This is a genomic window from Actinomycetospora aurantiaca (assembly GCF_037401875.1).
Classification (GTDB): Bacteria; Actinomycetota; Actinomycetes; order Mycobacteriales; family Pseudonocardiaceae; genus Actinomycetospora; species Actinomycetospora aurantiaca.
Window position 1 is genome coordinate 56,160 of the sequence record NZ_JBBEGN010000017.1, and the last position, 55,850, is coordinate 112,009.

Consider the following 55,850-nt stretch of genomic DNA (forward strand, 5'->3'; position numbering starts at 1 on the left):
GTCCGCGCCGGTCAGGTACCGCACCTCGTTGGTCGACACGACCATCGCGACCTGGTGTTCCACGATGAACCGCACGTAGGCGCGAACCGCCTCGCGCATCCGGGAGGCGGCGTCGTCGCCGGCGTCGTCGACCGCGGCGCGCAGGCGGGCGGTGAGCTCGTCGTTGGCGCGGCGGAGTACCTCGGCGAGCAGGCGCGACTTCGACGGCACGTAGTTGTAGAGGTTCGACAGACTCGTCCCCGCCCGCTTCGCGACGTCGCGCATCGAGGCGCCGTGGAAGCCCGCGGCGCCGAACGCGTCGAGGGCGGCGTTGAGGATCGCGGCCTCGTTCCCGCGGCCGGTGTCCGCCACCAGCGACGTCACGGCGGCCGGGGAACGGGCGTTCATGACGGCGAGGCTAGCGTCCTTGACGGCCGGGAGGGCCGATGGTTCTCTGATGAACGATCGTTCGTATCTTCCAGCGACGGAGGTCCCGCGTGACGGGTGTGCTGATGTCCCGGACCGACCGCTGGTTCGAGGACTTCGCCGTGGGGGAGCACTTCACCAGCGGTCCCCGCGCCGTCACGGCCGAGGATCTCGCGGCGTTCACCCGCCTCTCCGGCGACGACCACCCGCTGCACGCCGGCCCGGACGCGATGCTGCAGGGTCCGTTCGGGATCGCCGTCGCCATGGGGCTCATGCAGTCGCTGGACATCCACGGTGATGCGGTGCAAGGGCTGCTCGACACTCGCTGGACCTACCGCGCCCCGATCCGGGTGGGGGACGTCCTGCGGCTGGAGCTGACGATCGTGCGGACGCGGCGTACCCGCGGCGGCACCCGCGGGGTGGTCACCCGGCTCATGCGCCTCGTCGGCGATGACGGGGCCACCCGCCAGGAGGGCACGACCGCCGCACTGGTCGCCGCCCGCACCGACGGCCCCGACGACGCCCGCCGTGCCTTCGGCACGCCCGGGTGGGCCCGACTCGTCGTCGCGGACCTCGACCCGGCGTTCGCGGAGACCCTCGCGACGTGGGACGGCACGATCGGCCTGCGCTGCGACGACGACGAGGTCCACCTGCGGGTCTACCGCGGCCAGGTGATCGACGTGAGCCCGCGCGTTCCGCACGGCGCCACGTTCACCGTGGCCGCCGACGCCCGGACCTGGCTCGAGCTCGTCGAGTCCGCGGACAACCCGTTCATGCGGCTCGCGATGATTGGCCGGTTCACCGTCTCCGGCGACGGCTACGAGTACCTCCGCCTCACCTCCGCCCTGCACCAGCTCGTCGACGCCGCCCGGAGGGCCTCGTGACCGGCTACCTGACCGTCGGCGGCGCCCTCGCGTTCGTCGAGGACCACCGCGTTCCCGGGGCGCCGGACGCACCCGCCGTGCTCTGCCTGCACACCGCCGGGCAGTCCGGCGCGCAATGGCGCCACGTCGCGCCGGAACTCGCGGCGGCCGGGTACCGGGTGGTGGTCCCCGACCTGCCGGGGCACGGCCGCTCCGAGCCGGCGCCCAGCGGTCCGGTCGACGACCTCGGGGCCTACGCCGCCTGGCTCCTCGCCCTCGTCGACACGATGGGCCTCGAGCGGTTCTCCGTCGCCGGCTGCTCGATCGGCGGGAAGATCGCCCTGGACCTCGCCGTGCGCGCCTCCGCCCGCCTGGACGCCGTCGTCGCGATGGCCGCGGACGCGTGGACGGGTGGGCGGCCGTCGGTGAAGGGACTCCGCCGCGAGCTGGCCGACGTCGCCGCACCCAGCCGCTCGGACCGCACCGAGCTGGGCACGTACGCCGTCCTGGGCCGCGCGGTCGACCCGGCGCGCGCCGCCCTGATCGCGACGATGCACCGCCGGGAGGACCCCGTCGTCTCGAACTCCGACCTGATCGGCTGGGCGTCGCACGACCTGCGCGAGCAGCTCGGCGCGATCACCTGCCCGCTGCACCTCGTGGTCGGCGCGGACGACCTGTGGCTCGACGCCGAGCGGGTGCGGTGGACGGCCTCGCGCGTCGCCGGCGCACGATGCACGGTGCTGGACGGGGTGGGGCACTACCCCATGGAGGAGATGCCGGGGTTCGCGGCCGTGCTCGACGGCTGGTTGCGGGAACTGACGGCGGACCGGGAGGCAGCGTGAGCGAGCCCGTGGTGACCCCGCACCGGGTCGCTCCGTTCCCGACGCCGGGCGAGCGCCCGGCCGACCTGCCCGACCTGGTCGGCCGGCTCGCCCGCCGCGACCCCGAGGTCGCCGCGGTGCACGAGCGGACCCCGGACGGCCTCGTCACCGTCACCCGCGGCGAGCTCTGGCAGCGCGTGCGCGCGCTCGCCGAGGACCTGCGCGAGCACGGGATCGTCCCGGGTGACGCGGTCGCGGTCTGGCTGCCCAACTGGACCGAGGCGCTCGTGTGGCAGTGCGCGGTCGCCGCGCGCGGCGGGCACGTCGTCGGGATCAACACGCGCTACGGGATCGAGGAGGCCACCCACGTCCTGGCGCGGGCCCGTCCCCGGCTGGTCGCGCTCGCGCCGGACTTCCACGGGCTCGACCTCGTCGGCCGGCTCCGGGCGGCGATCGAGGGCTCCGGCGTGCTGCCCGAGGTCGCGCTGGTGCGCGGGGAGGGGTCCACACCCGACGTCGGAAAGGCCGTCTGGACCCCGGCGCGGACCGACGGCCCGGAGCCGGAGCGTTCCGACCCGGCGGCGCTCGCGGTCGCCTTCACGACGTCCGGCTCGACCGGCCTGCCCAAGCTCGCCGCGCACACCACCGCGGGCGTGCTGTCCCACGGGGTCGCCGGCGCGGCGGCGCTCGGCCTGCGCGAGGGCGACGTGGTGCTCGGGGCGCTACCGCTCTCGGGGGTGTTCGGGTACAACGCGGTCGTCGCCGGGCTCGCCGCCGGCGCCGCGGTGCTGCTCGAGCCGGTGTTCGACGCCGACGACGTCCTCGACGACATGGCCGCGGTCGGCGTCACCCACCTCGCGAGCGGCGACGACCTGGTGCTGCGGCTGGTGCAGGCGTGCCGCGCCCGCCGTCGGGACCTCTCGGCCTGGCGGTGGTGGGGCGTGGCGGACTTCCAGGGGCGCTCGCGCGAGCTCGCGGCGTGGCTGGCCGAGGAGTTCGGGGTCGTGACGGCGGGGGTGTACGGCTCGTCCGAGGTGTTCGCCCTGACGTCCACGTGGCCGGACTCCGAGCCGGCGCCCGCGCGCTGGGCCGGCGGCGGACGCGTGGTGCACCCGGGCATCGAGGTGCGCGCGGCCGACCCGGTCACCGACGAGGTCCGCGAACCCGGCGTCGAGGGGGAGCTGCAGTTCCGCGGGCCGAACGTGGTCGACGGCTACCTGGGCTCGGAGCCGCGGGACGCGCAGCGCAGCGGAGCCGGACCCGTGCCGGACGTGTGGACCGCGGACGGCTGGTTCCGCTCCGGCGACCTCGGCGTGACCGTCGACGAGGGCGCCTTCGTCTACGTCTGCCGGATGGGCGACGCCCTGCGTCTGCGCGGGTTCCTCGTCGACCCGGCCGAGATCGAGGTGCGGCTCGCGGCGCACCCGGCGGTGCACACGGCGAAGGTCGTCGGGGTCGAGGGTCCCGACGGCGGGACGGTGGCGGTCGGGTTCGTGACGCTCGACGGCGCCGGGCAGCCGGGGGACCTCCGCGCCTGGTGCGCGGAGGTGCTCGCCCCGTTCAAGGTGCCGGCGGCGGTCCACGTGCTGGACGCGATGCCGACGACCTCCGGGACGAACGGCCTCAAGATCCGGGCGGAGGAACTGCGTCGGATGGCGAGGGAGGCGGAGCCACGTTCTGCACGTGCTGGAACCCGAACCGCCCCTTGATGCACAGGTGGCCGTGGGTCACCGAGTGGTCCGACGGTGAGGTCACGTTGACGATGGTGTTGTCCTGCACGTGCAGCTCCAGCGAGCAGCCGACGCCGCAGAACGAGCAGATCGTCGTCGTGACCGTCTCGTGGTCGGAGTCCCACACCCCGGCCTCGCGGCGCTCGTGCTCGGCGACCGACTTGAGCGCGCCAGTGGGGCACACGCCGATGCAGTTGCCGCAGTACACGCAGGCCGAGTCGGGCAGCGGGACCGCGAACTCCGTCGAGATCGTGGCGTCGAACCCACGCCCGGCGACGGCGATCGCGAACGTGTTCTGCGCGTCCGTCCCGCACGCCTCGACGCACTTGTAGCAGAGGATGCAGCGGGCGTAGTCGCGCACGTAGAGGTCGTTGTCGACGGTGACCGGCTGGGCGACCGTCGCCCGCGTCTCGCCGTCCGGGGTCGCGTGGTGCCCGGCGTGGCGGTTCCCGCGCTCGCCGGCCTCCGCGGGCGGGCCGGGCGGACCGTAGCGCTCCGGGTCGGCGCCGTACTCGATCGACCAGCGCGCGACGTCGTCGCCGGCCTGGGACAGGTCGTTGGCGCTCGCCAGCAGCTCCAGCACCATGCGCCGCGAGTGCGCCACGCGCTCGGTGCCGGTGCGCACCACCATGCCGTCCTCGACCTTGCGGGCGCAGCTCGGCACGAGCGGCCGGGACCCCTCGACCTCGACGACGCACACGCGGCACGCGTTCACCGGCGTCAGGTTCGGCGCCTGGCAGAGCCGCGGCGTGTCGCAGCCCGCGTCGTCCAGGACGTCCATGATCGTCGCGCCCTCGGGGACGCGGTGCTCGACGTCGTCGACGGTGACGCTCACCAGCCGGCGGATCGTGCCGAGGTCCACGGTGGTCACGGGGCAGCTCCGATCAGTCCCAGGGACAGGGCCGAGCGCACCGCGGACGCCGCGGTCTGCCCGAGCCCGCAGATCGACGCGTCGGTCATGACCCGGTCGACGTCGGTCAGCAACTGCAGTTCGACGGTGCGCCCGCCGATCTCGCGGCCGCGGACGATGCGCGCGAGCGCCTCCTCCTGCCGGACCGTCCCGACACGGCACGGCACGCACTGCCCGCACGACTCGTCGCGGAAGAACCCCGCGATCCGTCGGAGCACCGCGGCGAAGTCGGTCGAGTCGTCGAAGCACAGCACCACGCCGGAGCCGAGCGTCGCGCCGATCTCGCGCGTGCCCTCCAGGGTGAGCGGGACGTCGAGCTGGTCGGGCGTGACGAACGAGCCGGCCGCGCCACCCAGCAGGATGGCCTTCAGGCGTGGCGGCACCCCGCCGGCGAGCTCGAGCAGCTCGCGCAGCGTCGTCCCCATCGGGACCTCGTAGACGCCGGGTCGGGCGACCACCCCGGACAGGCAGAACAGCTTCGTCCCGGTCGAGCGCCCGGAGCCGACGGACGCGAATGCGGGCCCGCCCTCGGTGACGATGCGCAGGACGTTGACCAGCGTCTCGACGTTGTTGATGACCGTGGGCTTGCCGAACAGCCCGGCCACCGTCGGGAACGGCGGCTTGGCCCGGGGCTCCCCACGGCGGCCCTCGAGCGAGTTCATCAGGGCGGTCTCCTCGCCGCAGATGTACGCGCCCGCCCCCCGCCGGACCTCGAGGTCGAACGCGCGGCCGGAGCCCATGACGTCGGGGCCGAGGTAGCCGTGGCGCCGGGCCTCGTCGACCGCCGTCAGGATCGCCGTCTCGGCGGCCGGGTACTCGCCGCGCACGTAGAGGTAGCCGGTCCGGGCGCCGACCGCGATCCCGGCCACCGTCATGGCCTCGACCAGCGCGAACGGATCGGCCTCCATGAGCACGCGGTCCTTGAAGGTGCCCGGCTCGGACTCGTCGGCGTTGCAGACCAGGTACTTGACCGGGTCCGGGGAGCCGGCGACCGCGGACCACTTCGTGCCGGTCGGGAAAGCCGCGCCACCGCGCCCGGTCAGCGACGCGACGGTGATCTCGTCGACCACCCGCGCGGGCCCGACGGCGAGCGCCCGGCGCAGCCCGGCGTAGCCGCCGGCGGCACGGTAGGAGTCCAGGTCCGCCGGGTCGACGACCCCGACCCGGGACAGCAGCTCCAGGTCCGGCGACCCGGCCTGCGGGGTGCTGACGACGGGATCCGGGCCGGCCACGTCCTCCCCGTCGAGGGCGTGGACCACCGCGTCGGCGTCGGCCGGCGCGATCTGGCCGTGCCCGTCCGTCTTCTGCAGGAACACCGCCGGCGCCCGCTCGCACAGGCCGAGGCACGGGCTGCGGGTCCAGGTGACCTCCTCGCCGGTGCCCGCCGGGCCGAGGCGTTCCTCGATCGCGCGGCACAGGTCCTCGCCGCCGAACGCGGCGCACCCGACGTCGTCGCACACGTGCGCCACCCGCGGCGCGCGGGGGTTCACCGAGAACAGGGCGTAGAAGGTCGCGACCCCGTACGCCTCGGCCGGCGGCACGTGCAGCGTCTCGCAGACGTAGGACAGGGCGCCGCGGCTGATCCAGCCCACGGCGTCCATCACCGCGTGGAACGCGGGCAGCAGGAGGTCCCGCCGGCCCTCGTCCGCCGCGCCGGTGCCGAGGTCCGGGCCGGCCGGCGTCCTGGGTGCCGTCCCCGCGTTCCCGACGACCGCGTCGACCGCCGCGCGCTCCGCCGTGGTGGGGGCGTCGGTGAGCAGGGTCAGATCCACGCGAGTACCTCCTAGGAACCGGCGACCGGGACGCGGGTCTCGGCGGCCGCGGTGCGGGCGCCGACGTCGAGCTTCTCGAGGCGGATCGCGGTCGCCTTGAACTCCGAGGTGCCGGACTGCGGGTCCCACGCCTCGTTGGTGATCAGGTTGACGTCGACCTGCTCGGAGAAGTGCGGCGTGATGAACGCCAGCCCCGGGCGGGCGGCCGGGTCGAAGCGCACCGGCGCCTCGACGGCACCGCGGCGCGAGACCACCCGCACCCGCTCGCCGTCCGCGATCCCGAGCGCGTGCGCGTCCGCGGGGTCGACGCACAGCGCCTCGTCGCGGCGCAGCGGGGAGGCGTAGCCGCCGGTCTGGACCCCCGAGTTGTAGGAGTCGAGCGTCCGCACCGTGGTCAGGCGCAGCGGGAACTCCGCCGAGAGCTCGTCGAGCGGCCCGGCGTGCTCCACCGGCGCGAACGGGGCCGGCGCGCCGCGCCTCGCCGGGTCGCGCTCCCACAGCCGGGTGTGCATCGTCGGGGTCCCCGGGTGGTCGAGTGAGGGGCACGGCCACTGCAGCCCGCCCTCGGCCTCGAGCCGCGCGTAGGACATCCCGGCGTGCCACTGCAGCGACAGCGACCGCAGCTCGTCCCAGACCTCCTCGGCGGAGGGCTGGCCCCAGTCGTGCCCCAGCCGGCGGGCCATCTCGTGGAGGATCCAGGTGTCCGGGCGGGCCTCGCCCGGCGGGTCGAGCGCCTTGCGCACCCGTTGCACCCGCCGCTCCGACGAGGTGACCGTGCCCTCGTACTCGCACCAGTCCGCGCACGACGGGAACACGACGTCGGCCAGCTCCGCCGTCGCCGTCCGGAAGATGTCCTGGACGACGAGGTGGTCCAGCCCGGAGAGCATCGCGCGGGCGTGGGCGACGTCGGCCTCGGACTCGGCCGGGTTCTCGCCCACGACGTACACCGCGCGGACCTCGCGGCGCTCCATCGCCTCGAACATCTGCGACAGGTGCAGGCCCTTGACGGCCGGGACCGTCGAGCCCCAGGCGGCCTCGAACCGGGCCCGGTGCTCGTCGTCGGCGACGTCGTAGCCGCCGGGCAGCTTGTTGGGGATGGCGCCCATGTCGCCACCGCCCTGCACGTTGTTCTGCCCGCGCAGCGGCACCAGCCCGGACCCCCAGCGGCCGACGTGCCCGGTGAGCAGGGCGAGGTCGATCAGGGCGCGGACGTTGTCGACGGCGTTGTGGTGCTCGGTGATCCCGAGGGTCCAGCACAGCTGCGCCCGGTCGGCGCGGGCGTAGGCGAGCGCGGTCTCGCGGATCAGGCCGGCGTCGACCCCGGTGACCTGCTGTGCCCGCTCGAGGGTCCACGGCTCGACGGCCCGGACGTACTCCTCGAACCCGGTGGTGGCGCGCTCGATGAACGCCCGGTTCTCCAGCCCGGCGTCGAGGATCACCTTGCCCATGGCGTGGGCCAGCGCGATGTCGGTGCCGACGTCGAGCGGCAGGTGCCCGCGCGCCCAGCGGGCCGTGGAGGTGCGGCGCGGGTCCACGACGTAGAGCTCCGCGCCCCGGCGCAGGCCCTGCAGGACGTGGTGGAAGTAGATCGGGTGGGTCTCGCGCGCGTTGGAGCCCCACAGGATCACCAGGTCGGTCTCCTCGACCTCCTGGTAGGCGCTGGTGCCACCACCGGCGCCGAACACCGCCGTCAGACCGACGACGCTGGGAGCGTGTCAAGTGCGGTTGCAGGAGTCCACGTTGTTGGACCCCATCACCACCCGCGCGAACTTCTGGGCGACGAAGTTCATCTCGTTGGTCGCCTTGGAGCAGGAGAACATCCCGTACGCGTCGCCCGGCACGCCCCGGAACCCGGCTGCGGCCCGCTCCAGGGCCTCGTCCCACGAGGCCTCGCGCAGCTCGCCATGGGCGTCGCGGACGAGCGGGGTGGTCAGACGGACGTGGCGCGGTGCGCGCATCGCGGATCTCCCGACGGGAACGACTGCGGGACGGGTTGTGCTGCCCGTCACGCTAACCGCGCGTGCGACCCACGTCACGCGTCAGGGGAGCTCCGGCACCGTCAGGCCGCCGAGCAGGCCGCCGAGGCCCTCGACGTCGGGGTCCAGCCGGACCGCGATCACCCGCTCCGCCACCACGATCAACGGCACCGCGGCGACGTTCGCGAGGTGCGCGAGCAGGGCGGTCGCCGCGTCGTGCGGGAGCTCGGTGACCTCGGCGAGGACGTCGACCGCGCGGGCGAGCAGGCGGTCGTGCTCGCGGGCGGCCTCCGTCGGCCAGATCGTGCCGCGCGGGTCCGGGATCGCGATCGGCACCGTCGGGGGAGCGAAGGGGCCCGTCGAACCGGGCGGGCGACCTGCGGCGTGGGCGGCGCGGGCCGCGGCGGGCGTGGGCCGGTGCGTGGCGAGGTGCACCAGGTAGCCGCGCAGGACGAGCGACGCCGCGTCGGGGACCGGGAAGCCGAGGGCGGTCACCTCGTGGACCTCGCCCGTCACCGACACGATGCGGTGCCGGTGGGTGTAGGGCAGCCGGTTGCTGCACGCGTCCGCCATGACGCTCTCGACCTGGGCCCGGTCCGCCGGGTGCTTGTGCGCGATCACCAGCGCCCGGCTCGGCCGGACCTGCCCGGGGGAGTAGCCGAGCAGGTGGAACATGGTGTCGTTCCAGTCCCAGCGGTCGCTGCTCGGATGCCAGGTGTACTCGCCGATCCTGTCCATCCCGCCCCCGAGGTCGCTGGGTCCGGACATCACCGGAAGGTAACGGCGTGGGCACGAAAGGGGTAGGTGGCTTTTCACACAGTGGGAGGAACGGCGGACCGGAGCGTGACGACGAGATCCGATCCGGACCCGTCGGCGGCCGCCCGGTAGACCACGTCACCCCCGTGGGCGCGCGCCAGCGCGCGGGCGATCGACAGGCCCAGGCCGGCGCCCCCGGCGTCGCGGGCCCGGGCGGAGTCGAGCCGGACGAGCCGGTCGAAGATGCGGTCCCGGTCGGTCTCGGCGACGACCTCGCCGTCGTTGTGCACCACGACCTCCCCGTCCCGCACCCGGACCCGCACCGACCCGCCGTCGGGAACGTGGCGACGGGCGTTGTCGAGCAGGTTGACCAGGATGCGCCGCACCCGCCCGACGTCGACGCGGGCCGGGACCGGGCCGGTGGCATCGACCGCGACGTCGAGCCCGGGGTCGAGCAGCCGCAGCCGGTCGACCTGCTCGGCCGCGAGCGCTGCCAGGTCGACCTCGGTGCGCTCGAGCTCCTGGCCGCCCTCGATGCGGGCCAGGTCGAGCATGTCGGTGACCAGCGAGGCCGCCCGCGAGGTCTCGCGCACGAGCGCGATCGCCAGCTCCTCCCGGACCTCGCGGTCGTCGTCGGAGTCGCGCACGAGGGTCTCGGCGAGGGTCTGCATCCCGGCGAGCGGGGTGCGCAGCTCGTGGGCGGCGTCGGAGAGGAAGCGCCGGGTGGTCGCCTCGGACTCGCGGGCCTCGCGGGCGGAGGACTCGGAGCGGTCCTGCGCGGCGTCGAGGGCGTCGAGCATCTCGTCGAACGCCGCGGCCGTGCGCCCGATCTCGGTCCGGTCGGTGCGCGGGCGCAGCCGCCGGCCGCGCTCCCCGCCCGCGATCGCTCGCGCCACGCGGGTCATCGCGTCCAGCGGACGCAGCGCGATCGTCACCCCCGTGAGCAGCACGAGCGCCGACACCACCAGGCCGACGACCCCGACCCCCACCATCACCCCGCGCAGCCGCGACAGCACCGCCTCGACCTCGCCGGGGTCGGACGAGAGCCGCAGCACGCTTCCGTCGTCCAGGGGCTTCTCGACGGCGAGCGGGGCGCGGGGGCCGCGGGGTCCGTCCTCCCGCGGCGGGCCGCCGCGCGGACCGCGGGGGCCCGGCGGACCGGGGGCGCCCTGCAGGACGGCGCCGGTGGCCGCCAGCCGGGTCGCCCGCACTCCCTGGCCGTCGAGCAGGGCCACGAGCTGGTCCGGGGGCACCTGCCGGGCGACGAGCGCGTCGGCCCGCGCGGCGCGGTCGGCGAGACCGGAGCGCTGGTCGCGCCCCAGGGCGGCGGTCAGCCCCAGGTCGACCACGACCCCGGCCACGAACAGGGTGACGGCGAGGATCGCGACGACGGTCGCCGTCACGCGGGCCCGCAACGACCACGCGGGGACGATCCGGTTCATCCGTCGGCCCGCAGGGTGTAGCCCAGGCCGCGGGCGGTGTGCACGATCCGCGGCCCGTGCGCCTCCAGCTTGCGGCGCAGCGCCGAGAGGTGGACCTCGACGAGGTTGGGGTCGTAGGCGTCGTAGCCCCAGACCTGGGTGAGGATCTGGTTCTTGCTCACGGTGCGGCCGCGCTGCTCGGCGAGGTAGCGCAGGAGCCGGAGCTCGGTGGCCGTGAGCCTCAGCGGGGCGCCCGCGCGGGTGGCGACGCCGGCCGCCTCGTCGATCACCAGGTCCCCGACGGTCAGCGCCGTCGGCGCCCGGCCGCGCCGGCGCAGCACCGCGCGGATCCGGCTGGTGAGCTCCTCGAGCAGGAACGGCTTGACGACGTAGTCGTCCGCACCGGTGTCGAGGCCGCGGAGCCGGTCGTCCAGGGCGTCGCGGGCGGTGACCATGACGATGCCCGCGTCGGTGCGGTCGCGGACGACGCCGAGCAGGGCGAACCCGTCGCGCCCGGGCAGCATCACGTCGAGCACGACCAGGTCGGGGCGGAACCCGTCAAGGGTGTCCTCGATCCCGGTGCCGTCGGGCAGGCCCTCGGCGGTGAAGCCGGCGCGGTCGAGCGCGCGCACGATCGCGGTGCGCATCGTCGCCTCGTCCTCCACGACGAGCACGCGCGGGCTGTTCATCGGCTCCATCAGACCAGTCGGGAACGCGCCCGGAGCTGAAGCCGCGCTGAGGGTCGTGTGCGCCTCAGGGTGGCTTCAGCTCCGGGCGCCAGGGTCGGTGAGGTCCGAGCGGTGCTGCGAGACGGAGGAGAACGATGACCGAGAACGACCCGCCCACCCAGCCGGCGGCGCCCACTCCCACGCCCACGCGCTGGCAGCGGATGCGCCCGCGGGGCCGGGGCGTGACGGTGCTGGTCGGCGTCGGCGCGTTCGTGCTGGGGCTGCTCGTGGCCGGAGTGGTGCTGCTGGCGACCCCGCTGGGCGGTGGCCACGACGGGCCCGGGCGCGGCGAGCGGGCGGTCGCGGGGCAGGGTCCCGGTCGCGACGGCGGGCCGGGGCCGGGTGGTCCGGGGCGCGGCGGCCCGGAGCGGGGTGGTCCGGCCGCACGGGGTGGTGACGGCGGCCCGGTGATCCAGGTGCAGCCGGGCGGCACCGTGATCGTCCAGCCCGGGGCGACGGTGCAGCAGCCGGGCGCCGCGGGCGCGCCGGGCACCCCCCAGGCGCCGGCGGCCGTGCCGGCACCTGCCGCTCCGGCGGCACCCGCCGTGCCGACGCCGGCCGGCTGACCGGTTCGAGCGAAGGGGCCCATCGGTCGGTAGAGCCGGCGGTGGGCGCCCTTCGCCGGCCGGCGCCGTCGGCGATCTGCACTGGCGGTGGGCGCCCATGGCCCGTCTACCCGACCGAGGGGGCCCTTCGCTCGACCTCGGCGACGGCACCACCACTACCCGGTGCCCTCAGCCCGACTCCAGCACGCCCTTCAACGTCGCCAGGTCCGTCGCCACCGCCGCGGCGTCGGCCTGGACGTCGGCGTCGGTCATCCCCTCGCGCGGGCGCACCGAGAACACCACCTCGGCGGCGCCGTCCCACTCGACGACGCGCATCGGGTTGAGCACCTCGGTGCCGTCGGGCAGGCGCACCACGTGGTCGAGCACCCCGAACTCGTTGCGCTCGCAGAAGCGCACACCGACCGTCCCGAGGGGGCCCGTCGCGGTCCACCACCCGTCCCCGGCCGGGCGGAGCTCCGCGGTCGACAGGCCCGCCGCCCACTGCGGGAGGTTCGCGGGATCGGCGGCGTACGCGTAGACCTCGCGCCAGGGACGGGCGATCACCGTGGAGACGTGCGGCACGGAGTCATCCTGGCAGCGCGTCACCCGATGCGGCGAGAAGCGTCCGGAAACCGTGTCCCGTGCCGGGAGGGGGAGTTGACGACACGTCTGTCGAACGTCCCCCCGAAAGGAACACCCGACTCCCATGTCGATGCTCCGCACGACCGTCCTCGCCACCGCCGTGATCTCCACCGGCCTGCTCTCGAGCGCCGGGATGGCCTTCGCCGGCGACAACCCCCACGGTGACCACCACGGCCACCACGGCGGCGCCACCGTGCAGAAGGGCCTGATCAACTCCAGCGACTTCGCGCCGAACACCCCCGTGAACGTGTGCGGCAACAACGTGCCCGTGAACGCGGCCGGCGTGCAGGTGCCGGTGCAGGACAACGTCGGCTCCGTGCCGCTGCTCTCCGACGCGGGCCACGGCAACTCGGCCTCGAGCTCGAAGACCTGCTCCTCGCCGATCCACGCGATCAACTGAGGTCCGGACGGGGGGACGCCCGGTCCCAGGACGGGCGCTCCCCTCGCACGGCCCCCCGACGCGGGGGAGGCTGGTGCCATGTCCATCACGACGGAGCTCCCGGGCGGCACCTTCCACCTCGGTGACCTCGAGGTCACCCGCGTCGGCTACGGGGCGATGCAGCTCGCGGGCCCGCATGTCTTCGGTCCGCCCGCCGACCGGGACGCGGCGGTCGTCGTCCTGCGCGAGGTGGTCGCACTCGGCGTCAACCACATCGACACGTCGGACTTCTACGGCCCGCACGTGACGAACGAGATCCTCCGCGAGGCGCTCGCGCCCTACCCGGACGACCTGCGCATCGTCACGAAGGTCGGCGCCTTCCGCGACGAGCAGGGTGGGTGGCCGACGGCGCTCGAGCCGCAACAGCTGCGCCAGGCCGTCGACGACAACCTGCAGCGCCTGGGCCTGGACACCCTCGACGTCGTCAACCTGCGCATGCCCGGCGGCGCCGACACGATGACCCCGCAGCCGCAGGAGCCGATCGAGGAGCGCTTCGGCACGCTCGCCGAGCTCCAGCAGCAGGGCAAGATCCGCCACCTCGGGCTGTCCACGGTGAACGCCGAGCAGATCGCGGCGGCGCAGGCGATCGCCCCGGTGGTGTGCGTGCAGAACCCGTACAACCTCGCCCGCCGCGACGACGACGCCCTGATCGCCTCGCTGGCCGAGCAGGGCATCGCCTACGTGCCCTACTTCCCGCTCGGCGGCTTCTCGCCGCTGCAGTCCTCGGAGCTGGACGCGGTGGCCGGTCGTCTCGGGGCGTCGCGGATGGCGGTGGCGCTCGCCTGGCTGCTGCAGCGCTCGCCGAACATCCTGCTCATCCCCGGCACGTCGTCGGTGGAGCACCTGCGCGAGAACGTCGCCGGGGCGGGCCTGCACCTCCCCGACGACGCCGTGGCCGAGCTGGACGCCATCGGGGCGTGATTGCATCGCGGTGATGCGCATCAGGGTGGAGCTGCCGGAACAGTCGGACGTCGACGCGCACGCGGCCGCGAACGCGCGGGGCGAGGTGCCCGACCGCACGCCCTACGGCCTGCACCACCTCGCCGACGACGATGACATCGAGCTGGAGTTCCGGGCGCCCCTGTCCGGGCGGTCCGCCTGGGTCGCCCGCAAGGTCCGCAACCGGCTCGACGGCTACGAGCCCGTCGCGGAGCTGCTCGGCGCGGGCGGGCGACGGCACGCGGACGTCGTGTTCTGCATGGACGAGCGCACCGGGTTCCCGGCGGCCCTGCTCCCGGGCGGGCCGCCGGTGGTCTCCGGGCTCGTGTGGGTGCAGGGGCCGGAGACCTACTCGCGGGCCGAGCGGCCCGTCGTCCGGAAGGCCCTGGAGTCCCTCGCCGGGATCGTCACGCTGGCGCCGGGGCTCTACACCGACCTCGTCGACGGTTGGGGGCTGGACCCCGCGACGGTCCACCCGTGCCGCTTCGGGATCGACCTCGAGTTCTTCGGGGTGCGGCCGTGGTCGGAGGCGACACCGCTCGTGGCCGGGGTGGGCGACGACGCGGACCGGGACCACCCGCTGCTCGTCGAGGCCGTCTCCCGGCTGGCCGCCCGCCGGGAGGTCCGGCTGGAGATCGGCACGACGATGGACGGCGTGGAGATCCCGGAGCACCTCGGCGTGGTGCACCGCCGCCGGATGGAGGGGGCGGTACGGGCGATGTACGGGCGCTCGACGGTGGTCGCGCTCGCGCTGCACCCGACGAGCCGCGGCAGCGGGTCGACCGTGGTGCTGGAGGCGGCCGCGAGTGGCCGGCCCGTCGTCGCCACCCGGACCACGGCCATGGAGGCACTCGTCGAACCGTCGCGCGGGGTCCTCGTCGAGCCGGACGACCCGGACGCCCTGGCCGACGCGATCGGCGCGCTGCTCGACGACCCCGACCGGGCGCGGGCGATGGGGGAGAACGCCCGCGCGTGGGTCACCGAGCACCACAGCAGCGCGCGGATGGCCGCGGACTTCCGGGACGTGATGCGGGACGTGGTTCGCCGCCGCCGCTGATGGTCATCCGTGTGGGTGACAGATCCCCTGGCGCCCGGTTCGGCACTGATCACCGGCGCGTCGTCGGGCATCGGCGCCGCGTTCGCCCGGGCGCTCGCCGCGCGCGGGTACTCCGTGGTGCTGGTCGCGCGGGACGGTGAGGCGCTGGACGAGGTGGCGGGGTCGTTGGGGGTCCCGGTCCGCGTGGTGGTCGCCGACCTGACCACCCACGAGGGGCTCGACCGGGTCGAGGCGGAGCTCGACGGGGTCGACCTGCTCGTGAACAACGCCGGCGCCACCACCTACGGCGAGCTCGGCGAGCAGGACCCGGACGACCTGGAGCAGTCGGTGCTGCTCAACGTCCTCGCCCCGACGCGGCTGACGGCGGCGGCGCTGCGCGCCCTGCCCGATGGCGGCGGCATCGTCAACGTCTCCAGCACGGCGGCGGGGCGCGACGACCCCGCCATCGCCACCTACGCCGCCGGCAAGGCATACCTGGAGACGCTGTCGCGGGCGGCACGCCAGGAGGGCGTGGAGCACCGCATCCGGGTCACCGTCGTGCGGCCGGGCCGGACGTGCACCGCGTTCCACGAGCGGTCCGGCGAGGAGTCCGGGCACCTGCCGGCGTGGCGCTGGCAGTCCCCGGACACCGTGGCCGAGACGGCCCTCGCCGCCTTCGAGCGCGGCGAGGACGAGGTCACGGTCGCCCCGGGCTGACCGGCCCGGTCAGCGCCGACGACGCACCCCGCGACACAGACCGCCGAGGACGGAGCGCGCCGCGCTCCCGGGCGGGCGGCGGTAGCGCTCCGGCATGCCGAGCAGGACGCAGCGGCGCAGCAGGTCGGCCGTGCGGTCGGTCGGGCGGCCCGCGACGAGGGCCTCGAACGTCGCGGCGTCGACCCGCTCGCCGGCCGAGGTGTAGCGCAGCATCGCCGCGTTCTCGAAGGCGAACCACGTGGACGGGAACGCGAAGGCGAGGTGCACCCCGTCGTCGTGGTGGGCCACCTCGAACACCGGGTTCAGCGTCGGGGTGCCGGCCGCGTGGGGGAGCGCGGTGAAGGAGCCGTGGTCGGCGAGGACCCGCTCGTCGCGCGAGGTCACGAGCATCAGCCACTTCGCCCCGTCGAGCTCGGAGGGGTGCCGCGGCGCCGCGAGCTGCGGCCCGTACCCGGCCCGGTAGCCCTCGAGCAGCTCGTCCTCGCAGGTCAGCCGCCAGGGCGCGCCGCGCAGCAGGGCGACGTATCCCGCGGCTTCGCGCTCGGCGGGCCCGTCCGCGGGGGCGAGCCGGGCGTTGCCGAGGCGGTCCAGCAGCACCGTGTCCGACGCCGCGACCCGGCGCAGCTCGTCGAGGCAGCCCTGCTGGGCCTCGAAGTAGTGGAAGGCGTCCGAGCACACCGCGGCGGCGAACGCGTCGTCGTCGAAGGGCAGCGCGTCGACGCGGTCGGCGCACACGAACGACTGCGTCGGCGCCACGTAGCGCCGTGCCACCCACAGCTGCAGGAAGTTCCGGTCCACCCCGACGACCGGGCGGGGGTCCTCCCGGGCCGCGAGGTGGTGCGCGACGTGCCCGAAGCCGCAGGCCAGGTCGAGGACCGCGCCCGACCCGTCGTCGGGAAGAGCACGCAGCAGCGCGGTGGTGGCGAGGAACCGCGGCTGGCCGAACCGGCCGAGGAAGTAGGGCAGCAGCTCGTCGTCGATGCGGTCGCTGGAGCGGTCGTACGCGAGCTCCATCCAGTCCTGCGCGGTGAGCGCCCCGAGGTCGGCCAGCATCGCGCGCACCTCCCGACGGCGGGCGGCGAGCGCCAGCCGCGGCCACGGCCCGCGGGTGAACGGCAGGCGCAGCCCCGCCCGGTGGGACAGCGGCGCGGGCGGCGGGAACGCGAGCAGGGCCACGAGCGCGTCCAGCGGGCGGTCCGCGCGCAGGAGGGCGACGAGCTCGTCGGCCGTCGGCCCCTCGACCTCGCAGCGCCCGGTGAGGTGGTCCTGCGAGTCGATGCGGCCGCGGCGCAGGACCGGGATGTCGTCGATCACCGGGTACGTGGCGCAGGGGCAGCACAGCAGGCCGAAGGTGCCGCCCGGCAGGGGCTGCGTGCGGGTGGGGGTGAGGACGGGCCGGGCGCCGCAGTCCGGGCAGCGCAGCGACGGCGCGTACGGCGTGCGGGACGTGCTGAGGGCAGGGGAGAGCGTCACGGGGACCTCGCGCGGGGTCGACGGGGAGCGGGCACGGCGGGCTCAGGCCGGGCGCGGCGGCCCCCTCCGTGGCAGGCAGCGCGCGAGGTCGACCCCGGAGAGGCTCCCGACGGCGGCCGGCGTCGTCCGGACGGTCCGCGGGGGACCGTCCGGGGTCAGCGTGAGCAGCCAGCGCACGAGCGGGAGCGCCGCGGCCACGACGAGCAGCGGCTCGCCCCCGGCGACCACGACCACCAACAGCGTGACCGCGATCTGCAGCGCGAGCGGCGAGACGCCGTGCGCGTGCGGGGTCAGCTTCGTGACGGCGTGCGCGGCCGGCTGGGCGAGGACGGCCAGGTTCACCAGCGCGAACGGACCGCGCAGCCGACCGGGGAGGAGCAGGCGGGCCACACCGACCGACGTCGCCGCGAGGGCGACCCCGAGCACGTGCGCACCGGGTTCCTGGGCCACGACGTCGAACGCGACCGCGGTGACGAGGACGACGACCGCGGAGAATCCCCGCGATGTGATTCCGGGCCCCGACACGGCGGCGAACGGTAGCAGCGGCTCCGTGGCGCCCGACCCCGGTGTGGCGCCGCGGGGCGACGCGCCCAGGGTCGGGTGACGTCCGCCCGGTGTGCCACCAGGGGTGGAGGGCGCCGCGTCGCGTCCCACCCCGGACGCACCCCGAGGTGCTGCCCGCGGACCGACGAGCCCGCCGCGTGATCGGCGGATCGTTCCTGCTCGTCGGTCACCGCGGCCGACCGGCGCCCGGACCGGGCGCCGCAGCAGGAGGGAGGGGACATGACCACCGAACACACCGAGTTCGTCGATCTCATGGCCCGTCGGCACGCGACCGCCCACGTCGCGGACGACACCCCGTGGCCCGCGGCCGAGGACGCCTCGGGCGAACGCGGGTTCCTCATCGCCGAGTCCGAGCTCGGCGAGGCCCGGGTCGAGGGCGGAGGGCTCGTCTGGGAGCCGCCGGCGACGCTCGACGCCGCCACGCGGGACTACGTCACCGCGTCGGTGGCGGAGCTGAACCGCAAGCTCGCCGACGGCCGCCTCGAGGTCGACGACCAGGGCGTCATCCGCACCCCGCGGATGCTGCGCAGCCTCCTCGTCCGGACGGAGGAGGACTGATGGCCTCCATCGACACCCGGTTCTGGGGCGTCATCGTGCACCTGGACCAGGGCGAGGGCTGCTTCGCCGCGATGGGGCTCCCCGCCGGCGAGCTCGCCCTGGCCGCGATCCCCGTCTGGGGGCCGCTGATCGTCGCCGCCGTGAAGCTCCACAAGGCCTGGATCGCCGCCAACACCGGCGACCAGGGCGTGGACCTGCACTTCAACTGGGCCGGCTTCCTGCACTTCGTGGGACGCCGCGGCAACCCGTTCACCTGTTCCTAGGAGGAGAGATCATCATGCAGACCGACGAGCTCGAGATCGACAGCCGCGGCGGCATCTTCAACATCCGCGCGGTGCACACCCACGACCCGGCCGTCCGGGTGCCGGGCAAGCTCACGATGAACTTCTTCAACGGCTCGGGCCAGTGGTCGAGCCTGGTCGTCGAGAGCGTGTTCCCGGACGGCGGACTGATCTGGGACTCCGGCCGCATCAGCAACGGCGAGGCGAGCACGCAGGTCGTGGACCTCGTGTTCCACGTCGGGCGGGCGGTGCACGTCAAGCGGTGGCGTCCGGGCGCCTTCGGCATCCCGGGCGACGGTGGTGGCGAGGCGTTCTTCGTCCTTCCCGAGTACGGGGACGTCGTCCTCGACATCAGCTGCCTGGGCTGAGGTCCGGGCGCGCGTCGTCGGGGTCGACCAGACGCGTCCGGTACGCCAGTGACACCGCCTGCGCCCGGTGTTCGAGGCCGAGCTTGGTGAAGATCCGGTTGACGTGAGTCTTCACCGTGCCCATCTCGACGGTCAGGTGGTCGGCGATCTCGCCGTTCGACAGGCCGTGCGCGACGAGCACCAGCACGTCGCGCTCGCGCCGCGTCAGGTCGCCGAGGTCGTCCGGGGTCGCGCGCCGCTCGTCGGGGCGGCGTGCGAACTCGGCGATCAGGTCGCGGGTGACGCCGGGATCGAGCCAGGCCTCGCCCTCGGCCACCGCACGGACGGCGGGTACGAGGCGGGAGCCCGCCCGGTCCTTCAGCACGTATCCCGATGCCCCCGCGCGCAGGGCGTCGTACACCGCCTCGGTGACGTGGAACCCGGTGAGCACGAGGGCGGCGACCGGTTTCCCGACGGCGGACGTGGTCGCGTCCGAGGCGATCTCCCGTGTGGTCTCCACCCCGTCGAGCACCGGCATCCGCAGATCCAGCACCGCGACGTCGGGGTGGTGCTCCCGGACGGCCTCCAGTGCCGCCGCGCCGTCGGCGGCCTCCGCGACGATCTCGATGTCGTGCTGCACGGACAGGATGCTGGACATCCCGAGCCGGTAGACCTCGTCGTCGTCCGCGAGGATCACCCGCACTGTCATGACGGCAGACGGTAGCTGAGCAGCAGTGCGCGGCTCTTCGGTTCACCTGAGTGGCGCACGACGGACTGACTCCCAGTAGGCAAGGCTGGATCTCGTGTCAGAGAGCCAGCCCTCCACGTTCATGCGCTCCAAGGAGCAGCCCGACGCGGACGGCTGCCCCGCCCTGCTCATTCAGCCAGATGTCGTTCTCGTCCCGCGACCGGCGGCGCATGAGCCCAACCTCGAGACCGCGCTCGAGGTGGTCGTGGTCGACCCGCAGTCGAAGGTGCCTGTAGAACGAATCCGGGTCGCCTCGGGTTCCCTGGTACCGGGCGGCGCTCAGGGGATCGGGCTGTTGCTGGGGCTCGAGCGCCCGTCGATGAATCGACCGTTCGACGTGGGCTCCCCGGAGGAGTTCTCCCTCCTCGTCGAGGTCTCGCTGTCGGTGGACGAGGCCGACCTGTGGGGCCTGCTGCTGAATCTGAAGCGAGTGCAGGATCTGCCCACATCTGTACCCGACGACGTCCTCGCGAACCTGCGGACCCTCGAATCCACGGAGCGGCCCCCCGTCTGGCCGCAGGGCGAAGGCGGCGATCAGATCGTCAGTTGGATCGGCGCGATCCTCGGTGTGCTCGGGAAGAAATGATGGGTCGGCTTCGCGATCTCCCCCCGCGCACGGTTGACGTCCTGCTGGTTCTCCTCGTGTGGGTGTTCGAGGTGATCTTCGCGTCGGACGTACCTTCGGGGCACTCGTCGGCCCTCGTCGCGACCGTGCTCTACGCCGGGGTGGGTAGCGCGCTCCTCCTTGGTCGTCGCCGCTTTCCACGGTGGACCCTGGTCCTCACGCTGCTGCACATGCTCGGCGCGCTCGCGCTCGTGCCCGACTACCGCCCCGTCGCGATCACCCTCGTCGCGCTGTATTCCGTCGCGCTCATGACCGGAACGGCCGTCGCGATCATGGCCCTCGTCGGCATGTACCTCGTGACCTGTCCGATCCTCCTGGCCGACGAACTCGGTCGTCCGCTCGCGCCCGGCGACTCCGTCGCAGGAACGGTTCGGGTCCTGCTCCTCGCACAGGGGATCGCCCTGGTCGCAACCTATGGAATGGGCCGCTGGGCCCGGGCCACCCGGCGGGCGGCACGGCTGCGTGAAGAGCTGGCCGTGTTCGAGCGCCGCGACGCCGTCCGGTCGGAGCGGCTGCGGATCGCGCGGGAGATGCACGACGTCGTGTCCCACGCGGTGACGACGATGACCGTCCAGGCGGCGGCGGCCCGGCACCTGATGCCGGTCGACCCGACGCGGGCGGCCGAGGCCCTGGCACGGGTCGAGGACGGAGGGACCGAGGCGGTCGGGGAGCTGCGGACGATGCTCGGCGTGCTGCGCAGCGACGACCCGGAGGCGACGGCGCCGACCCCGGGCCTCGACGCGCTCGGCCCCCTCGTCGACGCCGCCCGCCGCAACGGCCTGTGGGTGCGCCGGGTGGACCTCGGCGAGCCCGTGGACCCGTCACCGGAGGTCGCCCTCACGATCGTGCGCGTCGTGCAGGAGGCGCTGACGAACGCGATGAAGTACGCGGGCCGGGGCGCCGAGGTGGTCGTGACGATCGAGGGCACGGCCGGGGGCGTGCAGGTCGGTGTCCGCGACGACGGCGGGACGGTGCCCGCGGCCCCACACCCGCGGTCGGGCGGCTTCGGGCTGGGCGGGCTGTCCGAACGGGTCGTGGCGGTCGGCGGATCGCTCCGGGCCGGCACGGTCGGGAGCGGGTTCGAGGTCGTCGCCGACCTGCCGTCGGGAACGCCGCGGACGATCGAGCCGCCGCGGGACGTGCGACTGGCGCCGACCTGACGTCAGGCGTCAGCGATGGACCATCGCTGACTCACGGCAGGTGGACACCGACCGCCTCGCGGCGCTGCCGGATCACCTCGTCGACCCCGGTGGCCTCGGCCAGGCCGGCGCCGTCGTCCATCGCCGCGGTCCACGCGCGTTCGCGGTCGTCGACGGCCTGCGTGGCGGCCACGACGTCGTCGACGTGCTCGCGCGGCACGACGACGAGCCCGCTCGCGTCGCCGCGCACCACGTCGCCGGGACGCACGACGACCCCGCCGAGCACGACGTCGACGTTGATCGCCCCCGGGCCCTCGTTGGACGCGGTGGTGGGGTAGACGCCGCGGGCGAAGACGGGCATCCCGACCTCGTCGATGCCGTCGACGTCGCGGACCACGCCGTCGATCGCGATCCCGACGGCGCCGATCCGCGCCAGCGCCCCGCTCATGATGTCGCCGAGGATCGCCGCGTCCGGGCGCCCGCCGCCGTCGACCACCAGCACGTCGCCCGCCCGCGCGAGGTCCGGGGCCTTGAGCAGGAACAGGATGTCGCCGGGCTTGGTCCACACGGTGAGGGCGGGGCCGCAGAAGTCCCGGCCGCCGGCCTGGTGCACGATCCCGGGCCCCACCACCGAGACGGGGCCGCCGGAGTCGGCGATCTGCGTCGTCGGGAACCGGGCCAGCGCCGCGACCGACGCGGGCGACGGGCGGTGGTCGTCGTCGTGGATCGTCCACTGCTGCGGGTGCGCCTTGCTCACGGTCGCCGAGCCTCCCGCAGGAACGCGCCCGGCGCACCCGTCGTCGGGAAAAGGTCCGTCGATCGTCGGCCGCACCCCGCCCGCCGCAGCCGGGCCGGACCCACGCGTGGAGCGACGGCTCCGGGGTCATCCGATCGGGGACGACAGCAGACGAGCCGTCCACGACAGAGGCGGACGAAGAGAGGCGAGGACATGGACGCCGTCGAGTTCGAGCGCGTCGACTACAGCGCCGACATCGACCAGGGTCCGCGGATCCGCGAGGACCTGCGTCAGTGGCTGCGCTCGTCGGCGGTGCCGCAGGGCGTCGCCGACGGGATGGTGCTGGCCGCGAGCGAGGCGATCGACAACGTCGTGGTGCACGCCTACGACGAGCAGCACCGCCGGGACGGCGTCGCGCGCATCGACCTCACCGTGATGCTGGACGCCGGCGAGGTGCTCGTGACGGTCGCCGACGGCGGGCGGTGGCGGGAGCCGGAGTCCGCCGACCAGGAGCACGACGCCGTCGGGCGGCCCGCTCGGCACGGCCGCGGCATCACGCTGATGAACAGCCAGGTCGACGAGGTCGCCATCCACCACGACGGACGCGGCACGACGGTGCTGCTGCGATCGGCGGTGGGCGGCCCGTCTGCTTGATCGAATCAGCTCGCGACACCCCTGACCGGGCACGATCCCGACGGCGGGGCGGCCCGACCCGCGTGTGACCATGTCGCCTTCGTCGTGGTGCGCGGGGAGAGAGGGACGTCGGTGGCGGACGGGTCGGGCAGCTCGGGCAGCGAGGCGGCGTCGAGCGAGAACACGGGGCCGATCGACCTCAACTACGCCGAGCACTTCCACCCCGCCCGCCCGCGCGGGCTGCGCCACCGGCCGAAGGTCCGCTCGCCGTTCGAGCGCCGCAGCGCCGGCCGCGACGGCGAGCCCACCGGCACCAACCCGGCCTACGTCGCCTGGCTGCGGGGGCAGTCGATGCTGGCGGACGCGGACACCCTCGCCCGGCAGTTCTCCGGCCGCGGCACGATGTGGCAGAACCCGTTCGCCGACCCGGACCCGCGCGGCGCGGTCGACACAGCGAGCGTGTGGTTCACCGCGTACCCGCTGTCGTTCATGACGCGGCCGGGTCAGACGTTCCTCGCGGCCATGGCCGAGGAGGAGCTGTGGCGGGCGTTCGCGGCCGTCGGGGTCGAGGCCGTGCACACCGGGCCGGTCAAGCGCGCGGGCGGGATCGCCGGGTGGGAGCACACCCCGAGCGTCGACGGCCACTTCGACCGCATCTCCACCGTGATCGACCCGGCCTTCGGCTCGGAGGCCGACTTCCGCGCCATGTGCGGGATGGCGACCTTCCACGGCGGCACCGTCATCGACGACGTCGTCCCCGGCCACACCGGCAAGGGCGCGGACTTCCGGCTCGCCGAGATGGGCTACGCGGACTACCCCGGCATCTTCCACATGGTGGAGATCGACCCGGAGGACTGGTCGGAGCTCCCCGTCGTCCCGCCCGGCCGGGACTCGGTGAACCTCGACGTCGCCACCGAGGAGCGCCTGGAGAAGGCCGGCTACATCATCGGCGCCCTGCAGCGCGTGATCTTCTACGCGCCCGGGGTGAAGGAGACCAACTGGAGCGCGACCCGCGCCGTCGTCGGGGTGGACGGGGTCGCCCGGCGGTGGGTGTACCTGCACTACTTCAAGGAGGGCCAGCCCTCGATCAACTGGCTGGACCCGTCGTTCGCGGGGATGCGCCTGACGATCGGCGACGCGCTGCACTCGCTGGCCGACCTCGGGTCCGGGGCACTGCGCCTGGACGCGAACGGGTTCCTCGGCGTGGAGAAGAGCGCGCTGGGCGGGCCGGCGTGGTCGGAGGGCCACCCGCTCTCCGGCGCGGCGAACCACCTGATCGCCTCGATGGTCCGCAAGGTCGGCGGGTTCACGTTCCAGGAACTGAACCTGACGATGGACGACATCCGCGAGGTAGGGCGCGCGGGCGCCGACCTGTCGTACGACTTCGTCAACCGCCCCGGCTACCACCACGCCCTGGCCACGGGCGACGCCGAGTTCCTGCGGCTGGGCCTGCGCGCCGCCCGGGAGATCGGCATCGACCCGGCGTCGCTGGTGCACGCCCTGCAGAACCACGACGAGATGACCTACGAGCTCGTCCACTGGGCGGCGGGTCACCGCGACGACGCGGTGGTCTTCCGCGGCACGGAGATGACCGGCGCCCGGCTGGCCGAGATCGTGCGCGGCGAGCTCCTCGGAGTCCTCGCCGGGCCGGACAAGCCCTACAACCTGGTGTTCACCACGAACGGCATCGCGTCCACGACGGCGACCGTCATCGCGGCCTCGATCGGCGTCACCGACCTGGCCGACATCGGTCCGGCGCAGGTCGAGGAGATCCGCGCGGTCCACCTGATGCTGGCGATGTTCAACGCCATGCAGCCGGGCGTGTTCGCGCTCTCCGGCTGGGACCTCACCGGGATGCTGACCCTGCCGGTCGACGACGTCGCCGAGCTGGTCGCGGAGGGCGACACCCGCTGGATCCACCGCGGGGCGCACGACCTCATGGGCTTCGACCCGGACGCCACCCGCTCCGCCGAGGGCATGCCGCGCGGCCGCAGCCTCTACGGGACCCTGCCCGAGCAGCTCGCGGACGAGCGCAGCTTCGCGCGCCAGCTGCAGGCGATCCTCGCCGTCCGCAAGCACTACGGGATCGCGACCGCCCGCCAGGTCGACATCCCCGACGTCTCGCACCCGGGGCTGCTGGTCCTGGTCCACGAGCTGGACGGGGGCCGGCACGAGCTGACGGTGCTGAACTTCGGCGCGGAGCCGGTGATGGGCACGGTCCGCTCCGAGGTGCTGGTGCCGGGCGGGGCGGTGCTGGACATGTTCACCCAGGCCCCGATCGGCTTCGTCGACGACCTGCACGCGTTCGCCGTGGACCTCGCGCCGCGCCGGGGGATGGCGCTGCTGGTGGAGCCGTCCTGACGGGCGTCACCGCACCGTGAGGGCCGCCTGCTCGAGGTCGAGCTCGTGCTGGAGGCGGACGAAGGCCTCCTCGCCGAGGGTGCCGGAGTCGCGCAGGGCCAGCAGGCGGGACCGTTCGGCCTGGAGCATCGCCTGCCCGTAGCGGCGGTAGGTCTCCCGCGTGCCTTCCCGACGGCGGGTGTCGTCGGTGCCGTCCCCGTCCTCGTCGGTCTCGTCGTCCTCCTCCGATACCGCCGGCACGGACTCCACCGCCCCGCCCCGGCCGGCGCCCTCCGCCCCGCCGTCCGCGTCGAAGGCGTCCGACGCGGCCTCGAACGCCTCGGACGCCGCCTCCATCCGGTTGTTCACGCGGCGGCGCAGCTGCTCGACGACGTTCTCCCGGCCCGGGTCCTCCCGCTCGATCCCCTCGAGGCACTCCAGCGCCGCATCGGCGGCGAGCCGGCGGGCGCGCGCCTCCTCCTTGGCCTCCTCGACGTCCTCGTGGCGTGCCCCGGGCAACCGGCGGGCCAGCAGCGGCAGCGTGACCCCCTGCCCGAGCAGCGTCACCAGGATGACCACGAACGTCACGAAGACGATCAGGTCGCGCTGCGGGAAGCCGACCGGCAGCGTGAGGACGGCGGCCAGCGACACCGCGCCACGCATCCCCGCCCAGGAGGTGAGGATCGACTCCGACCAGGACGCGTGCCGGCGGCGCAGGGCGCTGCCGAGGACCTGCTCGGTGAGCACCACCCACGCGAAGCGGACCACCACGATCGTGACGACGACCGCCGCGGTCACCCCGGCGACGGCGAGCGGCGGCATGCCCGAGATCCCGGTGACCACGGTGCGCAGCTGCAACCCGACCAGCAGGAACACCATGCCCTCGAGCAGCCACGTGGTGGCGGTGCCCACCGCCCCCGTGACGACCCGCGAGCCCGGCTCCATGATCGTCGTCGAGCGGTGGCCCAGGTACAGCCCCGCCACCACCACCGCGACGAGCCCGGAGACGCCCAGCTCCTCGGCGGGCAGGTACACCACGAACGGCGTGACCAGGAAGACGACCACGTCGGTGTAGGGGTGGACGACCCGCCGTCGCACCCAGCCGACCGCCAGCCCGACGACGCCGCCCACCGCGACGCCCCCGAGCGCGACCAGCAGGAACCGCCCGGCCGCGCCGGGGAAGGACAGGGCCCCGCTGGTCGCCGCCGCCACCGCGACGGTGAGCGCGGTCAGCGCGGCCGCGTCGTTGAACAGGCTCTCGCCCTCGAGCAGCGCCACGACCCGGCGCGGCAGCCGGATGGTGCGGGCCACGGCGGTGGCGGCGACGGCGTCCGGCGGGGCGACGACCGCGCCGAGGGCGCAGGCGGCCGCGAAGCCCAGGCCGCCCACCAGGGCGGTGGCGACGGCGCCGACCGCGAGGGTGCTGACGAGCGTCAGCCCGACCGCGAGGAGCAGGATCGGCCGCAGGTGGATGCGGAAGGCCGGCAGCGACGCGGCGAACCCGGCGCCGTAGAGCAGGACCGGCAGGATGACGACGAGCACCAGGTCCGGGTCGATGCGGTAGTCGGGCAGCCCGGGGACGTAGGACAGCGCGACGCCCACCAGGAGCAGGGCGATGGGGTCGGGCACCCCGGTGCGTCGCGCCCCGGCTCGGACCAGGGCCGTGACGATCACGAGGCCGACGACCGCGGCGACCAGGCCGATCATTCCGCCCATGCTCGACCTCCCGTCGTGGATGCGCCCCCGGGAGTGCCCGATCGCGGGCCGGATCACGAAAACGCCCCTGCGCGAGGGATGTCCGTTAGCGTGGTTCAACGATGAGCGAGCAGAGCGCGTGGCGGGTCGGGGCCGGGGCGGTCGCGATCACGACGTCGACCGTGCTGCCGGTGTTCCTGCTCGGGGCTTCCGCGGTCCAGGTGGGCGCGGAGCTCGGGTTCGACCCGGCGTCGCTGGGGCTGCTCGTCGCCGCCTACTTCGGGGTGTCCGCGCTGATGTCGCTCCCGGTGGGCCGGGCGGTCGAGCGGTTCGGGTCGCGGGTGACCAGCCGGGTGGCGGTGCTCGGGGCCGCGGTCGCGATGCTGCTCACCGCCGTCGTCGCGCGGTCGCTGACCACCCTGACGGTGATCCTGCTGTGCTCGGCGTGGTGCAACGTCATGGGCCAGCTGTCGTCGAACCTCACGTTGGCGCGCTCGATGCCGGCCCACCGCCTCGGCCTGTCGTTCGGGGTCAAGCAGGCGTCCGTGCCGCTGGCGACGCTGCTCGCCGGGCTGGCCGTCCCCGCCCTGGCGCTGACCGTCGGCTGGCGCTGGTCCTACGTCTGCGCCGCCGCCCTCGCCCTGGCCGCCCTCGCCGTTGCGTCGCGGGGCTCGGCGGCCCGCGCCGCGGAGTCCGGCGCCGACACCGACCGCGCCACCACCGCCCTCGCCGTCATCGGCGCGGCGGCCGGGCTCGGGGCGGGCGCGTGCACCGGGCTGGGCATCTTCCTCGTCGCCTCCGCGGTCGACCGCGGGGTCCCGCCCGGCATCGCCGGCCTCGTGCTGACGATGGGCAGCATCGTCGGCCTCGTCATGCGGGTGCTCCTGGGATGGCACGCCGACCGCCGGTCCGGCGGGCACATCACCGTGGTCGCCGGGTGCCTGCTCGTCGGCGCGCTCGGCCTCGTCCTGCTGGCGCTCCCCGGGACCGTCGCCCTCGTCCTCGGGGTGGTCCTCGGGTTCGGGCTGGGCTGGTCCTGGCCCGGGCTGCTGCAGTTCGCGGTGGTGCGGCTGAACCCGGAGGCCCCGGCCGCGGCGACCGCCGTCGTCCAGGTCGGGGTGTACGCGGGCGGGTTCCTCGGCCCGGTCGGGTTCGGGCTGGTGGTCGGCACCGTCTCGTTCACGGCCGCGTGGTTGCTGGCCGCGGTGGCGATGGTCCTCGCCGGGGTGCTGGCCCTGCTCGGGCGGCGCATGCTCGTCGCCCACCGGGCCCGCCGGGTGCTGCAACCCGCCTGAGCCCGCGCGGACGGAGCAACGACAGGGCACACTCCGCTCCCATGAGCGATGCCGAGGAAGCGGCCGTCACCGCCCTGCGGGAGGCCCGCCGGGCGCTCTCGATCGGCGAGAAGGCCGCCGACGCGGCCGACAGCCCGTCGGAACACGACCACGACGTCGCCGTCGAGATCGCCAAGCTGCTCGAGGCGACCGTGCACCTCGTGCGCAGCACCGACCTGGAGTCGGTGCCCGCGCGGGACAGCAACCACCGGCTGCACGCGGTGATCCAGCACCTCTCCCAGGGCGCGGAGCTCGCTCGCCGGACGGGACAGGGCGGCGAGGGCCCCGCGGCGTCGCACCCGGCGGCCCCGGGCGACGTCCCGGCGCCCTGAGAGGGCCGGCCCTCGGGGCCGGCCTTCAGGACCGGCGCGGGAGGAGACCGACGGCGGTGACGAGGGCGAGGTAGGCGTCCTCGTAGGAGCGGGTGGCCAGGTGCGAGCACGCCGTGCGGACCGCGGGGATCGCCCCGTTGTCGGCGTCCGGTCCGCGCAGCGCCCGGTCGACCTCGGCGCGGAGGTGGCGTTCGAGGTGGCCGGAGGCGACGGCGGGATGCAGCGTGCGGAGGTCGCCCAGCATCCCGAGTGCTGTCCCGAGGGTGCGGCGCAGGGCGCCGAGCTGCCCGTCGACCGGTGGGGACGGAGGCGAGGGACGCCGCGTGCGGCCGGCGGGGCGTGGAACGGTGGACACCGGAGGACCTCCCGGGGACGCGGTGCAGGGCAGCCGCGGCCTCCGAGGTGAAGCCGCCCCGGGACGGCAGCGCCGACCGGTGACTCGGGTCACTCTAGAGAGCGGACGAACGAGGTGTCCATCAGACGACCGGCCGGTGGTCCAGGGGGACCGGGAGCAGGACCCGATCGAGCCCGGTGAGCGCCAGCGCCCGCCGCGCCCGGCCGTTGACGCAGACCCGGCACGTGACGCCGCTCCGGTCGGCGGCCCCGCGGGCGCGGAGCAGCACCGCCATCCCCGCGGCGCTGAGCAGACCGACCGCCTCGAGGTCGATCGTCATGCTCGGGACGTCGTGGTCGGCCCGGTGGGCCGCCTCGGCGATGAGGTCGTCCAGCACGCGGTCCAGACGCGGCGCCGTGGCCACGTCGAGATCGCCCTGCATGCGGACCAGGATCGACCGGGGACCGACGTCGATGCCGATGGTCGGCCGCACCGGTGGATCGGTGTCGTTCACGGAGTACCCCTCGTCGCGCGGAGATCGGCGGCGAGCTGCGGGACGTCAACTCCGGATCGCCGGCGAGCGTAGCGGAGCGGCGTCCATGGTCACCAGGGGTGATGAGAAGGCGGCGGTGCGTACCGACCGGGACGTGTGCGTCCCGTCGCGCGCCGGGCACCCGCGCGCTCCGACACCGACGAGCGGAGAGGAACAGTATGCAGCAGCACGAGTTCGTCAGCGCGGTCCGCGAGAGCACGGGCCTGGACAACGAGGCCGCCGAGCGCGCCCTGCAGGCGACGCTGACCGTCCTCGGCCAGCGGCTCGCCGGGGGCGAGGCCAAGGACCTCGCCGCCCAGCTCCCCGCCGGGCTGAAGGAGCAGCTGCCCAGCGAGGGCGGCGGCGAGCAGTTCGACGTCTCGACGTTCTACGAGCGGATCGCGTCCCAGCAGGGCGGCGACGTCACGACGGCGCAGGCCCGCCAGCACGCCCGCGCGATCGCCAAGGGTCTCGAGAGCGCGCTGACCGACGGCGAGTGGCAGAACTTCACCAGCCAGCTCCCGGCCGACTACGCCGACTGGCTGGGCACGGAGCCCGTCATGAAGCACTGATCTGCGCGGAGGCGCCGCGCCTGGGAGCATCCCCGGTGCGGTTGACCTCCCCAGCCGGACCGACCACCCGTCGTCCGGAGGTCCCCGTGGATCCGTTGTCCCTCGTGCGTCGTTGGCCGGTGTTCCGCCAGCTCACCGGCGCGGACCCCCTCGGCCGCGGGGACGCCGCGCGGTCGAACGCGCCGGATCCGTGGAGGGCCCGCACCGACGAGGCCGACACCGTCACGCGGTCGATCTGCCCGTTCTGCGCGGTCGGCTGCGGGCAGCGGGTCTACTCGAAGGAGGGTCGGGTCACCCAGATCGAGGGCGACCCGGACTCCCCGATCAGCCGCGGCCGGCTCTGCCCCCGTGGCTCGTCGAGCCTGTCGTTGGTCACCTCGCCGACGCGGTTGACCAAGGTCCGCTACCGGCGTCCCGGCGGCACCGACTGGGAGGACCTCGATCTCGACACGGCGATGGACATGATCGCCGATCGCGTCGTCGACACCCGCGCCCGGACCTGGCAGGACACCGACGACGAGGGTCGCGTGCTGAACCGCACCCTCGGGCTCGCGCACCTCGGCGGGGCCACGCTGGACAACGAGGAGAACTACCTCCTCAAGAAGCTCTACACCGCGATCGGCGCCGTCCAGGTGGAGAACCAGGCGCGCATTTGACACTCCTCCACCGTCCCCGGTCTGGGGACCAGCTTCGGGCGCGGCGGCGCCACCAACACCCAGCAGGACATCGCGCAGGCCGACTGCGTCGTCCTGGAGGGCTCGAACATGGCGGAGGCCCACCCGGTGGGCTTCCAGTGGGTCATGGAGGCCAAGCGCCGCGGCGCGACGATCATCCACGTCGACCCGCGCTTCACCCGCACGAGCGCCGTCGCGGACGCGCACGTGCCGATCCGTCCCGGGACCGACATCGCGTTCCTCGGCGGCCTGATCAACCACGTGCTCCAGCACGACCGCGACTTCCGCGAGTACGTGGTCGCCTTCACCAACGCGCCGATGCTCGTCCGCGAGGAGTTCGTCGACGCGGGTGACGACGACGGGCTGTTCTCCGGCTGGGATCCGTCGACCGCCAACTACGACACCTCCAGCTGGCAGTACGAGGGCACCGACGTGGCGGCGGCCTCCGGCGATCGGGACCTGTGGGACTCCGACGCGCACGCCCCGCAGGCGCGCATCGAGTCGCACCGCGTGACCCACCTGCTCGGGCAGTCCGAGAGCGCGGGCGTCGGCGGGGCGCGGTTCTCCGGCGAGCCCGTCCGGGACGACACGCTCCAGCACCCGCGCTGCGTCTACCAGGTGCTCAAGCGGCACTTCGCCCGCTACACCCCGGAGATGGTCTCGCGGGTGTGCGGGATGCGTCCGGAGCAGTTCACCCAGGTCGCCGAGGCGATCTGCGCGAACTCCGGGCGCGAGCGCACGACGATGTGGGTCTACTCGGTGGGCTGGACCCAGCACACCGTCGGCGTGCAGTACATCCGCTGTGCCTCGATCCTCCAGGCCCTGCTGGGCAACATGGGCCGCCCCGGCGGCGGGATCATGGCGCTGCGCGGGCACGCCACGATCCAGGGCTCGACGGACATCCCGACGCTGTACGACCTGCTGCCCGGCTACATCCCGATGCCGCACAAGCACACGCGGATGCACCTCGACGACTTCGTCGAGGCCGACGCCGCGACGAAGGGTTTCTGGGGCAACATGCGGGCCTACGTCGTGAGCCTGCTCAAGGCCTGGTACGGCGACGCCGCCACGGCGGACAACGAGTACGGCTTCGGCTGGATGCCGCGCATCGACGACGACCACAGCACCTTCACGACGGTGCTGAACATGATCGACGGGCACTGCGAGGGGTACTTCGTCCTGGGCGAGAACCCCGCCGTCGGCACCACCAACTCCAAGCAGCAGCGGCACGGGCTCGCCGCCCTGCGCTGGCTCGTCGTCCGGGACCTCCAGGAGATCGAGACGGCGACCTTCTGGAAGAACGGCCCGGAGATCGAGACCGGGGAGATGCGCACCGAGGACATCGACACCGAGGTGTTCCTGCTCCCGGCGGCCACGCACGTCGAGAAGGCCGGCTCGTTCACCAACACCCAGCGCCTGCTGCAGTGGCGCCACCAGGCGGTGCAGCCGCCGGGCGACGCCCGCAGCGACCTGTGGTTCGTCCACGAACTGGGGCACCGCATCCGGGCGCGGCTCGCGGACTCCGAGCTCGCGCGGGACCTGCCGATCAAGCATCTGACCTGGAACTACCCGACCGAGGGGCCGCACGGCGACCCGGACGCGCACGCCGTCCTCGCCGAGATCTCGGGCTACCGCGTCGCCGACGGCGCGCCGGTGGACGGCTACACCTCCCTGCACGACGACGGGTCCACCGCCTGCGGCTGCTGGATCTACTCCGGCGTGTACGCCGACGGGGTCAACCAGGCCGCCCGCCGGGAGCCGGCCGGCGGGGAGAGCCCGGCCGCGCTGGAGTGGGGCTGGGCGTGGCCGATGAACCGGCGCGTGCTCTACAACCGGGCCTCGGCCGACCCCGAGGGACGGCCGTGGAGCGAGCGCAAGGCCTATGTCTGGTGGGACGAGGAGGCGCAGCGCTGGACCGGGCACGACGTCCCGGACTTCGAGGCGGACAAGCCGCCGTCGTACCGGCCCCCGGAGGGTGCGCGGGCGCAGGACGCGATCGGCGGGGACGAGCCGTTCATCATGCAGGCCGACGGCCGGGCCTGGCTCTACGCACCGACCGGGCTCGCCGACGGGCCGCTGCCGGTGCACTACGAGCCGGAGGAGGCGCCGACCCGCAACGCCCTCCACCCGGGGACCCGGGCGAACCCGGCCCGGCAGCGGTTCGACCGCCCCGACAACCGGTACAACCCGCCGGACGGGGAGTCCGGGGCCGACGTCTACCCGTACGCCTTCACGACGTTCCGCATCGCCGAGCACCACACGGCGGGCGGCATGAGCCGCTGGACGCCGTACCTCGCGGAGCTGGCCCCCGAGATGTTCGTCGAGGTGTCCCCGGCCCTCGCGGCGGAGCGGGGTCTCGAGCACACCGGGTGGGCCACGATCGTCACGGCCCGCTCGGCGATCGAGGCCCGCGTGGTCGTGACGGAGCGGATGAAACCGCTGCGTATCGACGGGCGCGTCGTGCAGCAGATCGGCCTGCCGTGGCACTGGGGACCGAACGGCCTGGTCACCGGCGACGCGGCGAACGAGATCCTCGGCATCTCGTTGGACCCGAACGTCCACATCATGGACACCAAGACCGGGACCTGCGACGTCGTGGCCGGCCGGCGGCCCCGCGGGCCGGCGCTGCCGGAGTTCGTCGAGTCCTACCGGCGGCGCGCCGGGATCGGGGGTTCCTGACGGCCGGTGTGGCCGATGGGGCGGACCGGGTTCCCCATCGGCATGAGCGAGCGTTCCACGCAGTACGACCCCGCGACGCAGACCGACGCGCCCGGGCGCTCGTCGGTCCACGACCGCGCGGGCCGCTCCGCCACCGGCCCCTACGTCCCGTCGGGCCGCGACGAGCAGGGCAACCCGATCCCGTCGGTGCCGCACGAGGGGTTCCTGGGCCGGATCGCGACCTCGCTGCTGCTCGGGCAGAGCGTGGTGCTCGCCGTGATCGTCGTCTGGGCCGTCGTCGTCCTCGCGACGTCGGGCAGCCCGGCCACGGTGCTCAACCTGCTGATCACCCCGGCGCACGCCGTGCTGCTGGCCGCCACCGCGGTGCTCGGAACGGCGGCGGCCGTCAAGCGCCGGTGGTCGCGCCGGTGGACCGTCACCCAGGTGGTGCTCTACCTGGTGATCTACCTGATGGGGCTCACGGCCGGCGGGAACGTCCCGCAGCCGGGCTGGCTGCAGCTCAACGGCCCCGACCACTTCCTGCACATCGCGCTGGCGCTGCTCGGCTTCGTCATGATGATGCTGTTCAGCGCCCGGATCGTGGAGCCGCCGCCCGGGCCGGAGCCGTACCCGAACAACCGCACCGACGACCCCGGCGCGGAGGGGCAGCGCGACGACCGGGCCGAGCGCGGCTGATCACCAGGTGTGGTGGCGGGTCCTGCTCGGGCACTCCGGGCGGACCACCACCACACCGGAAGCGAGGGACGCCCGTGCGCCCTTTCGACGACATCGACCGGATCGCCCGCTCACAGGCCCTCGACCGGGTCGCGGCGCCTGCCCGTGACCTCGTCAACCGGGTGCTCACGAACCAGAAGGTCGCGGACGTGCTGCACGGCGTCCCGATCGGCCACCCGCTGCACCCCGCCCTCGCGCAGCTCAGCTTCGGCAGCTTCCTGTCCGCCGGCCTCCTCGACATCCTGCCGCGGACCCGTCGCCCGGCCACCGCGCTGATCGGGGTCGGCCTGCTCGCGGCGGGCCCCACCGCGGCGTCCGGCTGGGCCGACTACTCGCAGGCCCACGAGGAGCAGCAGCGTGTCGGCATCGTCCACGCCGCCGCGAACATCACGATGATCACCGGCTACGTCGCGTCCCTCGCGGCCCGGCTCCGCGGGCGGAGCACCCGGGGCGCGCTCCTGGGCTGGGCGGCGCTCGCCGCGGGGTCCGCCGGCGCGGTGCTCGGCGGCCATCTGAGCTACCACCAGGCCCTCGGCGCGAACCACGCCGAGGACTACCCGCACATCGGCCCGGAGGACTGGGCCGACGCCGGGTCGTTCACCGAGCTGCCCGAGGGCGAGCCGGTGGGTCGCGACGTCGGCGGGGTGCGCGTCGTCGTGGTGCGCCGGGGGGACCAGGTCGAGGCGCTCGGCGAGCGCTGCCCGCACGCCTCGGCGCCGCTGTCCGACGGCGCGCTGACCGACGCCGACGGCGACCGGTGCGTGGAGTGCCCCTGGCACGGCAGCGTCTTCCGGCTGCGCGACGGGCGGGTCATGCGCGGCCCGGCGACCGCGCCGGCCGCGGTGTTCCCCGCCCGGGTGCGCGACGGCCGGCTGGAGCTGCGGGTCGCGACGTGGCCGGGCGTGCCGGCGAGCTGACACCACGTTTGTCCCGGCGGGTCCGTCGTCCACCCGCCGGGATGACCCACCCGACGTCGCGACCCGGCGCACTGGTCCTCGGCGCGAGCCGCGGTCTCGGCCTGTTGGTCGCCGCCGAGCTCGGGCGCGCCGGCTACGACCTGGCCGTCGCCGCCCGCACCGGGGACGACCTCGAGGCCGCCCGCCCCGAGCTGGAGGCGACCGGAGCCCGCGTCACGACCCTGCCCGCGGATCTCGCCGAGCAGGACGAGGCGCAGCGGTGCGTGGACACCGCGGAGGAGGCGCTGGGTGGTCTCGAGGTCGTCATCGCGTGTGCCGGCGTCATCTCGGTCGGCCCGCTGGACGCTCTCACCACGGCGGACGTCGTCGGGCTGCACGACGCCGTCTTCCGGCCGGTCGTGTACCCGGTGCTGCGCGCGGCGGAGTCGATGCGCCGACGCGGGTCCGGGCGGATCGGGATCGTCAGCTCGGTCGGCGGTGCGGTGCCCGTGCCCCACCTGCTGCCCTACACGGCCGGGAAGTTCGCGGTGCGCGGCTTCGCCGAGGCGCTGCGCACCGAGCTCGCCCCGCACGGCGTCTCCGTGACGACGCTGATGCCCGGGCTGCTGCGCACCGGCTCGCCCCGCCAGGCGCTCGTCGCCGGCGACCGGGAGCCGGAGTACCGCTGGTTCGCGGCGCTGGACAGCCTGCCGGTCATCTCGACGAGCGCTCCGCACGCCGCCCGGCGCATCGTGTCGGCCACGCTGTCCGGGCGGGCCGAACGCTTCCTGACACCCGCCGCGATGGTCGGCGCACGGCTGCACGGGGTGGCGCCGGGGCTGACGACGCGGCTCTCGGGCGTGATCTCGCGGCTGCTGCCCGGCTCCGGGGAGGACCCGGGGGAGCCGCGTCCCGGCTGGACGCTGCCCGAGCAGCCGTCGTGGTTCCGGGCGCTCACCACGCTCACCCGCCGGGCGGAGACCGACCACCAGCCGGCGGACCGCTGAGCGCGGCGCCGCTCCACCGGTTCGAGCGAAGGGCACCTCCGGTCGACTAGACGGGCCATGGGCGCCCCTCGCCCGTGCGCACCCCCGACGAGCGAAGGGCCCCACCGCTCGATCTCGTCGACCGAACGGGCCCTTCGCTCAATCCGGCGACCCGTGGACGACCCGGTGCCCGGCCCGGATCAGCGCCGCATAGGCGGGACCCAGTCGACCCGCACGTGCGGTGGCCGCCTGCGCCGCGGCCGCCCCGGGACCACCGTGCACCGCACCGCCCGGATGGGCCGAGGCGCCCGCCAGGAACAACCGGTCGACCGGGGTGTCGGCACGACCGAGTCCCGGGGTCGGCCGGAACACGAGCTGCTGGTGCAGCCCCGCGGTCCCCGCCATCAGGGCGCCGCGGACGAGCCCCGGGTTCTGCTGCGTGAGGTCGTCCGGCTCGGAGACCGCCCTCCCGACGACGAGGTCGCGGAAGCCGGGCGCGTGCCGCTCGAGCCGAGCCTCCATCCGCCGCACGTGCGCGTCCACGGCACCGGGCTCGCGCAGCGCGTCGTGCGGCACCCGGGTGTAGCCCCACAGCGACTCGGTGCCCGCCGGGGAGCGCGTCGGGTCGGCCGTCGTCAGCTGCCCGAGGATCAGGTACGGCGTCGCCGGGACGCGTCCCGCGACGAGGTCGGCACTCAGGTCGACGAGCCCCTCGGTGTCCGCCCCGACGTGCACGGTGCCTGCCGAGCGGGCGCCCCGAGCGGTCCACGGCACGGGCTCCGACAGCGCCCAGTCGACCTTGAGCGTGGCGAGGTCGTACTCGAACCGGTCGAGGTCGTCGCGCATCCGGACCGGCAGGTGCTCGGGCCCGACGAGGTCGCGGAACAGGATCGGGGCAGGGACGTCGGCGAGCACCGCGTGGTCGGCGCGCACCGTGCCACCGGCGGCGTCGCGCACCCCGACCGCCCGACCGCGCTCGACCACCACCTCGGTCACGGGGCGCCCGACCTCGACCCGCCCGCCGCGCGTCTCCAACCGGGCGACCAGGGCCTGCGCGAGCGCGCCGGAACCGCCCACCGGGACCGGGAACCCCACGTCCTGCGCGAGCATCGCGAGCAACCAGCCGAACGCGGTGCTCCCGGCCCCGGACGGCGGGATGTCGGCGTGCATCGCGTTGCCCGCGACCAGCACGCGGGCGCCCTCCCCGCGGAACTCCTCGGCCCCGAACCGCACCGCGGGCAGGACCAGGCGCCGGATCAGCCGCAGCAGGTCCGGGGTCCCGACCTCGCGCAGCAGACGGAGCCCGCCCCGCACCGGCGGGAACGGCGCGAGCAGCGCCCCGAGCAGCGGTTCGCGCAGCTCCCGCCACTGGGCGAACAGCCGCCGCCATGCGTCCCCGTCGCCGGGGGCGAACGTGTCCACCGAGTCCGCGGTGACGTCGAGATTACGCGAGAGCACGGCGGCGCGGTCGTCGGGCAGCACGTGCGCGAGGGCGACCGGGGCGTGGCTCCACCGCAGCCCGTGCCGCTCCAGGTCGAGCCCGCGCATCACCGGCGACGCGGCGCCGAGCGGGTGGAAGGCGCTGCCCAGGTCGGTGACGAAACCGGGCGCGGCCAGCTCCGCACTGCGGGTCGACCCGCCCGGGGTGTCGGCCGCCTCGAGGACCCGGACGTGCCACCCGGCGTCCGCGAGCAGGTTCGCGGCGACGAGCCCGTTGTGCCCGGAGCCCACGACGACGGCGTCGGCGCGCTCGGAGTCGCCGGACGGGAGGGGGCTCGTCACGGTCGGCCGGATGACCCGGGTCGGGGACCGACGAAACCCGCTCAGGGGTGCTCGACGAGCTCGTCGAAGCCCTCATCGAGGACCGGGTCCTCCCACCGCGAGGCCGCGGCGTAGAGGCCCACCTCCGGCACCGGCTCGGCGCGCCGGGCGTTGCGCTCCAGCGACAGCGGGAGGTCCGGCCGCCACCAGTGGCCCACCACCCGCGCGCCGGCCTCCCGCGCCGTCGCGATCACGCCGGCGCGTTCCGCCGCCGAGGGCTGCGTGTTGTCGACGCACACCGAGCGGCCCTCGTCGAGCAGCGCGGCGAGCTCCCGGAGCAGACGCGCCTCCCGGTGCCGGGCCGAGCGCGGCATGGCGTCCTTCGACACGAGCGCGTGGGTGCCGGCCAACGTCGAGGCGTAGAACGTCGTCTTCCCACACGCCTGCAGACCGATGAGAAGGACCACCTCGAGCATCCGGTGAGTGGATCACGTCGGTCGGGGACCCGCCGTCATGACAGGACGACTGGACGGGACGACCGCGGTGGTCACCGGAGCATCGAGCGGGATCGGCAACGCCACCGCACGCGCCCTCGCCGCCGAGGGTGCACGCGTCGCGCTGTTCGCGCGGCGCCGGGACAAGCTCGAGGACCTCGCGCGGGAGCTCGGGGAGAACGCCGAGGTGCACGAGGTCGACGTGACCGACGCCGACGCCGTGCGCGACGCGATCGACACCGTGGCCCGCGACCGGGGCGGCATCGACGTCCTGGTCAACAACGCCGGGTACGGCACGATGGACCCGGCCGCGGAGGCCGACCTCTCCGAGTGGCGCACCATGGTCGACGTCAACCTCAACGGCGTCCTCGCCACCACCCACGCGGCGGTCTCGCACCTCACCGAGGCCGCGTCGGGACCGAGGGGCATCGCCGACGTCGTGACCGTCAGCTCGGTCGCCGGGCGCACCGTGACCGGACCGGGCAGCAACGTCTACGCCGCCACCAAGCACGCCGTGAACGCGTTCTCCGAGGCCCTGCGCCAGGAGCTCGCGCCGCAGCACGTCCGGGTCGGGCTGGTCGAACCCGGCCTCGTCGACACCGAGCTCACCAACACCGGCCGGCAGAACGCGCCGGACGCGTCGTCGGCGTCGGAGATGGGCGTGCTCGAGGCCGACGACATCGCCGACGCGATCGTCTACATCGTGACCCGCCCGCCGCGCACGGCGATCAACGAGGTGCTGGTCCGGCCGGTGGAGCAGACCCGCTGAACGACGAACGGGCCGTCCGTCACGAAAGATCGTGACGAACGGCCCGCTCGTGGCTTCTCGGAGCGCGCTACTTCTCCTGTGCGGACTTGCGCTCCGCCTGGGCGCGGGCCTGCTCGGCCTCCTCCTCCTTGCGGCGGGCCTCGTCCTCCTTGGACGCCTTGCCCTGCTGCGCCTGACCCTCGCGGGCCACGGAGTCGGCACCGGTCACGGCGCCCACGGCCTCCTTGACCCGGCCCTTGAGGTCCTCGGCGGAGGTGTCCTGGTCGCGGGTGTTCTCGGCCATCGTGGTCGTCCTCCTGACGTCGTTGCGAACGGCTCGGACCGGTGGCTACCCAGCGGTACGCCGCCGCCACACGGCCGATTCCCGACGACGGGTCGGTCACGTTTCGCGGGCCGCGCACGACGACCACCCCGCCGTCATGGCACCCGTAGCCGAGACCCAGTTGACCTCGTCCGTCGCCCGTCGGTTCGTCGACGCGCTGCGGGCGGTCGAGGACCAGGGCGACCCGGAGGCGATGGCCGGGCTGGCCACCGCGGACACCCGCTGGACCAGCTCGGGGGCGGCGCACTCGAGCACCGGCGCCGAGGGGGCCCGGGAGTTCTGGGACGCCTACCGGCGCGCCTACGGCGACATCACGTCGCACTTCACCACGGTCACCGAGACCGACTCCCGCGCGGTGCTCGAGTGGGTCAGCACCGGGCACCACCACGACGGGCAGCCGGTGCGCTACGTCGGGATCACGGTGCTCGACCTCGGTGACGACGCCGTCGACGAGGTCCGCCTGTACTTCGACACCACCGCGGCCCGCGCGGTCGCCACCGAGGGGTCCGGCGACGCGGAGGCGGCCGGGGACATGCTCGACGACACGACCGCGGCCTCCGGACGGAACTCCGGCCTCGCGCCGTAGCCGGTCAGCCCGCCTCCAGCTCCCCGAGGCGCGCGGCGAACCCGCCGCTCGCGCGGGCGATCCGCCGTCCGCTGGTGAGCACCGGGCTGCGGCGGGATCGGTGCACCACGCACCCGGCCGCGTCGAGGTCGGTCACCAGCGCGACGTCCTCACCGACGGTCAGCGGGCGGAAGCCGCCGACCCGCTCGTAGGCCTCCCGGCGCACGCCGAGGTTGGCGCCGTGCACGTGCGGGTGCGGGTCGTCGGCGGCGTCGTAGACGTCGCGGAACCAGTCGCGCGTCGTCGGCGCGTGGTCGTCCCAGTCGTCCACGTACACCGCCCCGACGCGCGCGTCCGCCCCCCGCTCGCAGGCGGAGAGCTGCGCGAGCAGCCAGTCCGGCGGCACGTGCGAGTCGGCGTCGGTGGTCGCGATCCAGTCGGGGACGACGCCGGGGCCCTCGAGCAGGGCCCGGCAGCCCGCCGCCCGCGCCACCCCGACGCACCGTGCGGCCACCGACACGACCTCGACGGCGTGCTCGCCGGCGATGTCGCGGCTGGCGTCCCGGCACGAGTCGAGCACGACGACCGTGCGGACGCTCGCGCGGCCGCGCACCCAGCGGGCGGCCCGCGCGACCGCGTCGAGGCAGCCCCCGAGCAGCTCCTGCTCGTCGTGGACCGGCACCACGACGCCGAGCACCGTCATCGCAGACCCACCCGCTGCGCGACCGAGCGCGCCGACGGGGGCACCCGGGCGTACACGTCCAGCCGGAAGTCGTCCTCGCGGTGCTCCGCGACCCGCCCCAGGCCCGGGACGACCGCGAGCTCGTCGTGCACCCGCCCCCCGTCCACCGGGTACTCCGGGGCCTCACGCACCCAGTGCACGGCGACGAGCGTCCCGCCCGGCTCGAGCGCGTCGACGACCGTCGCCCAGAACCGCTCCCGGTCCGCCCGTCCGAAGTAGTACGCCAGCTCGGAGACGACGACGAGGTCGAAGCGGCCGGGAGGGAACGCGTCGGTCCGCTCCACGCGGACGTGGTCGAACCCGGCCAGCCGGCTGCGGGCCCGCTCGACGGCGGTGTCGCTGACGTCGGTGCACACCAGCTCCGCGCAGCGTGGCGCGAGCAGCACCGACAGCGCGCCGCCGGCGCACCCGGGCTCGGCGGCGCGCCGGTACTCCGCCTCGGGCAGGGCGGCCAGCACCAGGGCCCGCTTGCGGTCCTCGTACCAGGACGACTCCAGGCCCCACGGGTCCTGCTCGCCGGCCCACAGGTCGTCGAAGTGGGCCCGGGGGAGGCTCGCGGCGTCCCCGCTCACCGCCACAGCACCTCGTCGGCGCGCAGCAGCCGGTCGAGCACCGGTGCCGGGAGGATCGCCGCGTCCGCGGGGTCGTCGGACAGCGGCGCGACCTGCGTCGTGAACCGCGCGACCGCGGCCCGCTTGGCCCGGCGCGCCGCGTCGTCGGGGACCACCGCGACCGCGCCGGCGGGATCGAACTCCTCCGGGCGCGCCCAGTGCCACCACCACACCGCGTACCGCAGCACCGGCACGCCGGCCGCCGAGGCGTCGGTGGCGGCCTCGGCGACGGCGTCGTGGTCCGGGTGACCGTCGCCGACGACGGGGGCGAGCAGCGTGTCCCCGGCGACGACGAGGTCGGCGACGGCGGCCGCCAGCCCGGAACGGTGCCGGCCCACCCCGCCGTCGGGAAGACCGGCCCGGACGACCCGCGCCCCGCCGAGCCCGAGCTCGCCCAGGGCCTCGCTCCGCTCGACGACGCGGCGCTCCGCGAGCTCGTCGGGGGAGAGGGTCGGGCTCCCCGGATGGCTGGCTTCGCCGTCGGTGACGGCGAGCACCGCGACCTCGGTGCCGGCGCGGGCCCAGGCCGCGAGGGTCGCGCCCGCGCCCAGGGTCTCGTCGTCGGGATGGGGCGCGAGGACGACGACCCGGCCGGGCGGCCGGACCGCCGCCGGGTCGACCCGCGGCAGCTCGTCCAGGACGCCCGAGGACTGCCAGCGCTCCTCCGAGGTCCCGGTCCCGGTCAGGTCCCGCACGGTCACAGCGCCACCTCCGGCTGGTCGACGGCGAGGGTGCCGAGCGTGGCGAGGTCGCGCTCGGCATGGCTCTGGCGGACGTAGACCTCGAGGTCGGCGACGTGCCGGGCGTGCGCGGCGTCGTGCGCCAGCGGGCCCGGTCCGGTCGCGCGTGCGGTGCTGCGCAGGGCGGTCTCGACGGCGGTCTCGACGGTCGCGCGCACGGCGAGGGCGCGGCGGCGGGCGGCCGGGACGCCGTCCGTGTCGGCGTCCGCGGCGGCTGCGGCGTCGCGCAGGACCGACGCGGCGGCGTGGAGGGCGGCGTCGACCCGGCCGAGGTGGGCGGCGTCGTGGGCGTCGCCGCGGCCCTCGGCGAGACGCGCGCGCAGCGGGCGTGCCGCGCCGACCGCACCGCCGAACCAGACCGCGGCGACCCCGGACGCGGCGTGCCAGAACCCGGGACGGTCGAGGTACTGCCCGGGCTCACCGACCGGCCGCGCCGGTGTTCCGTCGAACGCGACCGTGGTGGTGCCGGTCCCGGCCATGCCGAGGCCGACCCACGGGTCGGCGCCCGCCGTCACCGTCGGGTCGTCGAGCGCGACCGCGACCAGCCGGTCGCCGGCGACGACGAGCGCGTGGGTGCAGCGGTCGCTGCCCGAGCACCAGGGGACCGTGCCGTGCAGTTTCCAGCCCTCCGGGTCCTCGCGTGCGGTGACACCGGTGTGCCGGGCCTGCGCCGCCCACACGCCCCACAGCGAGCCGGCCTCCGGGGGCTCGCCGCCGAGCTGCCGGAGGATCCCGGTGGCGTCGAGGTGGGCCTCCGCGAGCCGGGCGGCGACGAGGTCGTCCGCCCCGGCCGCGGCGAGCACCCGCCAGGCACCGGGGGTGTCCCGCGCCCCGGCGAGCCGGTCCAGTGTCTCCGCGAGCGGGGCGCGGACCGGGTCGGGGAGGACGTCGAGCACGGCGTGCGGGTGGGCGATCACCGGAGGTGCGCAAACGCCTGTGAGTACTGATCCGTGTCAGGACACGGAAAAGTACTCACGAGGCGCAGCCACCTCCTCTACGGCTTCAGCACGACCTTGATCGCCCCGTCCTGCTTCTTCTGGAAGATGTCGTAGCCGTGCGGGGCCTCGTCCAGCGGCAGGGCGTGGGTCTCCAGGTCGTGGACGCCGAGCGGGTCGTCGTCGGTGAGCAGCGGCAGGATGTCCGGGATCCAGCGCTTGACGTGCGCCTGTCCCATGGCGAGGCGGATGCCCTTGTCGAACATCTGCAGCATCGGCAGCGGGTCGGCCATGCCGCCGTAGACCCCGGAGATCGAGATCGTGCCGGCGCGGCGCACCGCGTCGACGCACCCGACGAGGGCGGCGGTCCGGTCGACGCCGGCCACCGACATCAGCGGCGCGGAGATCGCGTCCGGCAGCTTCGAGGCGACCTTCTGCAGGCCCTGCGCGACCGGCGAGCCGTGCGCCTCCATCCCGACGGCCTCGATGGCGCAGTCCGTGCCGCGGCCGTCGGTGCGGTCCCGGATCGCGCGCGTGACGTCGGTCTGCGCGCCGTTCACGGTCTCGATGCCGTGGCGTGCGGCCATCGCGATCCGCTCCGGCACGGAGTCCACCGCGATGACCCGGAATCCCAGGTGCTTCGCGATGCGCGCGGCCATCTGCCCGATCGGGCCGAGCCCGAACACCGCGACGCTGCCGCCCTCGGGGATGTCGGCGTACACGACGGCCTGCCACGCCGTGGGCAGCACGTCGGAGAGGTAGAGGAAGCGCTCGTCCGGCGGGCCGTCGGGGACCTTGATCGGCCCGAACTGCGCCTGCGGCACCCGCAGGTACTCGGCCTGGCCCCCGGGCACCTGCCCGTAGAGCTTGGTGTAGCCGAAGAGCGAGGCGCCGCAGCCCTGGTCGCGGTTCTGCGTGGTCTCGCACTGGGCGTAGAAGCCCCGCGAGCACATCCAGCAGTGTCCGCAGGAGATGTTGAACGGGATCACCACGCGGTCGCCGACGGCGAGGTCGCCGGTCTCCGACCCGACCTCCTCGACGACGCCCATCGGCTCGTGGCCGAGGATGTCGCCCTTGTCGAGGAACGGTCCGAGCACCTCGTAGAGGTGCAGGTCCGACCCGCAGATCGCGGTGCTCGTCATCCGCACGATGGCATCGGTCGGCTGTTGGATCGTCGGGTCCGGGACCTCCTGGACCCGGACGTCGTTCGGGCCCTGCCACGTGAGTGCCTTCATGGACCGTCGGCTCCCCGATCCGCGGCGACGCGGAAACGGCGTCTACAGCGGGATCGTGTCGCCCCGCGCGACCAGGTCCACGCGGTCCGCCCAGCCGCGCCGTTCCACCTCGGCGACGAAGTCGGCGAGCGGGGATCGGAAGACGGTGTAGTCGTCGTAGTGCACCGGGGTGGCCCGCCGCGGCGCGACGATCTCCAGCGCGTCGGCGCCCTGCCGGCCGTCCATCGTCACCATCATCCCGCCCGGCAGCGTCGTCCCGCCCAGGTGCAGCACCGCCCGGTCCACCTCGCCGACGTGCTCGCGGATCGCCCGCAGGCCGTCGAACACGAGCGTGTCGCCGGAGAGGTAGATGCGCGCCGCCGTGCGGCCGCCGGGGGCGCGGAACTCCAGCAGGCTGCCCATCACCGGCGGCAGCAGGCGCTCGACCGGGCCGAGCGCGTGCCGCCCGGGCAGCGCGGTGACGGTGCACGTGGCGCCGTCCGGGCCCGCGAGGGTGTGCGACTCCCACGTCGCCAACCCGATCGCCCGCGGGAAGCCGTGCCGGGTCTGCAGCCGTCTCGAGGCGTGGCGGGTGGTGACGATCGGCGTCGAGCGCGGCAGCCGTCGTCGGGACTCCCGGTCCCAGTGGTCGCCGTGCAGGTGCGAGAGCACCACCGCGTCGATCGGCGTGAGCTCCTCGGGCTCCCACGCGGGGTCGGTGAGGCGCGTCGAGACGAGACCGTGGCCGAGCCACGCCCGCTGCCCGCGGTGCAGGAAGTTCGGGTCGGTGAGCACGCGCATCCCCGCGCACTCGAGCAGGCACGTCGCGGTGCCGACGAACGACAGCGTTCCCGACGACGGGTTGGGCCCGGTCACGACGGCACCGCCCCGCGCAGCGGGACGAAGCGCACCGGGCCCAGGGCCACCTCGCGGCCCCGCTGCCGCCGCACGAGCACGCCGTCGCGGTCCTCGCCGAGGGGACCGACGAGCACCCCGTCGGGCCGGACCTGGTCGAGGACGGCGGGCGGGAACTGCGGGCCGGTCGCGGTCATCGACACCGCCTCGAAGGGCGCGCGGTCCGGGGCGCCCAGGGCGCCGTCGCCGTGCCGCACCTCGACACCGGTGACGCCGGCCGCGGCCAGGCACCGGCGGGCGGTGACCGCCAGCTCGCCGTCGTACTCGACGCTCACGACCTCCGCGCCGCAGGCCGCGAGGACGGCGGCGGCGTAGCCGTGGCCGGTGCCGATCTCGAGGACGCGCTCACCCCCGACGAGCTCCAGCGCGGCCACCATGCGGGCCACGACGAACGGCGCGGAGATCGTCTGGCCGCCGCCGATGGGCAGCGGCGTGTCGTCGTAGGCCGCGTCGGCGAGCTCGGAGCTCACGAAGCGCTCCCGCGGGACGGCGGCCATCGCCGCCAGCACCCGGGCGTCGGTGATCCCCTCGTCGGCCAGACGGTCCACCATCCGGGACTGTCGCAGGGCCACGGTCGCGGCTGTCATCGCGCCTCCAGCCGTCGTTCGATCGGCGGCTGGGAAGTCAACCTGGTCACCGCGGGTGCCCGGTTCGCCGGGCAGCGACACGTGTCCTCCTGCCGCGGTCGTGGGTAGACGCCGCCCGTGCCCGAGTTCGTCGTCGTCGCCAACCGCCTGCCCGTCGACCTCGTCCGGGGGTCCGACGGCGAGGAGCGGTGGCAGGCCGCGCCCGGCGGTCTGGTGAGCGCGCTCGCCCCCGCCCTCGCGGACCGGCAAGCCGCCTGGGTCGGGTGGCCCGGCGTGCCGGACGCCGCCCCGGAGCCGTTCGCCGACGACTCCCTCGGGCCGGACGTCACGCTGCACCCGGTCCCGCTGGACGAGGCCGAGATCGCCGCGCACTACGAGGGCGCGGCCAACGCCACCCTGTGGCCCCTCTACCACGACCTCGTCGCCGCCCCCGTCTTCGACCGCGACTGGTGGGCGACCCACCGCGCCGTCAACCGGCGGTTCGCCGAGGCGACGGCGGCGGTGGCGTCCGACGGCGCGACCGTGTGGGTGCAGGACTACCAGCTCCAGCTCGTACCGCGGATGCTGCGCGAGCTGCGCCCGGACCTGCGCATCGGCTTCTTCCTGCACATCCCGTTCCCACCGGTCGAGCTGTTCCGGCAGCTCCCGTGGCGCCGGGAGGTCGTGGACGGTCTGCTCGGCGCGGACCTGGTCGGGTTCCACACGCCCGGCGGGGCCACCAACTTCCGGTGGCTCGCGGAGCGGCTGTGCGGCGCCGACGTCGACGACGCCCCGATCGGCCTGCGGACCGCGAGCGGGCAGGTGCACCTCGACGGGCGCACCACCCGCGTCGGCGCCTTCCCGATCTCCATCGACAGCGCCGCCTTCGCCCGCCGCGGCGCGGACCCGGCGACCGCCGAACGTGCCCGCGCGCTGCGCGCCGAGCTCGGGGACCCGACGACCGTGCTGCTCGGGGTGGACCGGCTCGACTACACCAAGGGCATCGGGGTGCGCCTGGAGGCGTTCGGCGAGCTGCTCGACGCGGGCCGGCTCGACCCCGCGACGACGGTGCTCGTGCAGGTCGCCACCCCCAGCCGCGAGCGCGTCGACGCCTACCGCCGCACCCGCGAGGACGTGGAGCGCACGGTCGGGCGGATCAACGGCGAGCACGCCGGCATCGGGCGGCCGGCGATCCACTACGTCCACCGGTCGCTGCCGCCCGACGAGCTCGCGGCTCTCTACCTGGCCGCCGACGTCGCGCTCGTGACCCCGCTGCGCGACGGCATGAACCTGGTGGCCAAGGAGTACGTCGCGACCCGGCCCGACGACGACGGCGACCTCGTCCTCTCCGAGTTCACCGGCGCCGCCGAGGAGCTCACCGAGGCACGCCTGGTCAACCCCCACGACCTGGACGGGGTGGCGGCCGCGATCGCGGACGCGGTGGCGGAGGTCGGGTCGGACGCCTCCCGACGGCGGATGGCCGCGCTCGGCGCGCAGGTGGCCGAGCACGACGTGACGCGCTGGACGGAGGCGTTCCTCGGCGCCCTCGGGTGACCTCCCGGTCCCGGGTCAGCGCCGCGGGAACAGGTTGCGGGCCGCGTCCACGGCGAGGTAGGCCTCCTCGCTCTGCCCGGCGGCGAGCAGGGCGCTGGCCGTGCGGATCGCCGCAGCCGCGCGGCCGTCGGTGCCGTCCTCGCCCGACTCGGCGGCCGCCTTGGCGCGTGCCAGCGCGAGCAGCAGTGTCCGGTCACGGCCCACTTCCGCGGGGTGGGTGGACATCAGCACCTCGGCGGCCTGCGCGGTCGCGTCGGCCAGGGCCCGGCGGGCCGGCCCCGAGCCGGCGGCCCGCGGGACGGAGACGTGGTCGATGGACATCGGGGTCCTCCCGTCGTCGTGAATCTCGACGGCTGGGAGGTCAACCGCCGTGCGGCTACCCCCGGCGTGCGTGGACTCACACGCCCGATCGCGACGTGTGCGTCCCGGTGTCGGCGGGCACACCCCCGGCCACAGCCCGTCGAGAACGACGCGGGCACTCCTGCACCACCACGTTCCCCGGAGTGCGCCGTGACGCTCGATACGCCCACCTCCCGCCACGCCGACGACGAGGTCTCGCTGGACGAGGCCGCCCTGACCCCGGACGGCACCGCCCCCGCGGACGGCACCCCGGTCACCGACGAGGTGTCCGTGGAGGCCACCGGGCCCGACGGGTCCGGCGACGGCCCGCACCGCGAGGTCGTCGTCGGGCTGCTGGCCGATCCCGGCCTCGCGAGCGACCTCGTGGCCCGCGTCGCCGAGGACCTCCCGGACGCCCTGGACGGGGCGGTCTCCGGCTACCGCTGGCGGATCGAGACGGCGGGCGGACCGGTCGGACTGGACGCCGAGGGACTGCTGCCGATGCTGCGGCGCGGGAGCCGCCTGCGCCAGGAGCACGGGTGGGACGTCGTCGTGCTCGTCACCGACCTGCCGCGCCGCGCCGGGACGCAGCCGCTCGTGTCCGACTACGGCTCCGACGAGGGCGTCGGCCTGGTCTCCCTGCCGGCGCTCGGCGCGGTGTGGCTGCGGCGCCGGCTGCGGCGCGCGGTCGTCGACCTCGTCGCGCACGGCCTGATCGGCCCGCGGGCCGCCGAGCCGGTCGACGGCCCCCGTCGCCGTCGCCACCTGTCCCCGCCGATCGCCCGGATCGCCTCGGAGGAGGAGGGCATCGACTCGCACCTCGCGCTGCAGGGCACGCGCGGGACGTTGCGGCTGCTCGGCGGGCTGGTGCGCGCCAACCGGCCGTGGCGGCTCGTGCCGTCGCTGTCGAAGGCGATGGCGGCGGCGGCCGCCGGTGCGGCGTTCGGCGTCTTCTACTCCAACATCTGGGGCTTGGCCGCGGCCCTGTCCCCGGTGCGCCTGGGCGTGGTCGCGGCGATCGCGATCACCGCGATGGCCGTGTGGCTGATCGTCGACAACGGCCTGTGGGAGCGCGCCGCCGCCCGGGTGCACCGGTCGGAGGCGACGCTGTTCAACGCGGCGACCACCGCGACGATCGGGCTCGGCGTGGCGTGCATGGCCGCCCTGCTGATGATCTTCACGACCCTCGCCGCGCTCCTCGTCATCCCGCCCGCCCTGCTGCCCGGGCCGGACACCTGGCCCGAGGTGGCGTGGTGCTACCTGCGCCTGGGCGTGCTCTCCGGGTCGATGGGGATCGTCGCGGGCGCGCTCGGCTCGGGGCTCACCAGCCCGGACGCCGTCCGGCAGGCGGCCTACAGCACCCGCGAGCAGCAGCGCCGGGCCCTCATCGACGAGGAGGAGCCGAACGCGCAGGTCGCCGACGAGGCCTAGTCGAACCCCACCACCGCGCCCTCGGCGGCGGAGCCGACCAGGCGGGAGTACTTGCCCAGCACGCCCGTGCGGTGCTTCGGCGGGGGAGCGGTCCACCCCTCGCGGCGGGCCGCCATCTCGTCGTCGTCGAGCAGCAGGTCCAGCGTGCGCGCGGCGAGGTCGAGACGGATGCGGTCGCCCTCGCGGACGAACGCGATCGGCCCGCCGTGGTCGGCCTCCGGCGCCACGTGGCCGACGCAGAGCCCCGTCGTCCCGCCGGAGAAGCGGCCGTCGGTGAGCAGCAGGACGTCCTTGCCCAGCCCCGCCCCCTTGATGGCGCCGGTGACCGCGAGCATCTCGCGCATCCCCGGTCCGCCGCGCGGACCCTCCTGGCGGATCACGACGACGTCACCGGCGTTCAGCGCGTTCGACGACACCGCCTCCATCGCCCCGGCCTCGCCGTCGAACACCCGCGCGGTGCCCTCGAACGACGCCGAGTCGAAGCCCGCCGACTTCACCACCGCGCCGTCGGGGGCCAGGGATCCGCGCAGGATCGTCAGCCCGCCCGTGGGGTGGATCGGGTCGGTCAGCGGCCGCAGGATCTCCCCGTCCAGCCCGGCCGGCTCCAGCGCCTCCAGGTTCTCCGCCACCGTCCGACCCGTCACCGTCAGGCAGTCGCCGTGGATCAGCCCGGCGTCGAGCAGGGCCTTCATGACGACGGGGACGCCCCCGACCCGGTCGACGGTGTTCATCATCCAGCGGCCGAACGGCTTGACGTCGGCGAGGTGCGGGACGCGGTCGCCGATCCGGTTGAAGTCGTCCAGGGTCAGCGGCACCCCGGCCTCGCGGGCGATCGCGAGCAGGTGCAGCACCGCGTTCGTGGAGCCGCCGAACGCCATGACCACGGCGATCGCGTTCTCCAGCGACTCGCGCGTGATGATGTCCCGGGCGGTGTGCCCGCGCTGCAGCATCCCCACCACGGCCTCGCCGGAGGCCCGGGCGAACCCGTCCCGACGACGGTCGGCCGAGGGCGGCGACGCCGACCCGGGCAGCGACATCCCCATCGCCTCGGCGGCGGAGGCCATCGTGTTCGCGGTGTACATCCCGCCGCAGGCGCCCTCACCGGGACAGATCGCGCGCTCGATCTCGTCGACCTTCTCGCGGGTGATCAGCCCGCGGGCGCACGCCCCGACCGCCTCGAAGGCGTCGATGATCGACACCTCCTTGCCGTCCACGTGACCCGGCATGATCGAGCCCGCGTAGATGAACACCGCCGCGAGATCCAGCCGGGCCGCGGCCATGAGCATGCCGGGCAGCGACTTGTCGCACCCGGCCAGCAGGATTGTCCCGTCCAGCCGCTCGGCCTGCACGACCGTCTCCACCGAGTCCGCGATGATCTCGCGCGAGACCAGCGAGTAGTGCATCCCCTCGTGGCCCATGGAGATGCCGTCGGAGACCGAGATCGTGCCGAACTCCATCGGGAACCCGCCGGCGGCGTGCACGCCCTGCTTCGAGGCGTCCGCGAGGCGGTCCAGCGACAGGTTGCACGGGGTGATCTCGTTCCACGACGAGGCCACCCCGATCTGCGGCTTCGAGAAGTCGTCGTCGGTCATCCCGACCGCCCGCAGCATGCCGCGCGCCGCGGCCCGCTCCAGGCCGTCGGTGACGTCCCGGCTGCGAGGCTTGACGTCGTGCTCGGTGGTGGTGGCCCCGACCGAGGGTCGAGCTCCGCTGCGCTCCGTCTCCGTCGTCATACGGCGACGGTAGTCCTCAGGCGCGCTCGCGACCCTCCGAGGCCCGCACCCGTCGGGTGTGTGCGTAGACGTGCCCGTGGGGTCGGCCGCCGGCGAGCTTCGCCGCCGCGAGGCACGCGCGGACCCACATGAACAGCTGCATCTCCTTCGCGACCCGCAGGTGGGTGAAGAGCAGGTCGAGCATCGGCGACGCGGGCCGGGCCCAGGTCTCGATGGTGAACCGCAGCCCCTCGGCCTCGTCGTCCGCCCGGAACTCGATCTGCCCGGCCTCGAGGTGCCCGTCGAGGGTGGTGAGCCGCAGGTGGGTGTCGTCGCTGGAGATCACGCGCACCGGCCCGTCCCACGGCCCCGGCATCCGGACGACGAACTCGTCCCCGGGCTTCGGCGGCGTGCCGTCGCCGTGCGGCGTCACCGCCGCGACCTCCTTCGGCAGCAGCTTCTCCAGATCGCCCCGGACCAGCGTCATCAACCCGGTCGCGTCGGTCGTCGCCCCGTCGACGAGCACTGTGAAGCGGCGGTGGAACAGCGGGCCGCGACCGTGCTCCTGGTGCTGCACGCGGTCGTCGGAGAGGTCCGCGGGCACGGTGGCGGGCAGGTCCGCGTCGTCGCCGGGCTCCTCGGACCGCACGATGAGGTGGCGGTCCCGCAGGTAGCTGACGGTCATCAGGCCCATGCCGGCCATCCAGCGCAGGACACGGCTCGGGCCGCCGAGGCTGTCGGGATGGATCGGAGGCACGACCTCCCCTTTCCCGACGACGGGGCGGGTCGACACCTCGACCCGGTCACCCGGCCGTGTCACGAGGACGTCATCCGACCGGGCCGGACGTAACACCCCCGACCCACGCGGGGTGATTGCCTGCAACGTCCCGCCGCGATGGTTCCGGCCGAATTGTCCGGTGAAGGAAGGGAATCGGCCGGTCGTGGAACTCGATAGCGGAACGATCGCCTGGATGTTGACCAGCGCCGCGCTGGTCCTGCTCATGGTGCCGGGCCTGGCCCTGTTCTACGGCGGGCAGGCGCACTCCAAGAGCGTGCTCAACATGATGATGATGGTCTTCTCCACGTTCGCCACGGTCGGCGTCCTCTGGGTGATCGTCGGCTACTCGGTCGCCTTCGGCGACAACACCCTCGGCGGGTGGTTCGGCAACCCCGCCCAGTACTTCATGCTCTCGAGCCTGCTCTCCGAGTCGGTGCAGACCGACGGCCTGCCCGACGTCGCGTTCGCGGCCTTCCAGGCCATGTTCGCGATCCTCACCGTGGGCCTGATCGCCGGCGCCGTGGCCAACCGGATGAAGTTCAACTCCTGGATGGTCTTCTCGCTGCTCTGGGCGCTGCTGGTCTACTTCCCGATCGCGCACTGGGTCTTCGACCTCGACGCCGGGTGGATCGCCAGCGGGCTCGGCGCCGTCGACTTCGCGGGCGGCACCGCCGTGCACATCAACGCGGGCACGGCCGCCCTCGTCCTCGCGCTCATTCTGGGCAAGCGCAAGGGCTGGCCGAACGACTCGCCCCGCCCGCACAACCTGACGCTGGTGATGCTCGGCGCGGGCATGCTGTGGTTCGGCTGGTTCGGCTTCAACGCCGGCTCCGCCGCGGTCGCGGGCTACGCCGCCTCGTACGCGTTCCTCAACACCGTGGTCGCCACCTGCACCGCGATCTGCGGCTGGCTGATCATCGAGCAGGTCAGGGACGGCAAGCCCACCTCGCTCGGGGCGGCCTCCGGCATCGTCGCGGGCCTGGTCGCGATCACCCCGGCCTGCGCCGCGGTCACCCCGCTCGGCGCGATGGCGATCGGCTTCATCGCCGGGCTCGCGTGCGCGTTCGGCGTCGGGCTGAAGTACCGCTTCGGGTTCGACGACGCGTTCGACGTCGTCGGCGTCCACCTGATCGGCGGGCTCGTCGGCACGCTGCTGATCGGCTTCTTCGCCTGGGACGGCTCCCCGGCAGGCGCCGGTGGCGTCTTCTACGGCGGCGGCTGGGGCCAGCTCGGCATCCAGGCCGTCGCGGCGCTCGCGGTCATCGTCTACAGCGGGATCCTGACGGCGGTCATCGCGCTGCTCGTCAAGGCCACGATGGGCCTGCGCATCGAGAGCGAGGCCGAGTCGGTCGGCATCGACGAGTCGGAGCACGCCGAGGTGGGCTACGACTACTCCGGCATGACCAGCGGCCGGACCGTGTCGGGCAACGGTGCGGGCACCACGGCGACCGCCACCCCGCTCGCCACGAAGACGGAGGCCTGACCCGCCGTCCTCACCGGGTCGGATCCGCCCCACCGCGGGCGGGTCCGACCCGTACGTCTTTCCCGACCTCCCGACGAGAGGACCGGATGGTCGGAGCCTGGTCCCACCCCACCACGCCGCCGCGGACCGGCGACCCCGCGTCGGACCTGCTCCGGGCGCGCGCCGCCCTGCTCGCGCCCCCGCCGGGCGCCCGTCGTCTCGGGCCGGCGGCGCTGCGGGCCGCCCTGGTCGACCTGCACGACCTCTGGCTCGCCACGCGCAGCGCGTCGCTCGGGCTCGGGCCGGGCACCGCGCTCGTCGCGATCGGTTCCCTCGGGCGCCGGGACCTCGCGCCCTGGTCCGGCCTGGACCTGCTGCTCGTGCACGACGGCGCCGGCCCCGCCGCGGACCGGATCGCGGACGCGCTCGCCGCGCACCTCGCGGAGGCCGACCTGGGCCCGGGACCGGCCGTGCGCACCGTCGGGGAGGCCGTGGAGGCCTCGCTCGCCGACCTCCGGGTCGCCCTCGGCCTGCTCGAGGTCCGGCTGGTCGCCGGGGACCCCGAGCCGGCCGGACGGCTCGCGGCCGCGGCACGCCGGGCCTGGCGGGCCGGCGCGGCGGATCGGGCCGCCGACCTGGTCGACCTGACCCGGACGCGCTGGGACCGCGCCGGGGACGTGGCGCACCGCCTCGAACCGGACCTGCGGGACGGCCGCGGCGGCCTGCGCGACGTCGCCCTGCTGGACGCGCTGGCCGTCGCGGGGACGCCCACGCCCGCGCCCGGGGTCCGCGCGGCCCGGAGCACCCTGCTCGACCTGCGCACCGACCTGCACCGCCGCGCCGGCCGCGCGCGCGACGTCCTGCGCGTCGACGACGCCCGCGAGCTCGCGACCGGCGACGCCCCGTTCGCCGGCCGGCACGACGTCGTCCGCGCGTACTCCGGGGCGGCCCGGACGGTGGTGCACGCGGTGGAGACGGCGCTCCGGGTCCTGCGCCCGGCCCGGCGCGGCGCGGCGCCGGCCCGCCGCGTGCCGGCCGACGGCGTCGTCGAGCGCGCGGGGGAGGTCACGCTGGCCCTCCGGGCACGGGTCGCGCGCGACCCGGTGCTCGTCCTGCGGCTGGCGGCCGCCGCCGCCCGCACGGGGCTCCCGATGGCACCAGCCGCCCTGCGCCGCCTGGCCGACGCCGCGCCCGAGCTGCGCGAGCCGTGGCCGGAGGAGGCCCGCCGCGAGCTGCTGACCCTGCTCGGGGCCCGGGACTCGCTGGTCGACGTGGTGGAGGCGCTGGACCGTGCCGGCCTGTGGGGCCGGCTGCTGCCGGAGTGGGGCGCGGTGCGCGACCTGCCGCCGGCCGACCGGCGACACGTGTGGACCGTCGGTCGCCACCTGCTCGAGGTGACGCGGGGAGCATCGGGCGCCGCGGCGCGCGTCCCCCGCCCCGACCTGCTCCTGCTCGGAGCGCTCGTCCACGGCCTCGGCGAGGGACGGGGCGACGATCCCGGGGCCGTCGGCGCGACCCTCGCCGGACACGTCGGTCGGCGCCTCGGCCTGCCCGCGCCCGACGTCGCGACCCTCGCGGCGGTGGTCCGCCACCAGCGGCTGCTGCCGCGCACGGCGCGCCGGGACGACCCCGAGGACCCCGCGACGGTGCGGCGGGTCCTCGACGCGCTCGACGACGACCCGGTGCTGCTCGAGATCCTCGCCGTGCTCGCCGAGGTGGACGCGGTCGGCACCGGCCCGGGGGTGTGGACGCCCTGGCTGTCGGGCCTCGTGGGCGACCTGGTCGCCCGGTGCCGGGCGGCGCTGGGCGCATCGACGACGGTCAGCGGTCCGTGACCCCGGCTGGTGAGTGAGACGGCTCACCGCCGCCCCATCGAGGGACGGGCGCGCGGGCATCCCAAGGGTGCCGTCGGAGAGTGGAGTCGACGCACCGGCGGCCCGTTCGCACCTCCGACGATCGAAGGAGATCGATGACTTCGAACGCCGCCATGATCGGTCAGCTCCGGTCCCTGCTGCAGCTCACGCAGACCGAGGCCCAGGTCGCCCGCATCCGGGTCGCCCAGGCCCGCACGGACGCCGTCCGCCGTGAGCTCTCCGAGAACGCCGACAACGCCGAGGGGCGGACCGCGGAGATCACCCGCGAGCTGCAGCGCCTCGGTGGGTTCGCCGATGTCGTCTCGCCGCTGGTCGGCCGCGTGGGTGCCTTCGTCAAGGGCACCTTCGAGCAGGCCGAGCCCGTCGAGGAGGCCCTGCTCGGCGACCTGATGCTCGAGCACCAGCTGCACGACCGCGCCACGTACCTGCGCGCCCTCGCCGAGGCCGCGCACGACAACGGCGTGCGTGCGCTCGCCGACCGCCTCATCGAGGCGCACGACGCCACGGTCGCCTGGCTGACCACGGTGCTCGCCGAGCACGCGCTGGGCGGTCCGACGGCCCTGCGCCCGACGCCGGTCCAGGCCGTCGCGGGGGGCGTCACCCGGGCCGTGAACTACCCGGTGCGGTTCGCCCGGGAGCAGGTCAACCGTGCCTTCGGCCGCGTGCAGCGCACCGGCGAGGAGGTCCGCGCGGGCGTGTCCGAGGTGGCCGGCAAGGCCGCGCAGTTCAGCGAGAATGCCCGGGACGTGCTCGTCACCGGTCGTGACGCCTCGCTGCAGCGCGCCGAGCAGGTCGCCCGGGCGCAGGGGGACGCCGAGGCGGCCCGCTCCGTGCACGACGCGCGCGCCCGGCTCGGCAGCCTGGAGTCCTCCGAGCTGCCGATCGCGGACTACGACTCCCTGAGCGCCTCGGCGGCTGCGAACGCGGCCAAGGAGCTGCGCTCGGTGGACGACCTCAACAAGGTCATCCACTACGAGGAGGCCCACAAGAACCGCAGCAGCGTGGTGTCGGCGGCCCAGACCCGTCACGCCGCCCTCGCCCAGGAGGTCGCGGGCCTGCGCTGAGCGGCCAGGTCGTGCGGAACGCGCGGTGTCCCCGGTCGGGGGCACCGCGCTTTCGTGTCTTCGGACCTGTCGCCCGCCGCACGCGCTCGCGCCCCGGTGCGAGGATGGCT

At 74.8% G+C, this 55,850-nt stretch carries 58 protein-coding genes (2 of these 58 cut by a window edge); 30 read left to right on the forward strand and 28 right to left on the reverse strand.

Annotation, left to right across the window (positions count from 1 at the left end):
- Positions 1-387 carry the 5' portion of a TetR-type transcription factor C-terminal domain-containing protein gene (locus WCD74_RS24440; protein WP_337697506.1) on the reverse strand. Its footprint begins 243 nt before the window's first position, so the window shows 387 of its 630 coding nt (coding positions 1-387); the start codon lies at positions 385-387; the stop codon falls past the left edge of the window.
- Positions 388-476: 89 nt separating this feature from the next.
- On the opposite strand from WCD74_RS24440, the gene WCD74_RS24445 reads away from it, so the two are divergent.
- Genes WCD74_RS24445 through WCD74_RS24455 form a run of 3 tightly spaced genes read left to right on the forward strand, consistent with a single transcriptional unit; the run spans position 477 to position 3,798 of the window.
- Positions 477-1,289 carry an SCP2 sterol-binding domain-containing protein gene (locus WCD74_RS24445; RefSeq protein ID WP_337697507.1) on the forward strand — a complete coding sequence of 271 codons (813 nt, stop codon included), beginning with the start codon at positions 477-479 and terminating at the stop codon, positions 1,287-1,289.
- On the forward strand, positions 1,286-2,110 hold the full coding sequence (locus tag WCD74_RS24450; protein ID WP_337697508.1) for an alpha/beta fold hydrolase: 825 nt from the start codon (positions 1,286-1,288) through the stop codon (positions 2,108-2,110). Before WCD74_RS24445 ends, WCD74_RS24450 begins: the two co-directional genes overlap by 4 nt.
- Positions 2,107-3,798 (forward strand): AMP-binding protein, encoded by a 1,692-nt coding sequence (locus WCD74_RS24455; protein ID WP_337697509.1) that lies wholly within the window; start codon positions 2,107-2,109, stop codon positions 3,796-3,798. The genes WCD74_RS24450 and WCD74_RS24455 overlap by 4 nt, the downstream gene beginning before the upstream one ends.
- Here the strand turns inward: WCD74_RS24455 and WCD74_RS24460 are convergent.
- The 6 genes from WCD74_RS24460 to WCD74_RS24485 all read right to left on the reverse strand — a co-directional run bounded on the left by WCD74_RS24460 (position 3,713) and on the right by WCD74_RS24485 (position 11,352).
- Positions 3,713-4,690 (reverse strand): 2Fe-2S iron-sulfur cluster-binding protein, encoded by a 978-nt coding sequence (locus WCD74_RS24460; protein WP_337697510.1) that lies wholly within the window; start codon positions 4,688-4,690, stop codon positions 3,713-3,715. The genes WCD74_RS24455 and WCD74_RS24460 overlap by 86 nt on opposite strands.
- Positions 4,687-6,501, reverse strand: coding sequence for an NAD(P)H-dependent oxidoreductase subunit E (locus tag WCD74_RS24465; RefSeq protein WP_337697511.1), 1,815 nt, complete (start codon positions 6,499-6,501; stop codon positions 4,687-4,689). The genes WCD74_RS24460 and WCD74_RS24465 overlap by 4 nt, the downstream gene beginning before the upstream one ends.
- Positions 6,502-6,512: 11 nt before the next feature.
- Entirely contained in the window at positions 6,513-8,459 is a 1,947-nt protein-coding gene (locus WCD74_RS24470; protein WP_337697512.1) for a molybdopterin oxidoreductase family protein, read from the reverse strand.
- An 81-nt stretch (positions 8,460-8,540) separates the two neighbouring features.
- Complete coding sequence (locus WCD74_RS24475) at positions 8,541-9,245, reverse strand: PAS domain-containing protein (protein ID WP_337697513.1); 705 nt, start codon at positions 9,243-9,245, stop codon at positions 8,541-8,543.
- Between the two features lie 44 nt (positions 9,246-9,289).
- Positions 9,290-10,675, reverse strand: a complete 1,386-nt coding sequence (locus WCD74_RS24480; protein WP_337697514.1) for a sensor histidine kinase — start codon at positions 10,673-10,675, stop codon at positions 9,290-9,292.
- Complete coding sequence (locus WCD74_RS24485) at positions 10,672-11,352, reverse strand: response regulator transcription factor (RefSeq protein WP_337697515.1); 681 nt, start codon at positions 11,350-11,352, stop codon at positions 10,672-10,674. Before WCD74_RS24485 ends, WCD74_RS24480 begins: the two co-directional genes overlap by 4 nt.
- A gap of 125 nt (positions 11,353-11,477) precedes the next feature.
- Between WCD74_RS24485 and WCD74_RS24490 the strand changes: the two genes are divergently transcribed.
- Positions 11,478-11,948, forward strand: a complete 471-nt coding sequence (locus tag WCD74_RS24490; protein ID WP_337697516.1) for a hypothetical protein — start codon at positions 11,478-11,480, stop codon at positions 11,946-11,948.
- A 168-nt stretch (positions 11,949-12,116) separates the two neighbouring features.
- Here the strand turns inward: WCD74_RS24490 and WCD74_RS24495 are convergent, their stop codons facing one another.
- Positions 12,117-12,509: an SRPBCC family protein gene (locus WCD74_RS24495; protein ID WP_337697517.1), complete on the reverse strand. Its 393-nt coding sequence runs from the start codon at positions 12,507-12,509 to the stop codon at positions 12,117-12,119.
- Between the two features lie 124 nt (positions 12,510-12,633).
- On the opposite strand from WCD74_RS24495, the gene WCD74_RS24500 reads away from it, so the two are divergent.
- The 4 genes from WCD74_RS24500 to WCD74_RS24515 all read left to right on the forward strand — a co-directional run bounded on the left by WCD74_RS24500 (position 12,634) and on the right by WCD74_RS24515 (position 15,700).
- Positions 12,634-12,969: a hypothetical protein gene (locus WCD74_RS24500; RefSeq protein ID WP_337697518.1), complete on the forward strand. Its 336-nt coding sequence runs from the start codon at positions 12,634-12,636 to the stop codon at positions 12,967-12,969.
- A 78-nt stretch (positions 12,970-13,047) separates the two neighbouring features.
- Positions 13,048-13,929 carry an oxidoreductase gene (locus WCD74_RS24505; protein WP_337697519.1) on the forward strand — a complete coding sequence of 294 codons (882 nt, stop codon included), beginning with the start codon at positions 13,048-13,050 and terminating at the stop codon, positions 13,927-13,929.
- Between the two features lie 13 nt (positions 13,930-13,942).
- On the forward strand, positions 13,943-15,004 hold the full coding sequence (locus WCD74_RS24510) for a glycosyltransferase family 4 protein (RefSeq protein WP_337697520.1): 1,062 nt from the start codon (positions 13,943-13,945) through the stop codon (positions 15,002-15,004).
- A 15-nt stretch (positions 15,005-15,019) separates the two neighbouring features.
- Positions 15,020-15,700 carry an SDR family NAD(P)-dependent oxidoreductase gene (locus tag WCD74_RS24515; protein ID WP_337697521.1) on the forward strand — a complete coding sequence of 227 codons (681 nt, stop codon included), beginning with the start codon at positions 15,020-15,022 and terminating at the stop codon, positions 15,698-15,700.
- 9 nt (positions 15,701-15,709) lie between these two features.
- Here WCD74_RS24515 and WCD74_RS24520 read toward each other — a convergent pair whose 3' ends face one another.
- Together WCD74_RS24520 and WCD74_RS24525 are read right to left on the reverse strand one after the other, a co-directional pair.
- Entirely contained in the window at positions 15,710-17,173 is a 1,464-nt protein-coding gene (locus tag WCD74_RS24520; RefSeq protein ID WP_337697522.1) for a methyltransferase domain-containing protein, read from the reverse strand.
- A 42-nt stretch (positions 17,174-17,215) separates the two neighbouring features.
- On the reverse strand, positions 17,216-17,698 hold the full coding sequence (locus tag WCD74_RS24525; protein WP_337697523.1) for a hypothetical protein: 483 nt from the start codon (positions 17,696-17,698) through the stop codon (positions 17,216-17,218).
- Positions 17,699-17,956: 258 nt separating this feature from the next.
- On the opposite strand from WCD74_RS24525, the gene WCD74_RS24530 reads away from it, so the two are divergent.
- From WCD74_RS24530 to WCD74_RS24540, 3 genes are read left to right on the forward strand one after another with little or no spacing between them, the layout of a single operon-like run.
- Positions 17,957-18,295, forward strand: a complete 339-nt coding sequence (locus WCD74_RS24530; protein WP_337697524.1) for a hypothetical protein — start codon at positions 17,957-17,959, stop codon at positions 18,293-18,295.
- Positions 18,295-18,558, forward strand: coding sequence for a hypothetical protein (locus tag WCD74_RS24535; RefSeq protein ID WP_337697525.1), 264 nt, complete (start codon positions 18,295-18,297; stop codon positions 18,556-18,558). Before WCD74_RS24530 ends, WCD74_RS24535 begins: the two co-directional genes overlap by 1 nt.
- A gap of 14 nt (positions 18,559-18,572) precedes the next feature.
- Entirely contained in the window at positions 18,573-18,944 is a 372-nt protein-coding gene (locus WCD74_RS24540) for a hypothetical protein (RefSeq protein ID WP_337697526.1), read from the forward strand.
- On the opposite strand, the gene WCD74_RS24545 is transcribed toward WCD74_RS24540, so the two are convergent.
- Complete coding sequence (locus WCD74_RS24545; RefSeq protein WP_337697527.1) at positions 18,928-19,632, reverse strand: response regulator; 705 nt, start codon at positions 19,630-19,632, stop codon at positions 18,928-18,930. The two genes, WCD74_RS24540 and WCD74_RS24545, sit on opposite strands and share 17 nt — an antisense overlap.
- A gap of 94 nt (positions 19,633-19,726) precedes the next feature.
- Here WCD74_RS24545 and WCD74_RS24550 point away from each other — a divergent pair, with 94 nt between their 5' ends.
- Positions 19,727-20,257 carry a hypothetical protein gene (locus WCD74_RS24550; RefSeq protein WP_337697528.1) on the forward strand — a complete coding sequence of 177 codons (531 nt, stop codon included), beginning with the start codon at positions 19,727-19,729 and terminating at the stop codon, positions 20,255-20,257.
- A gap of 62 nt (positions 20,258-20,319) precedes the next feature.
- Entirely contained in the window at positions 20,320-21,456 is a 1,137-nt protein-coding gene (locus WCD74_RS24555) for a sensor histidine kinase (protein ID WP_337697529.1), read from the forward strand.
- A gap of 31 nt (positions 21,457-21,487) precedes the next feature.
- Here the strand turns inward: WCD74_RS24555 and WCD74_RS24560 are convergent, their stop codons facing one another.
- A complete protein-coding gene (locus tag WCD74_RS24560) occupies positions 21,488-22,192 on the reverse strand; it encodes an RraA family protein (protein ID WP_337697530.1) in 705 nt (234 codons plus the stop codon).
- A 192-nt stretch (positions 22,193-22,384) separates the two neighbouring features.
- Here WCD74_RS24560 and WCD74_RS24565 point away from each other — a divergent pair, with 192 nt between their 5' ends.
- Both WCD74_RS24565 and treS read left to right on the forward strand, forming a co-directional pair.
- Positions 22,385-22,825, forward strand: coding sequence for an ATP-binding protein (locus WCD74_RS24565; RefSeq protein ID WP_337697531.1), 441 nt, complete (start codon positions 22,385-22,387; stop codon positions 22,823-22,825).
- Between the two features lie 111 nt (positions 22,826-22,936).
- Positions 22,937-25,165, forward strand: a complete 2,229-nt coding sequence (gene treS, locus WCD74_RS24570) for a maltose alpha-D-glucosyltransferase (protein ID WP_337697532.1) — start codon at positions 22,937-22,939, stop codon at positions 25,163-25,165.
- A gap of 6 nt (positions 25,166-25,171) precedes the next feature.
- Here treS and WCD74_RS24575 read toward each other — a convergent pair whose 3' ends face one another.
- On the reverse strand, positions 25,172-26,860 hold the full coding sequence (locus WCD74_RS24575; RefSeq protein ID WP_337697533.1) for a Na+/H+ antiporter: 1,689 nt from the start codon (positions 26,858-26,860) through the stop codon (positions 25,172-25,174).
- 101 nt (positions 26,861-26,961) lie between these two features.
- On the opposite strand from WCD74_RS24575, the gene WCD74_RS24580 reads away from it, so the two are divergent.
- Positions 26,962-28,134 (forward strand): MFS transporter, encoded by a 1,173-nt coding sequence (locus tag WCD74_RS24580; RefSeq protein WP_337697534.1) that lies wholly within the window; start codon positions 26,962-26,964, stop codon positions 28,132-28,134.
- Positions 28,135-28,175: 41 nt separating this feature from the next.
- Positions 28,176-28,505 carry a hypothetical protein gene (locus WCD74_RS24585; protein ID WP_337697535.1) on the forward strand — a complete coding sequence of 110 codons (330 nt, stop codon included), beginning with the start codon at positions 28,176-28,178 and terminating at the stop codon, positions 28,503-28,505.
- Positions 28,506-28,530: 25 nt separating this feature from the next.
- Here WCD74_RS24585 and WCD74_RS24590 read toward each other — a convergent pair whose 3' ends face one another.
- On the reverse strand, positions 28,531-28,860 hold the full coding sequence (locus WCD74_RS24590) for a hypothetical protein (protein WP_337697536.1): 330 nt from the start codon (positions 28,858-28,860) through the stop codon (positions 28,531-28,533).
- 121 nt (positions 28,861-28,981) lie between these two features.
- Positions 28,982-29,353, reverse strand: coding sequence for an STAS domain-containing protein (locus WCD74_RS24595; RefSeq protein ID WP_337697537.1), 372 nt, complete (start codon positions 29,351-29,353; stop codon positions 28,982-28,984).
- Between the two features lie 197 nt (positions 29,354-29,550).
- On the opposite strand from WCD74_RS24595, the gene WCD74_RS24600 reads away from it, so the two are divergent.
- From WCD74_RS24600 to WCD74_RS24620, 5 genes are all read left to right on the forward strand, one after another.
- On the forward strand, positions 29,551-29,943 hold the full coding sequence (locus tag WCD74_RS24600) for a DUF2267 domain-containing protein (protein ID WP_337697538.1): 393 nt from the start codon (positions 29,551-29,553) through the stop codon (positions 29,941-29,943).
- Positions 29,944-30,029: 86 nt separating this feature from the next.
- Positions 30,030-33,296 carry a formate dehydrogenase gene (gene fdh / locus WCD74_RS24605; protein WP_337697539.1) on the forward strand — a complete coding sequence of 1,089 codons (3,267 nt, stop codon included), beginning with the start codon at positions 30,030-30,032 and terminating at the stop codon, positions 33,294-33,296.
- Positions 33,297-33,338: 42 nt separating this feature from the next.
- The gene (locus tag WCD74_RS24610; RefSeq protein WP_337697540.1) at positions 33,339-33,971 is read left to right on the forward strand and encodes a DUF4383 domain-containing protein; all 633 of its coding nucleotides are present in this window, start codon (positions 33,339-33,341) and stop codon (positions 33,969-33,971) included.
- A 74-nt stretch (positions 33,972-34,045) separates the two neighbouring features.
- Positions 34,046-34,927, forward strand: coding sequence for a Rieske (2Fe-2S) protein (locus tag WCD74_RS24615; protein ID WP_337697541.1), 882 nt, complete (start codon positions 34,046-34,048; stop codon positions 34,925-34,927).
- A gap of 41 nt (positions 34,928-34,968) precedes the next feature.
- Positions 34,969-35,913: an SDR family NAD(P)-dependent oxidoreductase gene (locus WCD74_RS24620; protein ID WP_337697542.1), complete on the forward strand. Its 945-nt coding sequence runs from the start codon at positions 34,969-34,971 to the stop codon at positions 35,911-35,913.
- Between the two features lie 138 nt (positions 35,914-36,051).
- On the opposite strand, the gene WCD74_RS24625 is transcribed toward WCD74_RS24620, so the two are convergent.
- On the reverse strand, positions 36,052-37,674 hold the full coding sequence (locus WCD74_RS24625; RefSeq protein WP_337697543.1) for a phytoene desaturase family protein: 1,623 nt from the start codon (positions 37,672-37,674) through the stop codon (positions 36,052-36,054).
- A 41-nt stretch (positions 37,675-37,715) separates the two neighbouring features.
- Positions 37,716-38,129: an AAA family ATPase gene (locus WCD74_RS24630; protein WP_337697544.1), complete on the reverse strand. Its 414-nt coding sequence runs from the start codon at positions 38,127-38,129 to the stop codon at positions 37,716-37,718.
- A 37-nt stretch (positions 38,130-38,166) separates the two neighbouring features.
- On the opposite strand from WCD74_RS24630, the gene WCD74_RS24635 reads away from it, so the two are divergent.
- Positions 38,167-38,916, forward strand: a complete 750-nt coding sequence (locus WCD74_RS24635) for an SDR family oxidoreductase (protein WP_337697545.1) — start codon at positions 38,167-38,169, stop codon at positions 38,914-38,916.
- Between the two features lie 67 nt (positions 38,917-38,983).
- On the opposite strand, the gene WCD74_RS24640 is transcribed toward WCD74_RS24635, so the two are convergent.
- Positions 38,984-39,199, reverse strand: a complete 216-nt coding sequence (locus tag WCD74_RS24640) for a CsbD family protein (protein WP_337697546.1) — start codon at positions 39,197-39,199, stop codon at positions 38,984-38,986.
- Between the two features lie 136 nt (positions 39,200-39,335).
- Between WCD74_RS24640 and WCD74_RS24645 the strand changes: the two genes are divergently transcribed.
- Positions 39,336-39,824: a nuclear transport factor 2 family protein gene (locus WCD74_RS24645; RefSeq protein WP_337697547.1), complete on the forward strand. Its 489-nt coding sequence runs from the start codon at positions 39,336-39,338 to the stop codon at positions 39,822-39,824.
- A 4-nt stretch (positions 39,825-39,828) separates the two neighbouring features.
- Here the strand turns inward: WCD74_RS24645 and WCD74_RS24650 are convergent, their stop codons facing one another.
- From WCD74_RS24650 to WCD74_RS24680, 7 genes are all read right to left on the reverse strand, one after another.
- Positions 39,829-40,506 (reverse strand): glycosyltransferase family 2 protein, encoded by a 678-nt coding sequence (locus tag WCD74_RS24650; RefSeq protein ID WP_337697548.1) that lies wholly within the window; start codon positions 40,504-40,506, stop codon positions 39,829-39,831.
- On the reverse strand, positions 40,503-41,117 hold the full coding sequence (locus tag WCD74_RS24655) for a class I SAM-dependent methyltransferase (protein ID WP_337697549.1): 615 nt from the start codon (positions 41,115-41,117) through the stop codon (positions 40,503-40,505). The genes WCD74_RS24650 and WCD74_RS24655 overlap by 4 nt, the downstream gene beginning before the upstream one ends.
- Complete coding sequence (locus WCD74_RS24660) at positions 41,114-41,857, reverse strand: PIG-L deacetylase family protein (RefSeq protein WP_337697550.1); 744 nt, start codon at positions 41,855-41,857, stop codon at positions 41,114-41,116. Before WCD74_RS24660 ends, WCD74_RS24655 begins: the two co-directional genes overlap by 4 nt.
- Entirely contained in the window at positions 41,854-42,813 is a 960-nt protein-coding gene (locus tag WCD74_RS24665) for an acyl-CoA dehydrogenase family protein (RefSeq protein WP_337697551.1), read from the reverse strand. The genes WCD74_RS24660 and WCD74_RS24665 overlap by 4 nt, the downstream gene beginning before the upstream one ends.
- A 77-nt stretch (positions 42,814-42,890) precedes the next feature.
- Entirely contained in the window at positions 42,891-44,066 is a 1,176-nt protein-coding gene (locus WCD74_RS24670) for a zinc-dependent alcohol dehydrogenase (RefSeq protein WP_337697552.1), read from the reverse strand.
- A 42-nt stretch (positions 44,067-44,108) separates the two neighbouring features.
- Positions 44,109-44,921: an MBL fold metallo-hydrolase gene (locus WCD74_RS24675; RefSeq protein WP_337697553.1), complete on the reverse strand. Its 813-nt coding sequence runs from the start codon at positions 44,919-44,921 to the stop codon at positions 44,109-44,111.
- Positions 44,918-45,547, reverse strand: coding sequence for a protein-L-isoaspartate(D-aspartate) O-methyltransferase (locus WCD74_RS24680; RefSeq protein ID WP_337697554.1), 630 nt, complete (start codon positions 45,545-45,547; stop codon positions 44,918-44,920). Before WCD74_RS24680 ends, WCD74_RS24675 begins: the two co-directional genes overlap by 4 nt.
- Positions 45,548-45,664: 117 nt before the next feature.
- Here WCD74_RS24680 and WCD74_RS24685 point away from each other — a divergent pair, with 117 nt between their 5' ends.
- Positions 45,665-47,080 carry an alpha,alpha-trehalose-phosphate synthase (UDP-forming) gene (locus WCD74_RS24685; protein ID WP_337697555.1) on the forward strand — a complete coding sequence of 472 codons (1,416 nt, stop codon included), beginning with the start codon at positions 45,665-45,667 and terminating at the stop codon, positions 47,078-47,080.
- Positions 47,081-47,095: 15 nt separating this feature from the next.
- Here WCD74_RS24685 and WCD74_RS24690 read toward each other — a convergent pair whose 3' ends face one another.
- Positions 47,096-47,401, reverse strand: coding sequence for a hypothetical protein (locus tag WCD74_RS24690; RefSeq protein WP_337697556.1), 306 nt, complete (start codon positions 47,399-47,401; stop codon positions 47,096-47,098).
- Between the two features lie 189 nt (positions 47,402-47,590).
- On the opposite strand from WCD74_RS24690, the gene WCD74_RS24695 reads away from it, so the two are divergent.
- Entirely contained in the window at positions 47,591-48,850 is a 1,260-nt protein-coding gene (locus WCD74_RS24695; RefSeq protein ID WP_337697557.1) for a hypothetical protein, read from the forward strand.
- Here the strand turns inward: WCD74_RS24695 and ilvD are convergent.
- On the reverse strand, positions 48,847-50,583 hold the full coding sequence (gene ilvD / locus WCD74_RS24700) for a dihydroxy-acid dehydratase (protein WP_337697558.1): 1,737 nt from the start codon (positions 50,581-50,583) through the stop codon (positions 48,847-48,849). The genes WCD74_RS24695 and ilvD overlap by 4 nt on opposite strands.
- A 16-nt stretch (positions 50,584-50,599) precedes the next feature.
- A complete protein-coding gene (locus tag WCD74_RS24705; RefSeq protein WP_337697559.1) occupies positions 50,600-51,319 on the reverse strand; it encodes a DUF1990 family protein in 720 nt (239 codons plus the stop codon).
- Between the two features lie 214 nt (positions 51,320-51,533).
- On the opposite strand from WCD74_RS24705, the gene WCD74_RS24710 reads away from it, so the two are divergent.
- The 4 genes from WCD74_RS24710 to WCD74_RS24725 form a co-directional block, all read left to right on the forward strand.
- Positions 51,534-52,823, forward strand: a complete 1,290-nt coding sequence (locus WCD74_RS24710; RefSeq protein WP_337697560.1) for an ammonium transporter — start codon at positions 51,534-51,536, stop codon at positions 52,821-52,823.
- A gap of 86 nt (positions 52,824-52,909) precedes the next feature.
- Entirely contained in the window at positions 52,910-54,637 is a 1,728-nt protein-coding gene (locus tag WCD74_RS24715) for an HD domain-containing protein (RefSeq protein WP_337697561.1), read from the forward strand.
- Between the two features lie 134 nt (positions 54,638-54,771).
- Positions 54,772-55,740, forward strand: coding sequence for a ferritin-like domain-containing protein (locus tag WCD74_RS24720; protein WP_337697562.1), 969 nt, complete (start codon positions 54,772-54,774; stop codon positions 55,738-55,740).
- A 54-nt stretch (positions 55,741-55,794) separates the two neighbouring features.
- Positions 55,795-55,850, forward strand: partial view of a 3-keto-5-aminohexanoate cleavage protein gene (locus WCD74_RS24725; RefSeq protein WP_337697563.1) — the 5' end (the start) only. The gene runs 832 nt beyond the window's last position; the window shows 56 of its 888 coding nt (coding positions 1-56); its start codon is at positions 55,795-55,797; the stop codon falls past the right edge of the window.

Coding starts and splice junctions, on each gene's coding strand:
- WCD74_RS24475 (WP_337697513.1), bottom strand. CDS start 9,245: ATGTCCGGACCCAGCGACCTCGGGGGCGGGATGGACAGGATCGGCGAG.
- WCD74_RS24480 (WP_337697514.1), bottom strand. CDS start 10,675: ATGAACCGGATCGTCCCCGCGTGGTCGTTGCGGGCCCGCGTGACGGCG.
- WCD74_RS24485 (WP_337697515.1), bottom strand. CDS start 11,352: ATGGAGCCGATGAACAGCCCGCGCGTGCTCGTCGTGGAGGACGAGGCG.
- WCD74_RS24490 (WP_337697516.1), top strand. CDS start 11,478: ATGACCGAGAACGACCCGCCCACCCAGCCGGCGGCGCCCACTCCCACG.
- WCD74_RS24500 (WP_337697518.1), top strand. CDS start 12,634: ATGTCGATGCTCCGCACGACCGTCCTCGCCACCGCCGTGATCTCCACC.
- WCD74_RS24505 (WP_337697519.1), top strand. CDS start 13,048: ATGTCCATCACGACGGAGCTCCCGGGCGGCACCTTCCACCTCGGTGAC.
- WCD74_RS24510 (WP_337697520.1), top strand. CDS start 13,943: ATGCGCATCAGGGTGGAGCTGCCGGAACAGTCGGACGTCGACGCGCAC.
- WCD74_RS24530 (WP_337697524.1), top strand. CDS start 17,957: ATGACCACCGAACACACCGAGTTCGTCGATCTCATGGCCCGTCGGCAC.
- WCD74_RS24535 (WP_337697525.1), top strand. CDS start 18,295: ATGGCCTCCATCGACACCCGGTTCTGGGGCGTCATCGTGCACCTGGAC.
- WCD74_RS24540 (WP_337697526.1), top strand. CDS start 18,573: ATGCAGACCGACGAGCTCGAGATCGACAGCCGCGGCGGCATCTTCAAC.
- WCD74_RS24545 (WP_337697527.1), bottom strand. CDS start 19,632: ATGACAGTGCGGGTGATCCTCGCGGACGACGACGAGGTCTACCGGCTC.
- WCD74_RS24565 (WP_337697531.1), top strand. CDS start 22,385: ATGGACGCCGTCGAGTTCGAGCGCGTCGACTACAGCGCCGACATCGAC.
- WCD74_RS24575 (WP_337697533.1), bottom strand. CDS start 26,860: ATGGGCGGAATGATCGGCCTGGTCGCCGCGGTCGTCGGCCTCGTGATC.
- WCD74_RS24580 (WP_337697534.1), top strand. CDS start 26,962: ATGAGCGAGCAGAGCGCGTGGCGGGTCGGGGCCGGGGCGGTCGCGATC.
- WCD74_RS24585 (WP_337697535.1), top strand. CDS start 28,176: ATGAGCGATGCCGAGGAAGCGGCCGTCACCGCCCTGCGGGAGGCCCGC.
- WCD74_RS24600 (WP_337697538.1), top strand. CDS start 29,551: ATGCAGCAGCACGAGTTCGTCAGCGCGGTCCGCGAGAGCACGGGCCTG.
- WCD74_RS24610 (WP_337697540.1), top strand. CDS start 33,339: ATGAGCGAGCGTTCCACGCAGTACGACCCCGCGACGCAGACCGACGCG.
- WCD74_RS24620 (WP_337697542.1), top strand. CDS start 34,969: ATGACCCACCCGACGTCGCGACCCGGCGCACTGGTCCTCGGCGCGAGC.
- WCD74_RS24630 (WP_337697544.1), bottom strand. CDS start 38,129: ATGCTCGAGGTGGTCCTTCTCATCGGTCTGCAGGCGTGTGGGAAGACG.
- WCD74_RS24635 (WP_337697545.1), top strand. CDS start 38,167: ATGACAGGACGACTGGACGGGACGACCGCGGTGGTCACCGGAGCATCG.
- WCD74_RS24640 (WP_337697546.1), bottom strand. CDS start 39,199: ATGGCCGAGAACACCCGCGACCAGGACACCTCCGCCGAGGACCTCAAG.
- WCD74_RS24645 (WP_337697547.1), top strand. CDS start 39,336: ATGGCACCCGTAGCCGAGACCCAGTTGACCTCGTCCGTCGCCCGTCGG.
- WCD74_RS24650 (WP_337697548.1), bottom strand. CDS start 40,506: ATGACGGTGCTCGGCGTCGTGGTGCCGGTCCACGACGAGCAGGAGCTG.
- WCD74_RS24670 (WP_337697552.1), bottom strand. CDS start 44,066: ATGAAGGCACTCACGTGGCAGGGCCCGAACGACGTCCGGGTCCAGGAG.
- WCD74_RS24680 (WP_337697554.1), bottom strand. CDS start 45,547: ATGACAGCCGCGACCGTGGCCCTGCGACAGTCCCGGATGGTGGACCGT.
- WCD74_RS24690 (WP_337697556.1), bottom strand. CDS start 47,401: ATGTCCATCGACCACGTCTCCGTCCCGCGGGCCGCCGGCTCGGGGCCG.
- ilvD (WP_337697558.1), bottom strand. CDS start 50,583: ATGACGACGGAGACGGAGCGCAGCGGAGCTCGACCCTCGGTCGGGGCC.
- WCD74_RS24710 (WP_337697560.1), top strand. CDS start 51,534: ATGTTGACCAGCGCCGCGCTGGTCCTGCTCATGGTGCCGGGCCTGGCC.
- WCD74_RS24715 (WP_337697561.1), top strand. CDS start 52,910: ATGGTCGGAGCCTGGTCCCACCCCACCACGCCGCCGCGGACCGGCGAC.
- WCD74_RS24720 (WP_337697562.1), top strand. CDS start 54,772: ATGACTTCGAACGCCGCCATGATCGGTCAGCTCCGGTCCCTGCTGCAG.